The organism is Arthrobacter sp. 2MCAF14, assembly GCF_052115645.1.
Classification (GTDB): Bacteria; Actinomycetota; Actinomycetes; order Actinomycetales; family Micrococcaceae; genus Arthrobacter.
Window position 1 is genome coordinate 57,672 of the sequence record NZ_JBFRHB010000015.1, and the last position, 50,700, is coordinate 108,371.

The following is a 50,700-nucleotide window of genomic DNA, read 5'->3' on the forward strand; positions in this document are numbered from 1 at the left end:
GACAAAGCCGTGGGCCCGCGCGACGTCGTCGGCGCCCCCGATGATGTTGCCGTCGAACGGGCTCACCACCACCTCGTCAGACACGATGCCGATCACGCGTGTTCGTTGGTTCCGCAGGCTCAGGGCGATGGGGTTGGGGGAGTAGTTGAGGTCCGCGGCGGCCTGCCGGATACGGTCCTGGCTTTCCTTGGCCACGTTGCCGTCTCCGCGGCCGTTGAGCACCAGCGACACCGCACTCCGCGAGACGCCGGCCCGTTTGGCGACGTCGAGTGCTGTGGCCTTGCGCTGCATGCGTGCTCCTCCGGCTGTGGTTCCGTTTCTTGCTGCATTCTACCTAACGCGTGTGAGGGGCGGCCCGCGCCCGTTCCCCAGCCCGACGCTCGCTCACATATATGGCCTTCCAGCCGAACGCTCGCTCACCTCAAGTGAGCGAGCGTTTGCCGAAAACACCCCAAAGGTGAGCGAGCGTTTGCCGAAAACACCCCAAATGTGAGCGAGCGTTTGGGGGCCCTGTGTGTCAGGAACCCTCGCTCAGATATAGGGCAAAAGACAGGAACGCTCGCTCAGATATACGCCCTTCGAGCCGAACCCTCGCTCAGATATACGCCCTTCGAGCCGAACGCCAAGCGGTATCGTTGGGCGTGCCGGGCAGAACCGGTGTTTCAGATCTATGGGGGTGGGTCCGATTTTTTCCTTGCGCCGAATGGCTACGATCGTCCTGACAGCTGCGGTGGCAGTGAGTCTCAACGCCTGCGTGTTCGACGTAACTGCGGCCGGACCCTTGGCCCCAGCCGGGACGTCCTCCGCCCCTCCGAGCTCCAAGCCATCCGCGGCACCAACTACAAGCAGTGGTACCCAAACGCGGGTCCAATCGTCGCAAGAGCTGCAGGCGTTGCTCGGCAACCTCCGCGCTCCCGACGGCGTGATGTCGCGGCTCATTGATGAGGCAGCAATTCAGGACATGCAGGATTCGATGGCAGTCGGGCCCGCCGACATGACCACAGATCCCGCCAATTGCCGGGACCTCCTGAAAGCAGGAGAGTTGCTCGACTACAGAATCCCGACGGCGGCCGCGGTGCTTGGCCCCCAGGCGAATATGTCCGTCATCATGGCGTCCTCCGACGATTCCGGCTATTTCTGGCAGGGCATATACAGCATCGGTAAAGTCCTCGGATATTGCACCGAGGTGACTATTAGCTCGGGGAATCAATCCGTGCACTCGTCCCTGACGCGGTTGAATATGGATCTTCATGGCTCGAAGTCGTTCGCCTACGTCACCACCATCACGGGTTCCGGGTCGCCGATCCATGTGCTGCGCATGGTCACCATGAGCGGAAACCTGTTCGTCACGGGCGTGCACCCGCTGCCGGATGCGCAGCCCACGGATGCCGTCATCCAGGAGCTCAGCAGCTACGTCAATGCGATCGTTGACCATGCCGGCGATCAACTGCCCACTATTCCTGCCACGAAACAGCCCACCCCGCCGCAAACAGGCAACTCGGCCTAGCACCGTCCCACCCGGCCTAGCGGCGCCCCACGTTACAGTGAAACCATGCCTCCATTCCCCACTCTCGACGAGCTCCTTGCCACAGCCAAAGTGGTCAGCCTGCCGATGCGGGTCAGGTTCCGGGGTATCACCGAGCGCGAGACCCTCTTGTTCCGCGGCCCGGCCGGATGGGGCGAGTTTTGTCCGTTCCCCGAGTACGGCGACGCCGAAGCTTCCCGCTGGCTCGCCGCCGCCGTCGAAGCCTCATGGCAAGGTTTTCCGCCGCAGCTAAGGGACACTATCCCCGTCAACGCCACCGTCCCCGCCGTACCTGCCGCCCGGGTGCCCGAGGTCCTGGAGCGCTTTGGCCGCGTGGACGCCGTCAAGGTCAAGGTTGCCGAGCACGGGCAGGAACTGGCCGACGACGTCGCGCGCGTCACCGCAGTCCGGGACGCCCTGCCGGACGCCGCGATCCGCGTGGACGCGAACGCAGGCTGGGACGTGCCGCAGGCGGTTGAGGCACTCGGGCGGCTCTCCGCCGTCGGGCTCGAATACGCCGAGCAGCCCGTGCCCCACATCGAGGGCCTCGCTGAAGTCCGCCGTCGGCTCGCGCAGCAGGGCACGCCTGTGCTCATCGCCGCCGACGAATCCGTGCGCAAGGAAGACGATCCCCTCAAGGTGGCCCGCGCGGGAGCGGCTGACCTGATCGTGGTCAAGGTGGCGCCGCTTGGGGGAGTGCGGCGCGCGCTGGACATCGTGGCGCAAGCCGGGCTTCCCGCCGTCGTAAGCTCGGCGCTGGACACCTCGGTGGGGATCCGCGCGGGCCTCGCGCTCGCCGCCGCGCTGCCGGAGCTGCCGTACGCGTGCGGGCTGGGGACCGTGCGGCTGTTCGCCTCGGACATCACGCGGGATCCGTTAGTGCCCGACGACGGCGCCATCCGCGTTCGCGAAGCCGTCGCCGACGAGGGGCTGCTGGAGCAGTATGCGGCCACCGCTGAACGTCGCGATTGGTGGTTGGACCGGCTCCGGCGCGTGCACGCACTCCTTAATGCATAGATTGCTGTGAAAAAGCTGGGAATTCACCGGAACTTTACCGGAGCGTCCTCTCGGATTCCGCTGGCGCTGTAAGGGTGGGGAAATCACTCAATCCCCGGAGGTATTTCCCATGTCTGAATCAACCAAGCGCAAGTTCGACTTGCTCCCCATGCTCGGCCATACCAAGGGCAAGCGCAGCCCCGTGACGTGCGCCCTGAAGTGCGACAACGCCTGTTCGGGCGAGGTTTGCAACACGAGCTCCAACGCCTACTTCCGCGACATCGCTTCCGCGGCTGTGTCCCGCCGCGCCGCCCTGGGCTTCGGCGCCGTCGGCGCGCTCGCCGTCGTGCTGGGCGGAAGCCTGCCTGGCAACGTTCCCGAAGGTGCCGGCCTGTCCGCGGCGGCAAAGACGGGCTTCGACAAGGCCAAGCTCAAGTTCACGCCGATCAAGCCTGTCGACTACACCGTTGACGCCTTCACCGTGCCGGATGGTTTCGCGTGGCAGCCGATCATCCGTTGGGGCGATCCACTCTTTGCCGACTCGCCGGCCTTCGAGCTGAAGGGCCAGACCGCGGCAGCGCAGGCCCGCCAGTTCGGCTACAACAACGACTACACGGACATCCTGCCCATCCCGGATTCCAAGGACCGCCGTGCCGTGCTCTTCACCAACCACGAGTACACCAACGAGAACATCATGTTCCCGGCCACTTTGGCGGCTGCGGAGGCGCGGGCGATCGGGCGTGCCGCGCACGGGCTCACGGTTGTTGAACTCGAGCGCAAGAACAAGAACAAGCCCTGGAACTACGTGAAGGGCGCGCCGCTCAATCGTCGGTTCCTGACCGACACGACGTATGAGCTCACCGGTCCCGCCGCAGGCATGGACCTCGTCAAGACCATCGACGATCCGTCCGGCCGGAAGATCAAGGGCACCCTGGGCAACTGCTCCGGCGGCACCACTCCCTGGGGGACCATCCTCTCCGGCGAGGAAAACTTCAACGGCTACTTCGTAGCTCCCGGCACCTCGGCGGGCGACAAGCGCTACGGCCTCTCGAACAAGCCAACGGCCCGCAAATGGGAACTTGATGAACCGCGTTTCAACACCAACAACGCCGGCTACGCCAACGAGGCCAGCCGCTTCGGATGGATCGTCGAGGTCGACCCGTTCGACCCCTCCTCCACACCCAAGAAGCACTCCGCGATGGGCCGCTTCAAGCACGAAGGTGCCAACGTGATCGTTGCCGCCTCCGGCCGTGTGGTGGCTTACATGGGCGACGACGAGCGCTTCGACTACCTCTACAAGTTCGTCTCCAAGGGCAAGTACATGGCCGGCGACTCGGCCGCGGCCCGCCGGAACAACATGAACCTTCTCTCCGAAGGCGACCTCTACGTCGCCAAGTTCACGGGTGACTCTCCCGCGGCTGAGATCGACGGCACCGGAAAGCTGCCCTCCGACGGCGCGTTCGACGGTTCCGGCGAGTGGCTTCCCTTGGTGGTCGACGGCGCCTCCGCCGTTCCGGGCATGTCCGTCCCCGAGGTCCTGGTCTACACCCGACTCGCCGCGGACAAGGTCGGCCCCACAAAGATGGACCGCTGCGAAGACGTCGAGCCGAACCTTGCGACCGGCAAGGTCTACGTCGTCTGTACCAACAACTCGGACCGCGGCAAGCCCGGCAAGGAAGGCGCCGCCGAGGTCAACCCGCGCGCGCTCAACCGGGACGGCCACATCGTCGAAATCACCGAAACCGGGGACCAGACGTCCACGCGCTTCAATTGGACCCTCCTGATGGTTTGTGGCGATCCGGCCAAGAACTCCTCCACATACTTCTCCGGTTTCCCGGCCGACAAGGTCTCGCCCATTTCCTGTCCGGACAACGTCGCTTTCGACTCGGCAGGCTACATGTGGATCGCCACTGACGGCGCGCCGTCGTCGATCGGGTATGCGGACGGGCTGTTCAAAGTCACCCTGACCGGCAGCGAACGCGGCAAGGTTGAACAGTTCCTCGCCGTACCGCGCGACGCCGAGACCTGTGGACCGATCGTGCACGACGACGAGCGGACCGTCTTCGTCGCCGTGCAGCACCCGGGCGAGGAAGGGACGTTCGACGCGCCCCATTCCTTCTTCCCGGATTACGTGGGCGCCGGAGCCGCCCCAGCCGCCGGCCAGGTCCGCGCCCCGCGCCCGTCGATCGTGCAGGTGTTCCGCAAGGACGGCTAGGGCTCTTCCCTGCCGCCCTGCCGCCGAGCCGCCCTGCCGCCCTGTCGCCCTGCCGCCGAGCCGCCGACGCTCGCTCACCTATGTGGGTCTTTCGGGAGACGCTCGCTCACCTATCTCTGCATAGGTGAGCGAGCGTTTGGGTTTGGGGGGCGATAGGTGAGCGAGCGTCGGGGATTGGGGGCCGATAGGTGAGCGAGCGTTTGGGATTTTGGCCCCATAGCTGAGCGAGCGTCGGGAGGGAGGCGCCGCTAATAGACTGGTGCGGTGACTTCGCAAGGCTCCCTGAGCTCCCTCGCCGCTGCCCGGATCGCCGTCAAGGCCCTGCTCGAATGCGGTGTGCGGCACGTGGTGGTCTCTCCCGGTTCGCGCTCGGCACCCATGGCGTACGCGCTGGCCGAGGCTGAAGCAGCCGGGAACGTCAGGCTCCTGGTGAGGATCGACGAACGCTCGGCCGGTTTCACGGCACTGGGCTTGGCCCTGTCGACGGGCGCTCCGGCGGCGGTCCTGACTACCTCGGGCACCGCCGTCGGGAATCTCTTGCCCGCGGTCATGGAGGCCAACCACGCCGCCGTGCCCCTCGTGGTCCTTTCGGCTGATCGCCCCGCCGAGCTCCACGGCACCGGCGCCAACCAAACCACCATCCAACTGGACCTCTTCGGCGAGCACGTTCGCTTCGCCGTCGACATCGCCGCTGGCAGCAACCCGCAGCGGGCCATCGAGACCGCCATCTACGCGGCAACCGGCGCCCTCGAGGACACGCCACCCGGGCCGGTGCAGCTCAACCTGGCGTTCCGCGAGCCGCTGGTTCCGGAACAAGGCGAGTCGCTGCCCGCGACCAAGGGCCACGGAGTTTTCCACTACGACTCCGGTCCCCAGCCACTGAGCATGCCCCTCGCTCCCGCCGAACTGACGGAGCGTCGCACGGTGGTTTTGGCGGGGCACGACGCCGGTCCGGTCGCCGAGGCGTTCGCCCGCGCCCACGGCCTTCCCCTGCTGGCCGAACCCTCGTCCAACGCGCGCTTCGGTCCCAACGCCGTCGGGCCGTATCGCCTCATGCTGGACAACTTCGGGCCCGGGTCCGCGCTGCCGATCGAGCGCGTGGTGGTCTTCGGACGGCCGACCCTGTCGAGGCCCGTCGCCGCCCTCCTGGCACGCAACGACCTCCCCGCGGGCATGTACGAGCCCGTTCCGGTGGCCTGGTACGAGCACGACCGGCGTCGCGAGGAGCGCTTTGACTCCCTGGCGGAGTTGGCCGGGTTCGCTGGCCGCGGCTCGGATGAGTGGCTCGACGCCTGGCTCCTGGCCGGTGCCGCGGCCCAACACGCGCTCGACGGCGTCCTCGAGGCAGAACGCGCAGCGAACGGGCCCGCCGTGGGAGCCACCGTCTGGAAACATGCGCGGGGGCAGCTGGTCCTGGGCTCTTCCAACGGCATCCGCGACGTCGATCTCGCAGGACAGCCCAGCCCCGAGCCCCTCGCCACGGTATTTGCGAATCGCGGTCTCGCCGGCATTGACGGCACGATCTCGACGGCCACGGGAATCGCCCTCGGCGCAGGCCGCGAAACCACCCTCCTCCTGGGCGACGTGACCTTCCTGCATGACGCGGGCGGCCTGTTCCTCGGAGCCGGAGAACCAGGACCGGACCTGCGCATCGTGGTCCTCAACGACGCCGGCGGGGGCATTTTCGGCCTCCTTGAGCATGGCAAGGTGGAGGACGACGGCGGCTACGGCACCGCCGTCGAGCGCCTCTTCGGCACCCCGCACAGCGTGGACATTTCAGCGCTCGCCACGGCATACGGCGTCGGCCACACTTTGGTGCGTACGACGGCGGAGCTCGCCGCCGTGCTTGCCGCGCCTTTGAAGGGGCGAAGCATCGTGGAAGTACGCACGGACCGTTCCGGACTGCGTCCCTTGCACGCACGCATCAAGGTTGCAGTAGCTGCGGCAGTGTCCCAGGTGCTGCTCGGGGCGTAGGCGGTCTGGGACGCGCAAACGGCTTGGAGAGGCGCAAACGGACTGGGGATACCCGGATACAAGTGTCGCCCGTCCGTAGTTGTGGTGCGCGTCGGGGAGAGCGTCCTCGGCAGTTGTCCACATACGGCAGAAAGTGCCTCGCGCAGCCCGTTGTTGGGCTGTGATCGTGGATGAATGAACACACTTCCGCGGTTGATTCTAGCGAAGGACCTGTCCAGGATCGGTCTGACTACCAGGGCATTGTCCGCGCAGGCCCGTTCAGGGAAGCTTGTCCGCATTCGTCATGGCGTATACGTGGAGGCGGTGCGCTGGAACGAGCTGCAGCCGTGGGAGCGGTACAGGCTCCGAGTCGAGGCCGCGGCAGAGACGTTTACTTCGCTCACCACGTTTTCGCACCACTCAGCCGCGGCAATTAGCGGGATGCCGGTCATCCTGCGGAAACAGCCGATCCACGCACTCACCGCATTCTCCGGCGGCGGTCGGTCCAGCGCAGGAGTCCGTCGGCACTATGTACCTGAACAAGCCCACAACAGTGAACAGTTGGAGGGGTTTCTCGTCACAGGCCGGATCCGTACTGTCCTCGATATCGCCGCGACGGTCCCCTTCGCGGAAGCCGTGGTGCCCATGGATTACGTCCTGAAATCCGACGCGGTTCGAGGCATTGATGGGGGCTATTCGCAGGCGGCGGTTCGGCGTATCAGGGCGGTGGTCGATTTCGCCGATCCGCAGTCCTGCTCGCCGGGGGAATCCTATAGCCGGGGGCTGATCCACGTTGCCGGCTTTGCCTCGCCAGTGCTGCAATACGAGGTCAGAAACGGTTCTGCCAGGATCGCCATTACGGATTTCTACTGGGAGGAGACCAGGGTTGCGGGCGAATTCGATGGCCGCGAGAAGTACCTCAAACCCGAGTATCTGCGTGGACGAACGCCGTCGGACGTGGTGTATGAGGAAAAGGTACGCGAAGACCGGATCCGGGCCACGGGCAGAAACGTGGCTCGGTGGGTCTGGGACGAACTCAACAGTCCGGGCCGACTGGAACGAATACTGCTCGACGCCGGAGTGCCGCTCCGTCGTCGCGCCTCTGGGGGACACCCAAATGTGTCCGTGACAAGCAAACGGGCCGGTGACACTCGGATATGAGTGTCACCGGCCCGTTTGCGCAGCGATTGCCCGTTTGCGAGTCGCGACGCAAGAGCAGGAACTACAGCACTCGGCTCAGGAATTCCTTGGTGCGGGCGTGCTGGGGGTTGGCGATGATTTCGCGGGGGTCGCCGGATTCCACCACCACACCTCCGTCCATGAAGGTCAGGCGGTCGCCGACTTCGCGGGCAAAGCCGATCTCGTGGGTCACCACGATCATGGTCATGCCGGACTTTGCCAGATCCTTCATCACGTTGAGCACGTCGCCCACGAGTTCGGGGTCAAGTGCGGAGGTGGGCTCGTCGAAGAGCATCAATTCGGGTTCCATGGCCAGGGCCCTGGCAATCGCGACACGCTGTTGCTGGCCACCGGAAAGCTGTGCCGGGTAGTGGTTGGCTCGATCGGCCAGGCCCACTCGGTCCAACAATTCAAGGGCGGCCTTCTTGGCATCGCTCTTGGATTTGCCCTTGACCTGCACGGGCGCTTCCATCACGTTGTACAGGGCGGTCTTGTGCGGGAACAGGTTGAAGCGTTGGAAGACCATGCCGATTTCCCGGCGCTGCGCGGCGATTTCTTTGACCTTCAGGTCGTGGAGGCGCCCGTTGACTTCGCGGTAGCCGATGAGTTGGTCACCGACCGAAATGCGGCCGGCGCTGATGGTTTCCAGCAGGTTCACGCAGCGGAGCATCGTGGACTTGCCCGAACCGGACGGGCCGATGACAACGGACACTTCGCCCTGGTTGACCGTCAGGTCGATGCCGCGGAGCACGTGGTGGGGACCGAAGTACTTGTGGAGGCCTTCGATCCGCACCAGCGGTTTCTGGGTGGTGATGGTCATTTTGCCTCATCCTCCGGGAAGTCCATCTTCAAGGACGGCTCTGCTTCGGCACTCGGTGCCACGGCTGCGGCAGCCTTGGCGGCTGCGGGGTTGATGAGGGCCGGAGCCTGGTTTGTGTCCACGCCCTTGCCGTAATACTTCTCGATGTAGTGCTGACCCACCATGAGAAGACTGGTGACCAGGAGGTACCAGAAGGCGGCAATGATCAGGAGCGGGATCGGGAGGTAGATCCGGTTGGCCAGGGCGTTGGTCGCGAAGGTCAGGTCCAGGGTGAACGGCACGGCCAGGACCAAGGAGGTGGTCTTAAGCATGCCGATGGTCTCATTGCCCGTAGGCGGGACGATGATACGCATGGCCTGCGGCAGCACGATCCGCCACATGATCTTGCCCTTGCCCATGCCCAGGGCTTCGGCTGCCTCCGTCTGGCCTTTGTCCACGGACTTCAGTCCGGCCCGGAAGATCTCTGCAAGATACGCGGATTCGTTCAGGCCCAAGCCGAGGATGGCCGGGATGAGGCCGTGGGTGGGGTCCGAGAGCACGTAGGTCACGAGTTGAGGGCCAAAAGGAATCCCGAGGGAAATCGTCGGATAGAGAACCGTGACCAGTCCCCAGAAGAGCAGCTGTGTGTAGACAGGTGTGCCGCGGAAAAACCAGACCCAGAGCCAGCTTGTGTAGCGCAGGACGGGGTTGTCGGACTGGCGCATCACGGCCAGCAGGATGGCCAAGACAATCGCCAGAACCATTGCAGCGACGGTCAGAAGCAGGGTCCAGCCCACGCCCTGGACGACCTTGACGTCCAGGATGTAGGTCCCGACCACGTCCCAGCGGAAATTGGGGTTCGTGATCGCGCTCTGAATCATAAGGATCACGGCGCCAACGATGATGATCGCGCTGATCCAACGGCCAGGATGCCTTACCGGCACCGCGTCGTTCAGCACGGGCGCGGCGTGGCCTGGTTGATGATGATCCATCTGTGCACCTGATTTGTTATCGGTGGCGGGAATACTCAAGACTTGACCGCCGGGTTGACCTCGGACTTGGTGATGGCGCCTTCGGCGTTGCCCCAGCCAGTGAGGATCTTCTTGTAGGAACCGTCAGACATGAGCTTGGTCAGCGTCTTCTGGATGACATCGGCGAGGGCGGTGTCCGACTTGGCAACAGCGATGCCCTGGGGAGCAGCGTCGTACACATCGCCGAGCTTCTCAAGCTGTCCGTTGGTCTGCGTCAACGCGTAACCAATGATGGGGGAGTCGGCTGCCATGGCGTCGATGCTGCCGTTGACGAGCCGGGTGGTGACGTCGGTCTGGTTCTTGAGGGTCACGATGTTGATCGGCTGCTTGCCGTCAGCTGCGCACTTCTTGTTGCGGCCCGAGAGATCCGGGTCTTCCTGGACGGTACCGGTCTGCACGCCGATGGACTTGCCGCAGACGTCATCCAGGGAGAACTTCTTCGGGTTGCCCTTCTGCACGGCCCAAGCGGTGCCGGCGTTGAAGTAGCTGACCATGTTGACGGCGCCGAGACGCTCAGGGTTGATGGTGAAGGACGAGATGCCCAGATCGTACTTGGGGCCCAGGGCGGGGAGGATGCCCGTGAATTCGGCGGTCTGCACCTGGACCTTCAGGCCGAGGGTGGCGCCGATCGCCTTGGCGATGTCGACGTCGTAACCGACCGGGGTCTGGCCGTCGGTTCCGAGGAATTCCGCAGGAGCGTAGGTCGTGTCCGAGCCAACGGTCAGCGTGCCCTTGGACTTGATGGCCGCGGGGACCAGTGCAGCCAGGGTGTCGTCCTTGGTGATGGTGCTGGGGTCAAAGCTTGCATTGGCACTGCCGGAAGGCGAGGCGGCACTCGACGGGCCTGCCTCTGAGGCGTTGGTGCAGGCAGTCAGTGCCAAGGCGCCGATTGCGATGATGGTTGCAGCCTTGAGCGTCGAACTGACCGGAAGCGAACGGAATTTCTGCATTTTCTTACCTTTTGTTGCAGTGGATGCGAAACTAATCGGTTCATAGTGTAGCGCCGAACATGAGATGTGCGTCACAGAAAACTAAGTTTTACTATTGGATAACCTACCAAGCAAAAAATCAAGCCCCCCAACGTGGCTATTGTCTCGCACCCCAGACAGTTGGGAGGGTAGGTTTCGAACGGAATCCTTGGGTTTGGGGGCTTAGTTGCTAATCCCCAGCGACTCGAGCATCGGCCGGAATTTGGCCCAGGTCTCGGCCAGCTCGGCGTCGGGAACCGAGCCTTCAACGATCCCACAGCCCGCATAGAGGCGCACGGTGGTGGGACTTTCGATGATCGCGCCGCGCAGTGCGATGCCCCACTCGCCGTTGCCTGCGGCGTCGAGCCACCCGACCGGTCCGGCGTAGGGCCCCCGATCCATGTGCTCAAGCTCCCGGATCAGTTCCCCGGCAATCAAAGTAGGTGTGCCACACACTGCGGCTGTGGGGTGGAGCGCGTTGATCAGGGCCAGGCATGTAGGGACATGTCCCTCAATATCGGCGAGCTCGGCCTTCACGTCCGATGCCAGGTGCCACACATTGGGCAGTTCCAGGATGAATGGTTCGCTGTGGGCGTTCATGGCCTCGGAAAAGGGCGCGAGCTGCGTGGTGAGCGATTGGATGGCGATCTCGTGCTCGTGCCGTTGTTTCTCGGAACCGGCCAGCACGCGTTCGGCGTATTCCATGGGGGAGCCGTCCATTCCCTCGGCGTCGCGACGGTCCAGCGTGCCGGCCAGGACCCGCGCTTGTGCAGTGCGGCCCTCCACCTGGATGAGCATTTCCGGCGTCGCTCCCACCAAGCCGTCGACGCCGTATGTCCAGCATTCGCGGTAACGGCTGGCCAGCTGCCGCAGGACGTTGGCGGCGTTGACGCCGTCGGGCAGTGTCGCCACGACGTCGCGCGCCAGGACCAGCTTCTCCAGCTTTCCGGTCCGGATTTCCGCGACGCCGTCGGCCACAGCCTGTTTCCAGGCGGTTTCGCTCAGCGAGCCGCTCTCCAGCGTCACCTTCCCGTCACCCAACTGGCTCGCATTTGTTGTCGTTATGGGCCTTCTAAACGACAACAACTGCGAGTTAGTTGGGTGCCCGACGGCGGAGCCTCCCGCCGCCGTTAGCTCACCGACGCCGGGGCTAAGCCAGTCCGCCAGGGCGGCGAGGGCGCCCGCCTCGGTGAGTGCGACGTCGTCGAGCGTCAACTGGGTGAGCCATGACTGCCCGTCCCGGATCCCGACAACAATTTCCGGAAGGATCAAGCGGGACTCAAAGTCGGACGTCTTGGAGAAGGCAAAGGAGCCAAAGGCGACAGGGCCGGTGCCGGGGATCTCGAGGGGATCCGTGACGTCGGCCTCGATGACGAGGTGGCGCCACCAGATGTCGGCCTCGAGAAAGCGATCGGGTCCGGAAGCGGTGAATCGCGTGAGTTCGCCGAAGCCCACCAAGCCGTTCTCGCGGCGGGACCAGCACAGGACGTCGTCCCGGACCAGAAATGACGGCAGTCCCCCGGAGGATGAGTCAACATCGAGGGGGACTGTCAAGGTCTTCAAAATGCTGGTGCGGAGCGTACTCGTCATGATGGAACAACATTACTCCCGCGGGCAACGGTAGCCGTGCTGGCCGGAACAGGAACCCGGAGCGCGAACCCTGCCCGTACCGGAGCGCCCCGAAAGTTCTTCCCATATTTGTCTGAGACAATTGCAGGGTGAACCGAGCATCCTTGGAAAAGCGTCCGGACGAAGTTGCGACGATGTTTGACGATGTCGCCCCCAAATACGACGTCGTCAACGATGTCCTGTCAATGGGGCAGACCCGGCGTTGGCGCCGCGTCGTCGTGGATGCGATGGATGTTCGGGTAGGCCAAAAGGTCCTGGATCTGGCTGCCGGTACCGGCACATCCAGCGAACCGTACGCCGACGCCGGAGTGGACGTTGTGGCCTGCGACTTCTCGCTCGGGATGCTGAAGGTCGGCAAGCGCCGCCGCCCCGACATCAATTTCGTTGCCGGGGACGCCACCAAGCTGCCCTTCGCCGACAACTCCTTCGACGCGTGCACCATTTCCTTCGGCCTGCGCAACGTCAACGAACCACACAAGGCCCTCGCGGAGATGTTCCGCGTCACCAAGCCGGGCGGACGCCTGGTTATCGCCGAATTCTCGGCCCCCGTGGTCCCCCTCTGGCGGACCATGTACACCGAATACCTCATGCGTGCACTGCCCGCCATCGCCACCAAGGTCTCCTCCAACCCGGACGCCTACGTGTACCTCGCCGAGTCCATCCGCGCCTGGCCGGACCAGGACCACCTGGCCGCGTGGCTGCAGGAAGCCGGTTGGACCGACGTCAATTACCGCAACCTGAGCGGCGGCATCGTCGCGGTGCACCGCGCCCAGAAGCCCGGTGCCGAACACCGGGAAAGCGTTCCGGTGGCCAAGCTGCGCCGCCAGATCAAGCCGCGCCGCCAAGCCGGCGATCAGTCCCGCTAACCGGCCTATTAACAAGGACGCTGTGAACGTACTGATAGTCGGCGCAGGGCCAGCCGGGTCCACCGCCGCGTACTACCTTGCCCAGGCGGGCATTTCCGTGACGGTCCTGGAAAAGACCGCTTTCCCGCGTGAGAAGGTCTGCGGCGACGGCCTCACTCCCCGCGCGGTCCGCGAAATCCAGAAGCTCGGCCTCCCGCACGCCGAAGACGAGGGGTGGCGCCGGAACAAAGGGCTCAGGCTCATCGCCGGCGGCCGCACCATTGAATTGCCGTGGCCCGAGGTCGCCGATTTTCCCACGTACGGACTCATCCGTACGCGCCTCGGGTTCGACGAGGAGCTGGCCCGGCACGCCCAGTCGGCGGGCGCCGTCGTGCTTGAACGTCACAGCGTTACCGAAGCACTGCGCAACGACGCCGGGCGAGTGATCGGCGCCCGCGCCGCCCTGCTCGACGAGTCCGGACGCAAGACGGGCGAAACGCGCGACTTCCATGCCGACGTCGTGCTCGCCGCAGACGGCAACTCCACCCGCACCGCCGTTTCGCTCGGCATGCACAAGCGCGATGACCGCCCGCTCGGCGTCGCCGTCCGCACCTACTTCACCTCGCCGCGCCACGACGACGATTGGATGGAAGGCTGGCTCGAGCTCCCTGGCAAATCAGGCAAGCCGCTGCCCGGTTACGGCTGGGTTTTCGGCGTTGGAGATGGCACTTCCAACGTTGGCCTCGGGATCCTGAACTCCTCCAAGGAATTCGGCAAGCTCGACTACAAGCAGGCCCTGCGCGAATGGACCGCCGGCATGCCGTCCGAGTGGGGCTTCACACCCGAAAACCAAGTGGGCGAGATCCGCGGGGCCGCCCTGCCCATGGGCTTCAACCGCACCCCGCACTACTCGCCGGGGCTCATGCTCCTGGGCGACGCCGGCGGCATGGTTTCCCCGTTCAACGGCGAGGGCATTTCCTACGCCATGGAGTCCGCCCGCTTTGCGGCCGAGTTCATTATCGACGCCAGCTCGCGTTCGCGTTCAGCCGGGTGGACCGTCGACGACGCCGACGCGCACCTTTCGCGGTACGCGGACTACGTGCGGGACCAATGGGGTTCACACTTCACCCTGGGCCGGGTCTTTGCTGCCCTCATCGGTAAGCCCGCCGTCATGAAACTCGCGCTACGGACGGGCATGCCCATTCCGGTGCTGATGCGCTTCGTGGTGCGGATGCTCGCCAACCTCACGGATGCGTCCGCCAAGGGTTTCGAGGACCGCGCCATCCGCGTCCTTGAGATGCTGGTTCCGGCCACGTCCAACACCACATCCACCGCCGCTTCCACCCGCGTCGGCACCGAATCAACGCTTTCCTCCGCGAAAAGTTAGGGTTAACCCGTGACTCACTCTGCCGAACACAGTTGGACGCATGCCGGGCACGGCTTGCCGGACGCTGTCGAACCCGCTCCCACCACTACCGCGATCGCCACTGGCCTGCAGCTTCCTGCCGGTTTTGCGGCTATCGCCAAGGACGTGGAGTTGGGTCCTGCCATCACTACGAACCTTGCCCGCGTGGAAAAGAAGCTCCGCGAAGCAATTGCCAACTCGGATCCCTTGGCTGACGCAACGTCGCGTCACTTGGTGGAAGCCGGCGGCAAGCGCATCCGCCCGTTGTTGACCCTCCTGTGCGCCCACCTCGGCGACGCGTCCCGTCCGGAAGTGGTCCAGGCCGCCGTCGTGGTTGAACTGACCCACCTGGCCACCCTCTATCACGACGACGTGATGGACTCGGCGCCCTACCGCCGCGGCGCCCCCACGGCCCACGAAGTCTGGGGCAACTCGGTGGCCATCCTCACGGGCGACCTGATCTTTGCCCGCGCCTCGATCCTGGTGTCCGAACTCGGGTCGCGTGCCTTGGGAATCCAGGCCCGCACCTTCGAACGTCTGTGCCTCGGGCAGCTGCACGAAACCGTGGGCCCGCGTGAAGGCGAGGACGCCGTGGAGCACTACCTCTCCGTCATCGCCGACAAGACCGGCTCCTTGGTTGCGGCCTCGGGCCAGCTCGGTGCAATCTTCGCCGGTGCCGACGAGGCCTTCGAAGACGTGCTGGTGGAGTACGGCGAGAAGGTTGGCGTGGCCTTCCAACTGGCCGACGACGTCATTGACGTCACCGGCGTCAAGGTCAAGTCCGGCAAATCCCCGGGTACTGACCTCCGCGAAGGCGTTCCCACGCTGCCCGTCCTCCTGCTCCGGAAGGCTGCCGACAATGGTGACCGCTCCGCCGTCGAACTCTTGAAGCTGGTCGATGGCGATTTGTCCTCCGATGAGGCCCTGGCCTTGGCCGTCGCGGGGCTCCGCGAGCATCCCGTCACCGCCGAATCCTGGGTGATTGCCCGCCAGTGGTCCGCCGAAGCCATTGAAGCCTTGAAGCCGTTGCCCGAAGGCGTGGTCAAGGAGTCGCTCACGAACTTCGCCCACGCCGTTGTGGAGCGCGCCAGCTAGTTTGGTGGCCCCGCAGACCCAACTAGCTAACAGTTGTTGTCGTTTTGAGTCGTCATAACGACAACAACTGCGAGCTACTTGGGCGGAGTGGGCTTAAATGCAATGGCCCCGGTTCCTTGCAACGCTACGAGTCACGCGCTGCAACGAACCGGGACCATAATCTCCGTTCGCATCAGACTCACCGGAGGCATTTAGTGAATCCGGTTACAGCATATGACAACTTTGTCACGGGTGCAACTTTCCCGGTCAAAGGGTTTTTTGGAGTTTGTTGGGAAATTCGCGTCGTAAATTCCCCACCTTTGACGGACCTCTGAACCAGGGAGGCCAGGATTCTCGGGGTCGGAATCACGGGAGCTCGCTCAAAACCGGGGAGTCTCGGCGCCGGTCAGTTGTCCACATAGGGAAACTCTGGCCTTTCAGCGCCAACACCGCACTGTTGAAGTTGGTTTATGGACCTCGTTGGCTTCCTGAAATACGCGGGCTCCGCTGCGAGAACCTCCACCGTGAAGCAGGCCGGCTTCTCCGACCGTGCCATCCGAACAGCGGTTGCTGGAGGCGAGATCGTGCGGCGACGCTGGGGTGTGCTGGCCTTGCCCGTCGCCCAGGAGGACCTCGTCGCAGCCCTCAGTGCAAACGGCCTGCTCACCTGCGCATCCGGGGCCCGGCACCATGGCATCTGGGTTTTGCATGAACCCCGGACCCTCCATTTGCTGTGCAGGCGCGGCAACGCCCGGGATTTCGTGGTCCACCGTGAGTCAGTCGTGGAGACCCGGCAGATCCGTCCCGTGGCGAGCCTGACAGACACGCTGCTGCATTCCCTCCGCTGCCTGCCTGATATTGAGGCGGCCATCATGGCGGAAAGTGCCCTCCTCCAAGGCCGGACCAATCTTGATTACCTCCGGGAGAGGCTACCGGGCAACCGGAACGGGGCGGCCCGGAAGGTGCTCACACTGGTCGACGGTTGGCAGACTCTCCGATCGAGGTCGTGGCGCGGATACTTTTCCGGCAGGCAGGAATCCACACCGAGACGCAGGTCGAATTGCCCGGAATCGGCATTGTGGACTTCTTGCTAGAGGGAAAGCTGATCGTCGAGGTCGACGGCGAGAGCCACTTGCAGCCTCGGCAGGTCAAACTCCCCGGTTTTGGACAGGTCAGGCCATACAGAGAGAAGGACAGCCCCGGAAGCTTGGGGTTCGGGAGGAAGTCTCAGCCCAAAGGTGGGGAGAAAGCTCCGGAAGCTTGGGGTTCGGGAGGAAGTCTCAGCCCAAAGGTGGGGAGAAAGCTCCGGAAGCCCCCCAAAAAACCCTCAGTCTTCTTCGTCGCTGAAAGCCCAGTCGAACATGTCGAACACGAACTCGGAGAACGTGCCTTCTTCGGATTTCCACTGGCCGCGGGCGTTGTTGCGGCGCCACACGATCGGATCCGGGACGCCGAGGTCGCCTACCCGGAAGCCCCAGGTGAACTGCTCTTCTTCGTCCTCGAGGAACATGAGGAAGCCTTCGTCGTCCACTTCGAGCTCTTCGGGGTCCCAGAAGTAGTGGTAGGCCTCCATGAGGTCCTCGCAGCCACCGAGGGCGAGGTAGAACTCGCGCAGCACCATGGGAATGGTGAACGTGTGGGCGGACAGGGCCTCGTCCACCTCAGCGGCGGACAGCCCATCTTCTTCCTGCCATTCGTCCTCGAGATACTTCGGTACAAGCGCGCGGAACTTCTCGAGGAACATGTCAGTCATGCTCCCATCCTAGCTAATCGCGGCCACGTGATTCGGCGCCCGGGGAGACCCCGGCGCGGTGCCATCCCCGGACCGCCAAAGGCACCCGCCAACCCCAACGCCAAGCCACCACCCGGAAGGCGAAAACCCAGGCGGCAATGACCCCGGCCGTCACACCGTTGAAGGCTCCGATGTTCCAGAGCAGTGCGGTCAGGGCGGCTCCCGTGAAGGCTGGCAGGGCGTAGAGATCCCGGGCATTGAAGAGGGTGGGAATTTCGTTGGCCGTGATGTCGCGGAGCAAACCGCCGCCCACGGCCGTGGTGACTCCCAGGAGGATTGCAGCCACCGGATTCATCCCGGCGGCCAGTGCTTTAAGCGTCCCGGTGATGCAGAACAAAGCCAGCCCGCCGGCGTCGAACAGGGTCAAGAGGGACGTGAAGCGCTGGATGCTCGAAAACAGGAAGTACACCAACACTGCGGCCAACACGGGCGGCAGCAGATAGACCGGGTTGGTGAAGGCCGCGGGCGGGCCGGCGTTGATGACGATGTCGCGGATGACACCGCCGCCCAGGGAAACCAGCGAAGCCAACAGCAGAGAGCCGATGATGTCGAACTGCTTCTTGGCCGCGAGCAAGGATCCGGACACGGCGAAAAAGAAGACGCCGGCCAGATCCAGCCATACCAGCGCAAGGTCAAAAGTGAACAAATGCAGCTCCATTCTTCGTTCACAGACGGGCGATCATGCTCGCCCAACGTTACGCTTGCACGCATGAACAGCCCTGTCTTAATCGCGTGCGCCCACGGAACCCGGAACGTCGAAGGGCAAGCCGCGATCCGCCAGGTCATGGCCGAGATTGAGGCGCTCCGGCCCGGCCTGACCGTTGTCGAGGCCTACGTGGACGTCCAGGAGCCCGAGTTGGGCGGCGTGGTGGCCGGCCTCCCGGAAGGCACGCCCGCCGTCGTCGTTCCTTTGTTGCTCAGTACCGGCTACCACGTCAAAGTGGACATCCCCAAGGCGATCAAGTCCCGCCCGGAGGTGTCCGCGGCGCCGCCGCTGGGGCCGGATCCGCGGCTCGCAGAGTTGCTCGCCGCACGGTTGCGCGACTCGGGCCTGGGCGACGACGACGGCGTCCTGCTCGCCGCCGCGGGCTCATCGCTGCCGGACGGTTCCGTCGATTCGGAAGAGCAGGCGCGCCAGCTCGCCGAGCTGCTTCCCAACAAGGTGCGCGTCGCCTATGGCGCCAGTGCCGAACCGAACGTCCCCGACGGCGTCGCGGCCTTGCGCTCTGAAGTCACCGGAGACGGTGGCCGGGTGGTGGTGTCCTCGTATCTGCTGGCCACGGGCTACTTCCACGACCAGCTGTCCAAGGCCGGGGCCGACGTCGTGACGGCACCGCTGCTGCCTTCTCCGGTGCTCGCGAAGATCGCCCTGGAACGCTACGACGCAGTGGTTGCCGCGAGCGCCTAAGCGGGATTTTCGAATGCACAGCGCGGCCAGGTGAACAAGGCCCGACGGCGGTTCGTGACGAAATATTTCCCTAGGTGACTCTTCGTTTCTGCGTCGTTGTTGGAGAAATCTGGCCAGCCCTACAGTCGATGCATGACTGATACAGCTCTAGCCGGAGCGTCTGCGGACGAGGCTGCCCCCACGCGCCCGGCCCGCACCGCCCGTCCTGCCGCGAAACCCCACGGCCAGTGGAAAGTCGACGGCACCGCGCCGCTCAACGCCAACGAAACCTGGAAGCAGGAAGACAACGGGCTCAACGTCCGCGAGCGTATCGAGTCTGTCTACTCCAAGCACGGCTTCGACTCGATCGACGGCACGGACCTGCACGGCCGCTTCCGCTGGTGGGGCCTGTACACCCAGCGCAAGCCCGGTATCGACGGCGGCAAGACCGCCACGCTTGAGCCGCACGAGCTTGAGGACAAGTACTTCATGCTCCGCGTGAGGATCGACGGCGGTGCGCTCACCACCGAGCAGCTGCGCGTCATCGGCCAGATCTCCGTGGACTTCGCCCGTGGCAGCGCCGACCTGACCGACCGCCAGAACATCCAGCTGCACTGGATCCGCGTGGAGGACGTGCCGGAAATCTGGCGCCGCCTCGAATCCGTCGGCCTGTCCACCACCGAGGCTTGCGGCGACGTCCCGCGTGTCATCCTTGGCTCCCCGGTTGCCGGCATCGCCAAGGACGAGATCATCGACCCCACGCCGCTGATCCACGAACTCGCGGAGCGCTTCATCGGCGACCCCGAGCTCGCCAACCTGCCGCGCAAATACAAGACCGCCATCACCGGCCACCCCTCGCAGGACGTTGTCCACGAGATCAACGACTTCGGCCTGGTCGGCATGGTCCACCCCGAACTCGGCGTCGGCTACGACCTCTGGGTAGGCGGCGCGCTTTCCACCAATCCGATGCTCGCCAAGCGGCTCGGTGCGTTCGTGAAGCCCGAGGAAGCCGCAGAAGTATGGCTCGGCGTCACCAGCATCTTCCGCGACTACGGTTACCGCCGCATGCGGACCAAGGCACGCCTGAAGTTCCTCCTGGCGGATTGGGGTCCCGAGAAGTTCCGCCAGATCCTTGAAGACGAATACCTCGGCTTCAAGCTCGCCGACGGCCCCGCAGCCCCCAAGCCTTCAACACCCGGCGACCACGTCGGCATCCACGAGCAGAAGGACGGCAAGTTCTTCATCGGTGCCACGCCCTTGGCCGGTCGCCTTTCGGGCAGCCAGCTCGTGAAGCTGGCTGACACCCTCGAAGCCCGCGGCTCGTTCCGCCTGCGCACTACCCCGCACCAGAAGATTGTTGTGCTCGACGTCGCCAAAGAGCAGGTGGAACCGCTCGTCGCCGATCTGGACACCTTGGGCCTATCCGCCCGCCCGTCCGTGTTCCGCCGCGGCACCATCGCCTGCACCGGCATCGAATTCTGCAAGCTCGCCATCGTGGAAACCAAGGTCACGGCAGCCACCGCCGTCGCCGAACTGGAACGCCGCCTGGCCGATCTCGCGGGCAGCGGCCAGTTGCCCCAGGCACTGTCCCTGCACATCAACGGCTGCCCCAACTCCTGCGCCCGCATCCAGACCGCGGACATCGGGCTCAAGGGCATGATGCTGCCAACGCCCGACGGCGACCCCACCCCGGGTTTCCAGGTCCACTTGGGCGGCGGGCTGGCTTCGTCCGACCGCGAAGAAGCTGGCCTCGGACGCACCGTGCGCGGCCTCAAGGTTTACGTCGAGGACTTGCCCGATTACGTAGAGCGGGTAGTCCGGAAGTTCGTGGCCGACCGCACCGAAGGCCAGACCTTCGCCGAATGGGCACACTCCGCAGATGAAGGAGATCTCCAGTGACCACCACAACCGAGCTCCGCTCCCACGACGAACTCAAGGCCCTCGCCGAAGCCGGTGCCGCAGAGCTCGGCTGGAACGCGCCCGCCCGCGACGTCATCGCCTGGGTGGCCCGCAACTTCGAACTGCCCGCCGTCGCCGTCGCCTGCTCCATGGCCGACGCCGTGCTGCCGGCCCTCGTCGCGGACCAGTTTCCCGGCGTCGACGTCCTCTTCCTGGAGACCGGCTACCACTTCCCGGAAACCCACGCCACACGCGACGAGGTCGCCGCGAACCTGCGCGTGAACATCGTGGACGTGCTCCCGGAAAACACCGTGGAGCAGCAGGACCGGCTTCTCGGCAAGGATCTGTTTGCCCGCGACGCCGCCCAGTGCTGCGCGCTCCGCAAGGTCCAGCCGCTGCGCCGGACCCTCGCCGGCTACGAAGTCTGGTTCACCGGAGTCCGCCGCGACGAGGCCCCCACCCGGACCAACACCCCGCTGATCACGTGGGACGAGACCAACGGCCTGGTCAAGGTCAACCCTATGGCCGACTGGAGCTTTGACCAGCTGGTCCAGTACTCCGAAGACAACATCCTTCCCGTCAACCCCCTCCTGAGCCAGGGCTACCCGTCCATCGGATGCCAGCCCTGCACCCGCAAAGTGGCCCCGGGAGCGGACCCCCGCTCCGGCCGCTGGGCAGGAACCGACAAGACAGAATGCGGACTACACGTATGAGCATTTACCAGACTTCCGTGGCCGTCGACCCCGAAGCCGCCCCCGCCCCTTCGCGGGACGGCGATGCTGCAAGCAGCATCGCGTCCCGCTCCGACAGGCCCGATGCCACTCCCTGGGCGGCATCGGGGCCGACGGCGGGGGCGGCAGTCGGCGTCGAACCCCGCGCACGCCTGTCCAGCCTGGACACGTTGGAGTCCGAGGCAATCCATATCATCCGCGAGGTTGTTGCCGAGTTCGAGAAGCCTGCGCTGCTGTTCTCCGGTGGCAAGGACTCCGTGGTGATGCTGCACCTGGCCACGAAGGCGTTCTGGCCGGGCAAGGTTCCGTTCCCGGTGCTGCACGTGGACACCGGCCACAACTTCCCCGAGGTCATCGATTTCCGTGACCGCACGGTGGAACGCCTGGGCCTCAAGCTCGTGGTTGGCTCCGTCCAGGAGTTCATCGACCGCGGCGAACTTGCCGAGCGTGCTGACGGTACCCGCAACCCGCTGCAGACCGTGCCGCTGCTGGATGCAATCCAGCGCAACAAGTTCGACGCCGTCTTCGGCGGCGGGCGTCGCGACGAGGACAAGGCCCGTGCCAAGGAACGCATCCTGAGCTTGCGCGACGAATTCGGCCAGTGGGATCCCCGCAACCAGCGCCCCGAATTGTGGAACCTGTACAACGGCCGCCACACCGTGGGCCAACACGTCCGCGCGTTCCCCATCAGCAACTGGACCGAGCTGGACGTCTGGCGTTACATCGAACGCGAAGGCATTGAGCTGCCCGGCCTGTACTACGCCCACGAGCGCGAGGTTTACGAACGCGATGGCATGTGGCGTGCGGTCGGCGAGGTCTCCATGCCGAAACCCCACGAGGAAGTCATTACGAAGCTCGTCCGCTACCGCACGGTGGGCGACATGTCCTGCACCGGGGCCGTCCTTTCGGACGCGACCGACGTCGCTGCTGTTGTCCTAGAAGTTGCCGCATCCACACTCACCGAACGTGGCGCCACCCGTGCAGATGACCGCATCTCCGAGGCAGCCATGGAAGACCGCAAGAAGGACGGCTACTTCTAATGAGCACTGAGACTTCACTCCTGGAGACCGGCCTGCGCGAATCAACGCTGTTCCGCTTCGCCACGGCTGGATCCGTCGACGACGGCAAGTCCACCCTCGTAGGCCGCCTGCTGCACGATTCCAAGGCGATCCTCGCGGACCAGCTCGACGCCGTCGCCCGCACCTCAGCGGACCGTGGCTTCGGCGGAGCCGGTGCCACCGGCAGCCAGGCGATCGACCTCGCCCTCCTGACCGACGGCCTTCGCGCCGAGCGGGAACAGGGCATCACTATCGATGTCGCCTACCGCTACTTCGCCACGGACCGCCGCAGCTTCATCCTCGCGGACTGCCCCGGCCACGTGCAGTACACCAAGAACACGGTGACGGGCGCGTCCACTGCGGATGCCGTCGTCGTACTCATTGACGCCCGAAAGGGAGTCTTGGAGCAGACCCGCCGCCACCTGTCAGTGCTGCAGTTGCTCCGCGTGGCGCACGTGATCGTCGCCGTGAACAAGATCGACCTCGTGGACTTCAGCGAGTCCGTCTTCCGCGAGATCGAGACGGACGTGCAGAAAGTCGCCCGCGAGCTTGGCTTGGGCAGCGACGGCATTGCCGACGTAGCGGTCATCCCGGTGTCAGCCCTCGACGGCGACAACGTGGTGGACCGCTCGGACCGCACTCCTTGGTATAGCGGCCCGGCCCTGCTCGAGGTACTGGAAACCCTTCCGGCCGCCGACGAGCTCGAAAGCCACCTGGAGAGCTTCCGCTTCCCGGTCCAGCTGGTCATCCGGCCGCAGGGCGCGCTGGCTCCCGACGCCGTCGCCGCAGGGCTCGACGTCGGAGCGTACCGCGACTACCGTGCCTACGCCGGCCAGATCACGGAAGGAACCGTGAAGCTCGGTGACAAGGTAACCGTCCTGAGCCCTGGCCACGAGCCCCGCATCACCACCGTGACGGGGATCGACTTCGCCGGCAGCGAGCTGGCTGAGGCTACTGCTCCGCAGTCGGTGGCGATCCGCCTGGCCGATGAAATCGACATCGCCCGCGGTGACACCATTGCCGCAGCAGGGACGGTGCGCGAGAGCTCGGCCGATCTGTACGCGGCGCTGTGCTGGCTTTCGCCCAAGCCGCTGCGCGAAGGTGCCAAGGTGCTCGTGAAGCACGGGACCCGGACCGTCCAGGCGCTCGTCCGCAATGTGTCGGGCAAGCTCGACCTGGCCACGTTCAACGTGGAGGCAGCCTCGAGCCTTGAGCTGAACGACATCGGCAACGCCCAACTTCGACTGGCCGCGCCCTTGCCCTTGGAGAACTACCTGCACCACCGCCGCACGGGTGCGTTCCTGGTGATCGACCCCGTGGACGGCAACACCCTGGCCGCCGGCCTGGTGAAGGACCACCCCGGCGACCACGAGGACGAACGTTACGTCATCTGACCTTCTTGGTGACTGGAACCGCAGCTTGCTTCCCAAACCCCGCCTTCAAGGTCCGGGATGGGAAACAAGCTGCGGTTTTATTGCGTTGGAGTCATCCCAATTGTGACGCCGGATGAACGTGCGTGACCCCGGGTTTCCGGGTCATTGAACGGCAAATATGACAGTCCCTATGGTGAATCCATGACCTCATCGGATTGGTCCTTGCCTGCCCTCCCGGGGCGATGTCGCAGGGCCTGATAGACGCCCAGCCCCTTCACGCACTCCAAGGATCAACATGTCAAACACCCCAGAACCCACGCCGCCCGCCTCGAACCCGGGAACCACGCGCATCGTCGCCGGCGAGAGCAACAAGCCCAAGCGCCGCCGCACGCTCGAGATCGCAATCGCCGTCGGACTCGTCCTGCTGATCGGTGCTGGCGCCGCCGTCGCATCGGTTGTGGCGAAGAACAACGAAACCCAGGCCTCGGCGGCAACGACGCCCGCCGCCGAACTCCGGCTCGGCTATTTCGGCAACGTCACCCACGCCCCCGCGCTGGTGGGCGTCAGCAAGGGCATCATCGCCAGCAAGCTGGGCAGCACCAAGCTCACCACCCAGATCTTCAACGCCGGACCGGCCGCGGTCGAGGCCCTGAACGCCGGAGCGATCGACGCCGCGTACCTTGGCCCCAACCCGGCCATCAACTCCTTCGTCCAGAGCAAGGGCGCCTCGATCAGCATCATCGCCGGCGCGGCTTCCGGCGGAGCCCAGTTGGTGGTCAAGCCCGGCATCAACAGCGCCGCGGACCTCAAGGGCAAGACCCTCGCCTCGCCGCAGCTCGGCGGCACCCAGGACGTGGCACTGCGCGCCTGGCTGGGCAAGCAGGGCCTGAAGACCAACCCGAACGGCGGAGGCGACGTCGCCATCAACCCGACCGACAACGCACAGACCCTCAAGCTCTTCCAAGACGGAAAGCTCGACGGCGCGTGGCTGCCCGAGCCTTGGGCCTCACGTCTGGTGGTCCAGGCCGGAGGCAAGGTCCTCGTGGATGAGAAGGACCTCTGGGACGGGTCCACGACCGGAAAACCAGGTGCGTTCCCCACCACCATCCTGATCGTGAGCAAGAAGTTCGCCGCCGAACACCCGCAGACCGTGACCGCACTGCTCCAGGGCCACGAAGCCTCGGTCAACTGGCTCAACACCGCTTCGCCCGCCGACAAGGCCACGGCCATCAACGCCGCGCTGAAGGCGACCGCGGGCAGCACGCTCCCGGCTGACGTCATCGACCGCTCGCTGAAGAACATCACCTTCACTGTGGACCCGCTCGCGGGAACCTACAAGAAGCTGCTCCAGGACGGGGTCGACGCCGGCATCACGAAACCGGCCGACATCAACGGCATCTTCGACCTCCGCGCCCTCAACAGCGTGACCGGGCAGAAGACCTCGGCCGCAGGACTGGGCCAAGACTGAACCGCCAAAACCCAACTGGCTCGCAATAGTTGTCGTTTTGAGGCCTCATAACGACAACAACTGCGAGTCAGTTGGGCGCACATTCACCAACGAAGCAACGAACGAAGGACGGGACCATGCCAGTCGTACTGGAACACCTGGGTAAACGCTTCGGCGACGGCGCCCCGGTGCTGGACGACGTCAACGCCACCATCGAGCAAGGCGAGTTCGTCGCCCTGCTCGGTGCGTCCGGCTGCGGCAAATCCACCCTGCTGAACATCCTCGCGGGGCTGGACCAGCCGACGTCGGGCGCCCTGGAGGTGCCCAGCGACGGTGCCGCCTTCATGTTCCAGGATTCAGCGCTGTTCCCGTGGCTCACTGCCCGCGGCAACATCGAACTCGCGCTGAAACTCGCCGACAAGTCCGGCAGCCTGAGCAAAGCGTCGCGTGCTGCCCGTGCGGGCGAGCTGTTGGACCTCGTCCATTTGGGTGGCGCGGGGGACAAGCGCCCGCACGAGCTGTCCGGCGGCATGCGGCAACGCGTCGCCCTGGCCCGCGCTTTGGCCCAGGACCGGCAGCTGTTGCTCATGGACGAACCGTTCGCTGCCCTCGACGCCATCACCCGCGACCTTCTGCACGACGAGCTCGAGCGGATCTGGAAGGAAACGGGCCGCACCATCGTGTTCGTGACGCACAACGTGCGCGAAGCCGTCAGGCTCGGCCAGCGGGTCCTGCTGCTGTCCTCCCGTCCGGGACGGGTCGTGGCCGAGTGGAACGTCACCGAGGAACACCGGACCGACGCCGGCCGTGCCGGGGAGCTGACCGGAACCATTACCCGCCGCCTGCGCGAGGAGATCCGCCGCCATGCCAATTGAACAAGAGACCCGGCTTGCCGAAGGAGAAACTGCCGAGCAAGCTCCGCAGTCCCGCCACATCACCTCGCCGTCCCTAAAGGGAAACCCGGACGAACTCCGGGATCTCGAGGCCGGCCTGGACAAGCTGCAGTCGGACGCCCACCGCAAGGCGCGCATCGACTGGACCCGGGTCATCCTCCCTATTGCGGCGCTCCTGGTCCTCATCCTGGCATGGCAGTTCTACGTCTCCCTCGGTTTCAAGCGTCGCGACCAGGTTCCCGGGCCGCTTGACGTCCTGGGCCAGTTCGGTGCCCTTTGGGCCGAGGGCAAGGCACAGGAAGCCATCTGGACCTCCCTTCAGCGCGGCGTCATCGGATTCCTCATCAGCGTCGCCGTGGCTACTCCGGTGGGCCTGCTCCTGGCACAGGTGCAGCCGCTGCGCCGTGCCTTCGGCCCCCTCATCTCCGGGCTCCAGGTGCTGCCGTCGGTGGCCTGGGTTCCGGCGGCGATCATCTGGTTCGGGCTCTCGGACGGCACTGTTTACTTCGTCGTCCTCATGGGTGCCATCCCGTCCATCATCAACGGGCTGATTTCCGGCGTCGACCAGATTCCGCCGCAATACCGGAGCGTCGGCAAGGTTCTCGGGGCCTCGCGACTACAGATGGCCTTGCAGATTGTCCTGCCAGCGGCCCTTCCCGGCTACCTTGGTGGCCTCAAGCAGGGCTGGGCTTTCTCCTGGCGTTCGCTCATGGCCGCCGAAATCATCGCTGTCGGCGGCACTATCGGCTTCGGCCTCGGTTCGCTCCTGGACCAGGGCCGCACCTTGTCCGACATGGCTACTGTCATGTCCGCGATCCTGGCGATCCTGTTTGTGGGCATCCTGATCGAGCTCGTCGTGTTCGCCCCGATTGAGCGCCGACTCCTCCTGCGCCGCGGCCTGCTGGCGGGCAGCACGCGCTAAGGAATTCCCGGGTCCACCCCGTGGTTGATGCGGGCATGAAACGAATCGGTTTTCTTTCCTTCGGCCATTGGGGACCCGTCCAAGGCTCGCGCACTCCTTCGGCCGGCGACGCCTTGCTCCAAGGGATCGACCTTGCGGTTGCGGCCGAGGAACTCGGCATCAACGGAGCCTTCTTCCGCGTGCACCACTTTGCGCGCCAGCAGGCCTCGCCGTTCCCCTTGCTGGCGGCCATCGCGGCCCGGACCAACCGGATCGAAATGGGCACGGGCGTGATCGACATGCGCTACGAAAACCCGCTGTACATGGCCGAAGAAGCCGCGGCCACGGACCTCATCAGCCAAGGCAGGCTCCAGTTGGGCATCAGCCGTGGTTCACCCGAGCCGGCCCTGCACGGCGCCCGGTACTTCGGCTACGCGCCGGCCGAGGGTGAGGACGACGCCGCGATGGCCCGCCGCCACACCGCCGTATTCCGGCATGCCATCGCGGGCCATGGAGTGGCCGAAGCTGATCCTTCCTTCATGGGCGGCGGGCGTGGCCTCCTGCCGATCCAGCCGACGTCGCCCGGGCTGCCGCAGCGCATCTGGTGGGGCGCCGGCACCCGCAAGACCGCGGTCTGGGCCGCGGAACAAGGCATGAACCTGATGAGCTCCACGCTGCTCACCGAGGACACCGGGGTTCCCTTCGATCAGCTCCAGGCCGAACAGATCAGCATGTTCCGCGAGGCTTGGGCCGCCGCAGGACACGGTTTTGAGCCGCGCGTTTCGGTCAGCCGCAGCATCATTCCCGTGGTTGACGCCGAGGACGAACACTATTTCGGGCTCCGTGCGCAGGTGGATAACCGGGACCAAGTGGGAATGCTCGACGGTGCCTTGTCGCGGTTCGGCAAGAGCTACGTCGGCCCACCCGATGCCTTGGCCGAGGAACTCGCGCAGGATGCCGCGGTACAGGCTGCGGACACGGTGCTGGTCACCGTGCCCAACCAACTAGGGGTGGAATACAACATCAAGCTGCTGGGTAACATCGCCAAGTACGTGGCTCCGGCGATCGGCTGGGAGGCGCCCAGCGCTTAGGCGTAATGTGACGCCGGGTTACCTAGCGTGAACTGGTGTTTCCGGACCTTTGAAGCATGTTACGGCCCGGCCCTACAGTTTTTTCATGGCAATACAGGACATCTACCCCACAGCCCTGCGGCTGCTTGGCCGCCCGGTGCTGGTGGTAGGCGGCGGACCCGTGGCCGCGCGACGCGCCAAGGGACTGCTCGACGCCGGAGCCCGGGTGACCGTGGTGGCCCCCGTTGCCTCTGACGCGCTCAGCGAACTCGCCGCCTCCGGTCTGCTCACCTGGGAGCCGCGCGCTTACCTTTCCTCCGACGTCGACGGCGTGTGGTTCGTCCAGACGGCTACCGGCGTTGCCGCTGTGGACGCCCAGGTAGCCGCCGACGCCGAGGCGCAGCGCATCTGGTGCGTCAATGCCTCGGACCACGAAGCCTCGGCTGCCTGGACCCCCGCCGTCGCCGTTGTGGACGACGTCAAAATCGCCATCAATGCCGGGGGAGACCCCCGCCGTGCGATGGCGTTGCGCGACGCAGTTGCCACCGCACTTGAGACGGGAGACCTGCCGCTCCGCCGTCGTCGTGCCTCGATCGGAAGCGTCGCCCTCGTGGGTGGCGGGCCCGGTGACTCTGGCCTCATCACCGTTCGCGGCCGTCGCCTGCTGGGCCAGGCCGACGTCGTCGTCGCGGACCGCCTCGGACCGCGCGACTTGCTGCAGGAACTTGCTCCGGACGTCCGCGTGATCGAAGTCGGGAAGACTCCCGGCCACCACCCCGTGCCGCAACTGGAGATCAACCGGATCCTGGTGGAGGAAGCCCTGGCCGGCCACCGTGTGGTCCGACTCAAAGGCGGCGACCCCTACGTCCTGGGCCGCGGCGGCGAGGAAGCAGAATTCTGCCGGAAGAACGGCGTCGAGGTTGAAGTGGTTCCCGGTGTCACGTCGGCGATCTCCGTACCGGCGGCAGCAGGCATTCCCGTGACGCACCGCGGACTTGCGAAGAGCTTCAGCGTGGTGACCGGCCACGAGGAACTGTCCGAAGTCCCGGCGCGGCCTGACCACACCGTGATCCTGCTTATGGGCGTCGCCAAACTCCGCGAATCCGCCGCTGCCCTCGCGGAATCCGGAATGCCCTTGGACACGCCAGTAGGTATCGTAGAGAACGGCTACATGCCCGAACAGCGCGTCACGATCGGCACTTTGGCAACGATTGCAGACCAAGCCGAGGCCACCGGCGTCGCAAATCCCGCAGTGATTGTGATCGGCGATGTCGTCCGTGTCAGCCCGTTTGCCCCCGAACATTTCAAGACCGCTGATTACAGCACCCTGACCCCCAACAAGCCCCGCGTCGTTACCCCTTAGCCCCTCACCCAACTAGCTCGCAGTTGTTGTCGTTATGAGCCCTCAAAACGACAACAACTGCGAGCTAGTTGGGAAGCACACTGAAAAGGAACACAGCCGTGTCATCTAGCACCACCGTAGGAACCGCCGCACGTCCGCTGCGCGTCGCCGTCGTCGGCTCCGGCCCGGCCGGCGTCTACGCAGCTGACATCCTGACCAAGAGCGAGGCCGTCAAGAGCGGCGAGCTGACGGTCAGCATCGACCTCTTCGACCGCTACCCGGCCCCCTACGGCCTGATCCGCTACGGCGTTGCCCCGGACCACCCCCGCATCAAGGGCATCGTGAACGCCCTGCACAAGGTCCTGGACCGCGGCGACATCCGGTTCTTCGGCAACGTTGACTACGGCACTGACATCTCCATCGAAGACCTGCGTACGCACTACGACGCCGTGATCTTCGCCACTGGCGCCATCAAGGACGCGGACCTGAACATTCCGGGCATCGAGCTGGAAGGCTCCTTCGGCGGCGCCGACTTCGTCTCCTGGTACGACGGCCACCCCGACGTTTCCCGCGAATGGCCGCTCGACGCCACCTCCGTGGCCGTGCTCGGCAACGGCAACGTGGCGCTCGACGTTGCCCGGGTCCTCTCCAAGCACGCCGACGACCTGCTGGTCACCGAAATCCCGGACAACGTCTACGCCGGACTCAAGGCTTCCCCGGTCACGGACGTGCACGTCTTCGGCCGTCGCGGTCCCGCGCAGGTGAAGTTCACTCCGCTGGAGCTCCGCGAACTGTCCCACTCCAAGGACGTGGACATCATCCTCTATGCCGAGGACTTCGAGTTCGACGAAGAGTCGGACCGCCAGATCCAGACGAACAACCAGACCAAGACCATGGTGGGTACCCTCACCAACTGGATCGCTGAGCAGCCCGAGGACCTCTCCGAGCTAAAGGCCTCCCGCCGGCTGCACCTGCACTTCCTGCACAGCCCGGTGGAGATCGTGGACTCCGCAGAGACCCCGGGCAAGGTTGCCGCGATCAAGTTCGAGCGCACCGAGCTGGACGGCACCGGCAACGCACGCGGTACCGGCGAGATCGTGGACTACCCGGTCCAGGCCGTGTACCGTGCGATCGGCTACTTCGGTTCCGCACTGCCGGACGTAGAGTTCGACCACCGGCGCGGGGTCGTCGCGAACGACGGCGGCCGCGTGCTGGACGCTTCCGGCGAGCACGTTCCTGGCCTCTACGCAACGGGTTGGATCAAGCGCGGCCCCGTCGGCCTGATCGGCCACACCAAGGGCGACGCCCTGGAGACGGTCACGTACCTCCTCGAAGACCGCGAAAACCTGCCGGTCGCCGCAGTTCCCGAGGCGGACGCCGTCGTCGAGCTCCTGGACACGCGAGGCGTGAAGTTCACCAGCTGGGAAGGCTGGCTGGCACTGGACGCCCACGAGCTCGCCCTGGGCGCCGCTGCTTCCGAGGCCGGCACCTCGCACGGCGTCGAGGTCAAGCGCGAACGCATCAAGGTTGTCCCGCGTGAGGACATGGTGGACATTTCCCGCGACGGCGTGGCGGCACAGGTCTAGGTTCTAGCAACGGGGGCCCACACCCGCAGGGTTCCCTGGCCGAGCTTGCGAGGTTAGGGGGCGAATGGGGAGGGTCACTTAGCGCCCATCCGGAGCATCGGAATGGGCGCTAAGTGACCCCGCGTTGTTCTTTATCGGGGTTAGACTCTCCGCATGGACGTCGTCGTCGTCGAAACGACCCAATTGGGGGACCGCAGCTACCTCGTTCACGACGGCACGGTGGCGCTCGTGATCGACCCCCAGCGTGATACCGACCGCGTCGAAACGGCAGCACGAAACGCCGGTGTGACCATCACGCATGTCGCTGAGACCCACCTCCACAACGACTACCTCACGGGCGGCCGCATCCTTGCCCGTGACCACAACGCCCGCTACTTGGTGAATGCCGAGGACAACGTAACGTTTGAGCGTGAGCCCGTTGTCCCGGGGGAGACCTTCAACGTAGGCAGACTCTCCGTCAAAGCCATAGCGACCCCCGGGCACACGCACACGCACCTGGCCTATGTCGTTTCGGACCATGACGCCGGCACTGGCGTCCGGCAAGCCGTGTTCTCTGGTGGCAGCCTGCTCTACGGTTCTGTGGGCCGGACTGATTTGATTACCCCGGAGGACACCGCCGGGCTGGCCCATGATCAGTACGCCTCGGTCCGGCGGCTCGTGGCTGAGGCAGCAGCGGACGCGATCCTGTACCCCACCCATGGCTTCGGTTCGTTCTGCTCCATCGGTCCCGCGAGCAGGATCCCCGCATCGACGATCGGGGAGCAGGCCGCCACCAACCATGCGCTCACCGACCCGGACGAAGACCACTTTGTCAGGCACCTCCTGGCGAATATCACGGCCTATCCGAGCTACTACGCGCACATGAGTCCACTCAACGCCCTTGGCCCGGGCCCAGCGATGCTCGACGTGCCGGAATCTCTGGAATCCGCGGAACTGGAGCGCAGGCTCGAGGCAGGGGAGTGGGTGGTGGACCTGCGCAACCGGGTCGCCTTCGCGGCGAGCCACCTGCGCGGCAGCGTGGCCTTTGAATACGGGACGGGATCGAGCTTCACAAGCTACCTCGGTTGGGTCCTGCCATGGAATCAGCCGCTGACCCTGCTGGGCGACCGTGACGACGTCGAAAAGGCCATCCGCGATCTCGCAAGGATCGGATTCGACTCCCCGGATGCCGCCGTCGGCGAGGATATTGTTGCTCTGGCGCCAGGCGCGTCCTTGGTGCAGTACCCGGTCACCGACTGGTTGGGGCTGGTGCGCGACCGAACCCCCGGTGAGACGGTGCTGGACGTGCGCCGAACCGAGGAATTTTCCGCCTCCCACGTCCAAGGCGCGGCGAACGTTCCACTGCACGAGCTTTTGCTCCGGCTGGACGAACTGCCGGACTCCAGGATCTGGGTGCATTGCACCTCCGGCTACCGGGCCAGCGTCGCTGCAAGCCTGCTGCATCGTGCCGGCCGCGAAGTGGTGCTCATCGACGCACTCTTCCGCGAGGCAGCCGATGCCGGTGTTGAGTTGACGCGCGCCGCTCCGGCCTAGGTGAGCGGGCGTTGCTCGAAAGCCGGTCATAGGTGAGCGGGCGTTGCTCAAAACCCGGTCATAAGTGAGCGGGCGTTGCTCAAAACCCGGTCATAGGTGAGCGAGCGTCAGCTGTTGATCCATTCCGCGGCGAAGTCCAGGTTGCGGTAGACGCTCGCGACGGCGGCGGCCTCGTCGCGTGCTTCGATGGCGTCGGCGAGTTCGTCGTGGCCTTCGTGCGGGATGCCGTTGAAGCCGGCCTTGCGTTGCTGGCGCAGGAGATCATCGTGGAAGACCCCGCCGAAGGACACATACAACTGGTGCAGCAACGGGTTGCCCGAAGCCAGCGCCACCCGTTCGTGGAAATCCCAATCGGCTCGGGCCCAGGCAGGGTAGTCGGCTGCGAGCCACGCGTCGTGGCGTAGTTGGAGAAGGGCCCGCATGGCGGCGATGTCCTCGGCCGTGGCATGCTTCGTGGCCAGTCGGGCGGCCTGGGTGTCGAGTCCCACCCGGACCTCAACTACGTGCTCCTGCGTATGTTCCTTGTACATGCGTTGGGCTGCGCCGGAGATCTCGCTCGTGGCCCTGACATAGGTGCCGTCACCGCGGCGGACCTCCAACATGCCGCTGTGCGCCAAGGCTTTGATGGCTTCGCGGAGTGTTCCGCGCGAGACTCCGAGCGAGGCCATGAGTTCCGGCTCGGCCGGAATCTTCTCCTGCAGCGGCCACTCTCCGGACTGGATCATGCCGCGCAGTTGCCTGGTGACTTCCTCGGCCAAGGCGGGCCGGTGCGAAGGTGTCAGGCTCATGCCACGGGCCTTGGTCCGGCCTTGATCGGCGTGCGTTTGCTGGTCAGCTGGTGGCAGGTGACCATGAGGGCCAGGGCCGCCACGGCAAGGAGCGAGAGCGGGAGGGTCCAAGCTCCGGTGGCACTGTGGAGCAGGCCCATGCCGAACGGCCCCAACGCCGCGATCAAGTACCCCACGGACTGGGCGACGGTTGACATGGCGGTGGTCTCCGCCGTCGTACGCCCGCTGCGGCTGATGATCACCAGGACCAACGGGAAGATGCCCAGACCGAAACCGAACATTACGGCGGGAACCGAGGCGAACGACGTCGGGAGCAACAGCATCGCGGGGATCGCCAGAAGGGTGGTCCCGCTACCCAGGTACAGAGCCGGCCGCATCATGCCGGGTCGCGAGCCAATGGCCAGGAGGATCATGCCGGCGGCCACCGAAACCAGCTGCATGAGTCCGAACTGCAGGCCGCTCTCGGAGGCGCTCAGTCCTTGGGTTGTCAGGATGTAGGCAAACCAACTCATCACGGCATACGCCAGGAGGGCCTGCCACGTGAAGATGGAAGTGATGAGGAATCCCAACCGGGTGCGCAGGAGGGGCCACATGGATACGCGCTCCTGGTTGGCCTTCCGTGAAGTGCTATGGGTGTGGAGGACCATCGGGAGGAAACCAAGAAGTGCGGCGACGCCAAGGAGGCCCCACGCCGCCAGCCCCATCGACGGCGAGCCCAGTTGCTGGGCCAAGGGGACGCTGACTGCGGCGGCGAAGGTGGCACCGCCGGACATCGTGAACGTGTAAAGGCCGGTCATCAGGGAGGTCTTGCTTGCATAGTGTTCGCGGATGTATGAAGGCATGGCCACGTTGCACACCGCCAGGCCGGACATCGCCAGCACTGTTCCGGCGAGGAGGGCGCCGGTCGCGGGGACGCTGCGGACCAGGAGCCCGGCCGCCAGCATGGCCAGCGCCACGAAGATCGACTTCTCGACGCCGATCCGCCGTGAAAGCCACGAAGTGCCCAATCCTGCAACGGCGAAGCACAGCAAGGGGATGGACGGAAGAATCGACGCGACAAGCGCCCCGTAGCCGAGGAATGCCTGCAGATCGTGGAACAGCGCCGCCGCGCTCGTAATGCCTGCGCGCAGGTTGAGGCCGATCAAGATGACGGCGATGATCCCGACGACGGCGACCACCCGGGATTTCGGCGCCACCGTACCGCCGCTGGTGGGCACAGTTGTTGCTTCCGTTGCGTGGGGAGTCGGGTGAGTTGAGGCCATGATTAAAGGTTAGACGTTTGATGTTTGGCGCGGGAAGTTTTGTGGTGGAAATCTCCCGGTTGAAGTCCGGGCGCTGGTAGTCTCGCAACTGTTGCTGGCCAGGAACACGGTTCTGGGCAGGTTATGAACATTTTTTGGGGGAAGAATGCAGAACTGGCCCTTTACTGTCGTGCTCGCTGCCGTCGGAATTTTTACTCTTGGCGCTTGCGGCGCGCCGTCGTCAGCACCACCTCCGAGCGCCGCCGCACCACCTTCAGCGCCCGCGACGACTCCTTCGCCGCCGTCGCCCACGCCGAGCGTCTCCGCGCCGGACTCTCTCGTCACTGATGCGCTGAAGAATGTGCAATGTGCGGCCGACGCTCACGGCACCTGGTCTTTCTCCGGGACACTGCACAACACCGGAACGGCGTCCGTGAAGTACACGATCGCGATCGCCGTGGGAACGACAAGCAGCGTGGCCGGGCACGCGATGATCGAGAAGGAAGTCGCTGCCGGCGCCAGCACGGAAGTTCGCGCAGCAGAAGTCGCCCAGGCGGCACCTGCCGGCTCCACGTGTGATGCGGTGGTCTCAAAGTGACGGGAAACAGCGCCACCCGGGCTATCCGTGTCTTAGCATCGTTTGTCCTGACCGCCGTTGTCGTGGCCGGGCTCGCGCCGACGGCGGCAACCGCCGTCGCTCTCCCAGCAGTGGAGTCTCCGACTCCGTCTCCCGCCGTTTCAACGTCTCCCGCACCTTCCGAGACCCCCGCCCCTCAGCCGAGCAACGGCACGGCCCCGACTCAGGAACCGACGGGGATGCCAGCGACGACGACTCCAACGGCGCCCTCCTCGGTGCCCGCGCCCGCTCCGACCCGGGACGTAGCGCCCGCGGCCCCGCCGAACCTCGCTCCGACCGCCGTCGACATCGTTCCTACAGGAGCGATCGCGGCCAAATGGCAGCTATTGGGCGGTGCGGCGGGACCATTGGGGGCCGCTACAGCGGACGAATCGTGCGACCAGGATCTCCTTTGCGTTCAGGTGTTTGCCGGCGGACGAATCTATTCCACGGCGCTCACTGGTGCTCACGCTGTGCTGCTCACGGCAGGAAAGACGGGGCCCCAGTGGCACGCAAGCGGACAGCTTTCCGCGTTCGGCTATCCCCTCGGCGAGGAAAAATGCGATAGCAATGGCTGCTATCAGAAGTTCTCCAGTGGTTTGGATATCACGTGGAGCCCCGTCGGCGGTCCTCAGACTGTCTGGACCAAGGGTGGCATCGGTGACTCCCTGTTCCGCTTGTATGGTGGCTACGCCCAAGCGGGGTACCCCACGAGCCCGGAACTATGCGATCTGGTGAACTCCGGGTGCCAGCAGAGCTTCGGGAATCTGAGAATTCTGTGGAGCGCGGCGTCGGGAGCGGCCGGAGTGTGGACACCAGGGGCTATCGGCGCAGCGTATGCTGCGGCCGGAGCTGAATCTGGCTGGCTGGGGTATCCGACAACCCGCGAGACCTGCGGACTCAAGGCCAGTGGCTGTTACCAGATGTATCAGCACGGAGCCGTCATCTGGTCACCGGCCAGCGGGGCACGGACAAGCCACGGCGGCATTCGCTCTGCGTGGGCCAGTGCAGGCTTCGAAAACGGACGGTTTGGCTATCCTGTTTCCGACGAAATCTGCGGCCAGCCAGCATCCGGTTGCCTTCAGCAGTTCCAAAGCGGCGTCATCTACTGGTCGCCGCAGACCGGGGCGAATGGCGTCAACGGCGGCATCCGTTCCCAGTACGACAACATGGGCGGACTGACAGGCGGCTATCTTGGCTATCCCTTGGGGGGCGAGGTGTGCGGCCAGCGCGACGGCGGGTGCTACGAGTGGTTTCAAGGCGGCCTCATCTTCTGGTCGCCGGCCACAGGGGCACAGCCTGTTCGGGGAGCCATCAAAGCCAAGTACGAACAAATGGGCTGGCACCTGAGTTACCTCGGCTATCCGGCGACGCCTGAGACGTGCGTCAACGGTGAATGTGTCCAAGCCTTCCAGGGCGGGTTCCTGACGTGGACGCCGGCCGCTACCCGCGACTACAGGCAAAGTGAGTGCACGGGCTTGAACGACGGCCGAGTGAAATACTCCTCTGGAAACGCCAACCACGTCACCTTGGTATATACCGCCGCCTATGGGCAGTCCTTCGCCGGAGTTGCGTACTGCAAGCGGGTGGCAGGAACGTACGTGGCGGAGTGGACCACGAGCGGTTTTGTGGGCGCCAGTGGGTTCAAGCCACCCGGAGTTCCCTCGGGTCCTACCCGCTACAACTACTCGCCCACCGGCTCGTTCTCTGTCACGGAGGCATTCGGCCTGGGTAATCCGGGGACGGCCCTTCCGTACCGCACGCTGAACCCCGGTTCGCGCTGGGGTGGAAATCCATGGACCGGGAACTACAACACGTACTTCGAATCCAGCTCGTGGGTGGGTTATGACGAGAACATGTGGTATTTCGCTACGCGCCCGCAGCATGATTACCGGCAAGGCGCCGTCATCAACTACAACCGTCCCCCTGATTCTCAGATCGTCCAAGACGCCGGATTTGCCATCTTCCTGCACGAAAACAAAGTGCCTACCGCCGGGTGCATCTCGCTGGACGATTGGGCAGTTGTGGACTTCCTGCAAAAGTCGACCCCTGGGGACAGGATCATCATGGGTGTTGCCGCCGACATCTTCCGCTAGGCTCCGTCGCGGTCCGGTTACGTATCCTCCGGGCGCAGCCGGGCCGCGAAAAACCCTCAGCGCGGGTTGCGCGCTCCCAGCCGTTGCACCGCCAGGGCAAGCCACAACTGCACCCGGTCCGGCGTCTGGGCAGGGTCGTAGCCGGTGAGGTCCGTGATTTGCGCCAAGCGGTAGCGGACCGTATTGCGGTGCAGGGTCAGGGCTTCTGCGACGGCGGCCACTGAACCATTGTGGTTGAGGTAGCTTTCCAGGGTCGAAACGAGCTCCGAGCCGTGCGCGGCGTCGAACTTGCGCAGGGGAGTGAGGGCCTCGCTGGCCATATCGGCCAACGGCACATCCTCGCTCGCGAGCAACAGCGAGGTCAGGCTGAGCCGCTCCGGTTCGTTGACGGGCAGGCCGTGGGCCACGGCGTCGCGCGCTTCGAAGTAACTCCAGCGCACGCCGTTCGGCTTGGTGTACGCGCCGCCGATCCCGATCACCGCATGGATCCCCGCCTCCAGAAGGTGATCGCTGAGGTCCTTCGCGAGCGCGCTCGCGGAACTGCCGTCGTCGGGCACTACCGTCACCAGGTCCTTCCCGACGACGGCGGTCACCCCGCCGTCGAGCGACTGCGGCAGCGAGGTGCTGCCGAGTTGTTTGTGGTGGGCTGCGGAGACCACCAGCAGCACCACGTTCTTGCGTGTGCTGTTGATTCCGACGCCGGCCAGGCGGCGGGCGCCCTCCACCGTGTCCAGCGTTCCGTGGATGACGTCGTCCAGCACCTGGCCCGCCAAGGCCCGCTGGCTCTGGCGCTGCTTGACCATGTTGTTGAGTTCCACGCTGATCAGGTTTTGCGCATAACTGACAATCCCGGTGTCGCCGAAGGGCTGCTTGATCCATAGGGTGCAGGCGTCGCGGCGGCCTGTCGGGATGGGGAAGGACGCCCAGTCGTCAGCCGTCGGTGCGGGGTTGCCGGCCACGCTGTTGTAGAGCTGGGCGCTGAACTGCGTGAGCGCGATGTCGGTCCGGAGCATGCTGCCCAACTGCTTGAGCAGCTCGCCGAGTCCGCCACCGGTCAGCAAGGCCCGGGCCAGGATCTGGTGGCCGGCGATGAGTCGCTCCAGTTTCGAGTAGTGGTCAGCAGATTGGGAGTCGGCCACGAGTTTGCCGATGGCGATGAAAGGGGTCTCGTACGGGACTTCGACGAGGGGCAGGCCCCAGCGGTTCGCTTCCGCAATGAGGGCAGGGGGCATGGCCTCGTGGGTCAGCCCGGTGCCGAAGCCGATGCCGACGGCTCCCGCGCGCTGGACCTGGCGCACGAAGCGGCGCTGTTCCGCGGCCCCGTTGAGCCTGAGGCCGGTGGTCAGGATCAGCTCGCCGCCGTTGAGGAAGCGTTGGGGATCCTCCTGCTCGGTCACGGCCACCCAACGGATATCTTCGTTCCAGGTGGTTTCCGCGAGGCCGGCTTTACGGAGCCGAAGAGAGGGGACGGCGACGAGCGCGGCGAGTGACATTGCCATGCCAAAAAGGATATCCCGGCACTGGTCATTCGCACTAAGTCGAGGTGGTCGGGGTGTGCACCTGACTATTCCGCGCTGCGGGGTGCTGGCATAGGCTCGGAGCAGCTGCAACCAATGCCTAGACACCGAAAGAGGTTGTACACCGTGGTCCAAACCTTGCAGAACTTCATCAACGGCGAGTTCGTCACGCCGGCAGGCACCGAACTGCTCGACATCGTGAACCCCACCAACGGGGAGATTGTCGCCCAGGCGCCTGTCTCTACGGCGGCCGACGTCGATGCGGCCATGAACGCGGCGAAGGAAGCCTTCAAGTCCTGGAAGCACGTCACGCCCGGCCAGCGCCAGCTCATGCTGCTCAAGCTCGCTGACGCCATCGAGGCCAACAGCGACGAGCTCGTTGAGGCACAGCACCGCAACACCGGCCAGGTCCGCGCCCTCATCGCATCCGAGGAAGTTGCCGCTGGTGCAGACCAGCTCCGCTTCTTCGCCGGGGCTGCGCGCATCATGGAAGGCAAGTCCGCTGGCGAGTACTTCGAGGGCCACACCTCCTACGTCCGCCGCGAACCGATCGGCGTCGTGGCCCAGGTTGCACCGTGGAACTACCCGTTCCTCATGGGCATCTGGAAGATCGGCCCCGCCCTCGCAGCAGGCAACACCGTTGTTCTCAAGCCCTCCGACACCACTCCGGAATCCACCTTGGTCCTGGCCCGCCTCGCGGGGGAGATCTTCCCGGCCGGCGTCCTCAACGTGGTCCTCGGCAACGCGGCCACCGGCTCGATGATGGTCGAGCACAAGGTCCCTGGCCTGGTCTCGATCACAGGTTCCGTACGTGCCGGTATTGCCGTCGCGAGTGGGGCGGCCAAGGGACTCAAGCGCGCCCACCTGGAGCTCGGCGGCAAAGCCCCGGCCATCGTCTTCAAGGATGCCGACATCAAGAAGAGCGCAGCGGCCATTGCCGAATTCGCCTTCTTCAACGCCGGCCAGGACTGCACGGCCATCACCCGCGTGCTGATCGAGGACTCCATCCACGACGACGTGGTTGCCGCAATGGTGGAGCACACCAAGACGCTGCACACCGGTTCGCAGAACGACGAGGAAAACTACTTCGGCCCGCTCAACAACGTGAACCACTTCAACGCCGTGAACTCGGTGGTGGAGCACCTGCCGGCCAACTGCAAGATCGAAACGGGCGGCCACCGTGCCGGTGACAAGGGCTTCTTCTTCGAGCCCACCATCATCACCGGCGCCAAGCAGAGCGACGACGTCGTCCAGAAGGAAACCTTCGGACCCGTCATCACCGTCCAGAAGTTCACCACCGAAGCCGAGGCACTCGAGCTGGCCAACGACGTCGAATACGCCCTGGCATCCAGCGTCTGGACCACGGACCACGGCACCGCCATGCGGATGAGCCGCGACCTGGACTTCGGTGCGGTCTGGATCAACACCCACATCCTGCTGACCGCTGAGATGCCCCACGGCGGCTTCAAGCAGTCCGGTTACGGCAAGGACCTGTCCATGTACGGCGTCGAGGACTACACGCGCATCAAGCACGTCATGTCCGCCCTTGATGCCTAATCCCCACCGGCACCCTAACCTCGCTCCGCTTCGGCCAGGGAACCCTGCCGGCGTGGCCCCACGGCACCCTAACCTCGCTCCGCTTCGGCCAGGGAACCCTGCCGGCGTGGCCCCACGGCACCCTAAACACGGCAAGCATAGAAAGAAAGAACCATCATGACCGCAACAGCACATGAAATCACTTACCGCCTGGACCAGAAGCGCAGCATCAACGGTGCCTTCCCCGGCCCCAAGTCCCAGGCCCTGAACGAGCGCCGCGCGGCCGTCGTCGCGGCCGGTGTGTCCTCGGGCGTGCCGGTTTACGTTGAGGACGCCGACGGCGGCATCATCCGCGACGTCGACGGCAACTCCTTCATCGACCTCGGCTCGGGCATCGCGGTGACCAGCGTGGGCGCCTCGGACCCCGCCGTCGTCGCCGCCGTCCAGGACGCTGCAGCGCACTTCACCCACACCTGTTTCATGGTCACGCCGTACGAGGGCTATGTCGCCGTCGCCGAGCAGCTGAACCGCCTCACCCCGGGCGACCACGAGAAGCGCACCGTGCTTTTCAACTCCGGTGCCGAAGCAGTGGAGAACGCCGTCAAGGTGGCACGCCTGGCAACCGGCCGTGACGCCGTCGTCGCTTTCGACCACGCCTACCACGGCCGCACCAACCTGACCATGGCACTCACCGCCAAGGCCATGCCGTACAAGACCAACTTCGGCCCGTTCGCGCCCGAGGTCTACCGCATGCCGATGAGCTACCCGTTCCGCGAGGAAAACCCGGAGATCACCGGTGCCGAGGCCGCCAAGCGCGCCATCACCATGATCGAGAAGCAGATCGGCGGCGAGCAGGTTGCCGCGATCATCATCGAACCGATCCAGGGCGAGGGCGGCTTCATTGTTCCCGCTGAGGGCTTCCTGCCGGCACTGTCCGCATGGGCCAAGGACAAGGGCATCGTCTTCATTGCCGACGAGGTCCAGTCCGGTTTCTGCCGCACGGGTGAATGGTTCGCCGTCAACCACGAGGGTGTTGTCCCGGACATCATCACCATGGCCAAGGGCATTGCCGGCGGCCTCCCGCTGTCCGCGATCACCGGCCGCGCAGACCTGCTCGACGCCGTCCACCCGGGCGGCCTCGGCGGCACCTACGGTGGCAACCCGGTTGCTTGTGCTGCAGCTCTTGCAGCGATCGGCACCATGGAACAGCACGACCTCAACGCCCGCGCCCGCCACATCGAGGAAGTCGCACTCGGCCGCTTGCTTGAGCTTGCTGCTGAAGTTCCCGCGATCGGCGACGTCCGTGGACGAGGTGCGATGCTGGCGATCGAACTGGTCCAGGCCGGTTCCAAGGAACCGAATGCGGAACTGACCAAGGCTGTTGCCGCCGCGTGCCTCCAAGAAGGCGTCATCATCCTGACCTGCGGTACCTACGGCAACGTGATCCGTCTGCTGCCGCCGCTTGTCATCAGCGACGAGCTGCTCCTGGACGGCCTCGAGGTCCTGGCAGCGGCCATCAAGGCCAACGCTTAGCCACAACCTCCAGGTGGACATGCCCACCTCTGCGCACCAAGGATGGACATAGTGTGACTATGTCCATCCTTGGCGTTTAACGGGGGGCATGTCCCCGGTGGGTGCGGGCGTGGGAAGCTGTTTAGGCCGCCCTGAGCCGTGCGCTTTTCCTGATGACCGAGTTCTTGCGTGCCGTACGCAGCATGTCGAGGGTCAGGAGCAGCAGCGCCAGCCACACGATTCCGAAGCCCACCCAGCGGTCTGGTGTCATGGTCTCGTGAAGGACCGCCAAAGCCACGACGAACTGGAGGACAGGCGCGAAGTATTGCAGGAGGCCGATGGTGGTCATGGGCAAGCGGCGCGCGGAGGCACCGAAGAATAGGAGCGGCACGGCGGTGATAATGCCCGAAGCCGCCAGCAACCAGAAGTGGCCCGGGCCGTTGCTGCCCAGAGTCCCGGCTCCCGTGAGGCCGAGGACGATCATGGTGGCGCCGGCGATCGGCGCGAGGACCACGGTTTCCACGGTGAGGCTCGTGATGGCGTTGACCTTGGGTCCTACGCGTTTCTTCACGAAGCCGTAGAGTCCAAAGCTGAACGCCAGGACCAAAGCGATCCACGGCAGCTTGCCATAGGAAACCGTCAAAACGCCGACGGCGATGAAGCCGATCACGACGGCGGCCCACTGGAGCGCGCGAAGCGTTTCCTTCAGGACGAACACCCCAAGGAGTACAGACACGAGCGGGTTGATGAAGTAGCCGAGCGAAGCTTCGACCGCGTGCCCGGTGGTGACGCCGAAGGTGTAGGTCAGCCAGTTGATGGCGATCAGCCCGGCGGCAATGGCGAGCGGTCCAAGGACGCCCCGGTCCCTGAAGGCATTGCCGAGGAGGCGCCATGTCCGGGTGATGGTGATGAGCAGGGCGCAGAAAATGAGCGACCAAACCACTCGGTTGGCGACGATTTCCACGGCTCCGGCGGGTTGCAACACCACGAAGTAGAGCGGGAGCAGCCCCCACAGACCGTACGCCCCGATACCGAACACGACACCCGCCGTCGTCTCCTTCTTTGCCATGGCAGCGGCGGCGGAAGCTGCAGCCGAAGCATTCGGCGCGGTGTTGGCGGACTGGGCAGGCACGGTTTGCTCGGGCGTAGACACAAAGTCAACAACATCACATTTTGCGAGGGTATTCCTGACCGTACGGCCGGAAAGTTAGTGTGAGCTTCCTGGCCCAGTTGCGTCACCTCCCGCCACGTACTGACACTCCGGCCACAAGTGAGAACTAGAATTGGAAACTGCGCGCCCCACCACGCGGGGCGGATTCCTGTCTCAGAAGGGTTCACGGTGTCCAACTCGGCCGAAACCACCTCAAAACGTCCACTGCGCGTCGCTATTGTCGGCGCAGGACCGGCCGGCGTGTACGCCGCGGATATCCTGACCAAATCGAACGAGGTCAAGGACGGCGACGTCGAGGTCAGCATTGACCTTTTCGAGGCATACCCCGCGCCGTACGGCCTGATCCGCTATGGCGTGGCGCCGGACCACCCCCGCATCAAGGGCATTGTCAACGCGCTCCACAAGGTACTGGACCGCGGAGACATCCGCTTCCTCGGCAACGTGACGTACGGCCGCGACCTCACGCTGCATGACTTCCGCTCCTTCTACGACGCGGTGATCTTCTCTACCGGCGCCATCAAGGACGCTGACCTGAACATCCCGGGCATCGAGCTGGAAGGCTCCTTCGGCGGAGCCGACTTCGTCTCCTGGTATGACGGACACCCCGACGTGCCCCGTGAATGGCCGCTGGATGCCAAGGAAGTAGCGGTCATCGGCAACGGCAACGTCGCGCTCGACGTGGCCCGCATGCTCTCCAAGCACGCAGATGACCTCCTGGTGACCGAAATCCCGGACAACGTCTACGCCGCCCTCAAGGCCTCTCCGGTCACCGACGTCCACGTCTTCGGACGCCGTGGCCCCGCCCAGATCAAGTTCACTCCGCTGGAACTGCGCGAGCTCTCGCACTCCAACGACGTCGACATTGTGCTCTACCCGGAAGACTTCGAGTTTGACGAAGCCTCAGACGAGGCCATCCGCAGCAACAACCAGATCAAGACCATGGTCAACACGCTGACCAACTGGCTCGTCGAGGAACATGCCGAAGCCGAGCAGCCGTCGTCCCGCCGATTGCACCTGCATTTCCTGCACAGCCCGGTGGAGATCGTTTCCGAGGACGGCTCCGGGAAAGTCTCCAGCATCAAGTTCGAGCGCATGCAACTGGACGGCACCGGCAACGTCAAAGGCACCGGCGAGTTCGTGGACTACCCGATCCAGGCCGTCTACCGTGCCATCGGCTACCACGGTTCCCCGCTGGACGAACTTGAGTACGACGCCCGCCGCGGCGTCATTCCGAACGACGGCGGACGGGTGCTGGGCGCCGACGGCAAACCGGTACCCGGTATCTACGCCACGGGCTGGATCAAGCGCGGACCTGTCGGCCTGATCGGGCACACCAAGGGCGACGCGCTGGAGACCATTGGCTGCCTCCTGGAGGACCGCCTCACGCTGCCCCCGGCCGAAAACCCAGACCCGCAGGCCATCATCAACCTCCTGGAAGAGCGGGGCATCGAGTACACCACGTGGGAAGGCTGGAACAAGCTCGATGCGCACGAAGTAGCCCTCGGCGCCGAATGGACCGCAGAAAACCCGAAGGCCGGCGTCGTACGCGAACGCATCAAGGTGGTTCCGCGCGAGGACATGATCGAGGTCTCTCGCGCGTAACGGCAGCGGTTCGAGCCTCGGCCCGCAGCGGTCCGCGCCCTGAGCCTAGCGGCTCGGGACTAACTCCCTCGTCCGCCGGAGGCCTAAAATGAGCCATGGATGAGGAGCTCCGCTGGACTGACGCCGTCGGGCAGGCAGAACTGGTGCGGAGCGGTGCGATTTCGCCGGGCGAACTGCTCGACGCCGGCCGGGATCGTATCCGGCAGATCGATCCGGTCCTGCATTGCATCGTCGCGCACTTGGAACCCGGGACAGAAGGCCCGGCTTCTGACGCGCCGTTTCCCGGGGTTCCCTTCCTGGTGAAGGACCTGTCCCTCGAGATCGCCGGAGCGCGCTTCAACGAAGGCTCCCGCTGGTTGAAGGACAACGTCTCAAGCCAGGACCAGGAGCTTGCGCGGCGGTACCGCAAAGCCGGACTTGCGATCCTCGGGAAGACCAACACTCCGGAATTCGGGCTCAGCCCCCACTGCGAGCCGGCCTTGCATGGTGCCACCCGAAACCCTTGGGACCTGGCGCTTTCCACGAGCGGCTCCAGCGGCGGGTCCGCCGCCGCCGTCGCCTCCGGAATGGTCCCCATGGCGCACGGAAACGATCTTGGCGGATCCCTGCGCTACCCGGCTGCTTGGTGCGGGGTTTTCGGGTTCAAGCCGACGCGCGGACGGGTTCCCATGGGCCCCGAGTACGGCGACGTGGCCGGGGGCTTCGCGGTGGAACACGCGCTGACGCGGAGCGTGCGCGATTCGGCGGCTCTCCTTGACGCCACAGCCGGGTCATCTCCAGGTGACCCATACTGGGCGCCGCCCCAGGCCCGGCCCTTCCTGCTTGAGGCCGGCACTGTTCCTGGAAAGCTCCGCATCGCCGCAACCGCGACTCCCAACTCGGGGCAACAAGTGCATACGGACTACGTGCGGGTGTTCGAGGAAACCGTGGAATTGCTCGCCGGGCTGGGCCACAGCGTCACCGAAGCGCACCCCGAGGGCCTGGGACGGGCCGGACACCGGGCGGTCAGGGCTGTCTATGGTGGCGCGATCGCGTGGATAGAGGCGTACTGGACGCAGCGGATGGGCAGGCCGCCGGAAGCCGGTGAGATCGAGCCGTTCACCGCGGCCGACTTCGAGCGCTCGCGGGCTGTGACAGGCGGCCAGTACCTCCTCGGCATGGAGGAATTGCAGCGCTTCAGCCGCCGCCTGGCTGGATTCTTCGAGGAATTCGACGTCTGGATGACACCCACGGTCGGCTGGCCCCCGTTTCCTCTGGGAACGCTGCGAGGCACCGAGGAAGAACCGTTGCGCGGCGAGCGCGAAGCCGGCCGCTTCCTCATGTTCGACGGCGAGTACGCGAACATCTCGGGCAACCCGGCCATGTCGGTGCCACTCGGAGTCGACTCGACCGGCCTGCCGGTGGGCATGTCCTTCCTTGGCCGTTTCGGGGACGAGGCCACACTCTTTCGCCTGGCGGGCCAGCTTGAGAAAGCCGCACCTTGGGCGGACCGCAAACCTGAAGCCCTCGCCCGGGCCTTGGCTGCACCGCTCTGAAGCTGAAGCAAGACAGGAGAGAAGCAATGTTCATGGGCGTCTACCATTTCGACGGGGATCCCGCTCAACTGCTGGAAGGTCACAAGCGCATGGTGGGGCTCCTGCCACCCGGTGCATTGAAGATCCATGTATGCCTATCCACCGCGGGTGGCATTTCGGTCTACGACACCTGTCCGGACAGGGCAACGTTTGACCGCTTCAGCCGTGGCCACAGTTTCGCGGAGCTCGTCGCGGAAGTCGGCCTGCCCGTCCCCCGGATCGAAGCGTTGGGCGACGTCGAGTCGTACGAATTCCCCCCGGAGTAAGCGGCGTCGAACCAGCGGCGTCTCGCCATAGGCAAACTCCTGCGTCGCAACTAGACTGGCCTGTACTGTGCTGCGTCCGGTTTTGGGAGTTCGATGAAGAATCCGATCCATCCGGCAGCTTCGGTCAACGACGTCGCCGAGCTGTTGCAGCGCCATGCCCGCGCTGGACATGAGCAAATTGATACGTGGCGCTATGGGCTTCCCGAGGCCACGGAGCTTCCTGGTTTGCGCCGCCTGATCAAGGAATCCTGGCAGCGATCCGCGCAGCTCAAGGCAAACCCGGACCAGCCCGAGGCTCCCGTGGCCATGGATCTCGACGAGCTTGAGGAATACCGCCGGCAACACCCGCTGGCCACCATCATGCCCGTCATCCAGAAGCTCCTCATCCAGCCCAGCTATGAGAGCGGGCTGTTGGTCGCCGTGGGGGACGAGCTCGGCCGACTGCTGTGGGTGGACGGAAATCCCGCGATGCGGCGCCGCGCCGAAGGGATGATGTTCGTGGCAGGCGCGGATTGGTCCGAAGCCGCGGTCGGCACGAGTGCGCCCGGCACGGCGCTCGCCTTGGGCCGCGGCATCCAGATCTCCGGCGCCGAGCACTACAAACGCTCCGTCCACCCGTGGAGCTGCACGGCGGTGCCCTTCCACGACCCTGACTCCGGAGCCCTCCTTGGGGTCGTCGACATCACCGGCACGGAAGCCGCCGTCGCACCCCACACGCTTTCGCTTGTCGAAGCGACGGTGGCCGCGGCGCAGGCCCAATTGCGCGTGGAAAGGCTACAGCTCGCGGCGACCAAGCGCTCAACGCCAGCCCGACGCCGAAACTCGTCTTCTGCTGGTGGCTCGCCGCAAGGCACGGGCCTGTACCGGAACAGCCTCCAGCTATTGGGCAGAGACCAGGCGCTCTTGAGCATAGGAGGGCGCAGTATTCCGCTTTCCGCAAGGCACAGCGAGATTCTGGCGTTGCTGGGTACCCGTCCCGAGGGGCTCAGTGCCGAGGAGCTCGCCTTGGCCCTGTATCCGGGCGATGGATTCACTGTCACTCTCCGGGCCGAAATGGTGCGCCTGCGCAAGGTACTCCACGAGATCGACCCCGCTGCGGTCCCGGAATCGCGCCCGTACCGGCTCCCGATCGACCTCGGTCAGGATGCTGCCCAGGTTCTTTCCTGCCTGCAGCGGGGCGCCCACCGCATCGCCTTGGAGATCTACAAAGGCGCCGTCCTTCCGCATTCGGAAGCGCCCGGTATTATTGAGCTCCGCGAGAAGGTCTCGGCGCTCTTGCGCGAGGCTGTCCTCAACGACGGCAGTGCCGAGGCGCTGCTCAAGTACGCGGGCCTACCCGAGGCGAAGAACGACGTCGACGTCCGGCTTGCCGCCCTCAAGCTCCTGCCGCCGCGCTCGCCCAAGCGGGCCGCCGTCGTCGCCGAGCTTGAACGCCTGGAAAGCGAACTGTCGGCCTGACGCGGGCCCCTCGTGTGGCACTCGGGAAATACGGAGTTTTGGCCCGTATCGTAGAACCGAGCCGAACGAAAGAAGCTTTCTCCGTGTTGAACAAACGCCTCGCCGTTGCCCTGACCGTGTCCGGACTCCTTGCCGGAGCCACAGCCTGCGGGGCACCCGCCCAGACGGCGCCCGCATCGGCAACGCCTTCGGCTTCGGCCGCAACGGCTGCCGCCGCCGGTTGGGAACTCGATCCAGCCGCGGGGGCACAGAGAATCAAGGCCGCAGGCCTGGATATCCTGACCGCCGAAGGCACGGCCGAGCACTATCACGCCCATGTGGACGTCCTTGTTGATGGCAAAGCCGTCACGGTCCCGGCGGAGATCGGCTTCAGTTTCGGGGCCGACGGTCAGCCCAACGGAATCTCCGCGCTTCACACCCACGACACATCCGGCGTCATCCACATCGAAGCGCCCACGGCCGGCCTGAAGTACACGCTGGGCCAGGTGCTCAGCGAATGGGGAGTTCTCGACGGCAAGGACGCCACCGGAGCACCGCACGGCGGGACCGGTGGATGGACCGCCTACGTGAACGGCGCAAAGCAGACTGCGCCGGTGTCTGACGTAGTTCTCAAGGCCCACGACGAGGTAGTGCTCTCCTACGGTGCCGCACCCTCACCGGTTCCCAGTTCCTACAATTTCCCTGCGGGTCTCTAGCTTCCCCGTTACGACAGGTGAGAACCGCCCCGAAGTGATCTGAACCACAACGTTGCAACCTGCTTGCAACCTCCCCGCTCCTACGCTGAAGCCATAGCAAGGCCACCATCATGCGGAGCAAAGGAGCTAGCAATGACTGTTTATGCACAGCCGGGTGCCGAGGGTTCGAAGGTCACGTTCAAGGACCGTTACGAGAATTGGATCGGCGGCGAGTGGGTTGCCCCGGTCAAGGGGCAGTACTTCGAGAACATCACTCCGGTCACCGGGAAGGCCTTCTGCAAGGTTGCCCGGGGCACGGCCGAGGACATTGAGCTGGCACTAGACGCCGCCCACAAGATCGCGCCGTCCTGGGGCAAGACCTCCGTTGCCGAGCGCGCCGCCATCCTGAACAAAATCGCCGACCGGATCGACGAGAACCTCGAAATGTTGGCCGTCGCCGAGTCCTGGGACAACGGCAAGCCGATCCGCGAAACCCTTAATGCGGACATCCCGCTCGCGGCGGACCACTTCCGCTACTTCGCCTCCGCCGTGCGCGCCCAGGAAGGCCGGCTGTCCCAGCTGGACGAGGACACCACCGCCTACCACTACCACGAACCGCTCGGTGTGGTGGGTCAGATCATCCCGTGGAACTTCCCCATCCTGATGGCAGTCTGGAAGCTCGCCCCGGCACTGGCTGCCGGCAACGCCGTGGTCCTCAAGCCCGCCGAGCAGACGCCGTCCTCCATCCTGGTCCTCATGGAGCTCATCGGTGACCTGCTGCCGGCCGGCGTACTCAACGTGGTCAACGGCTTCGGCGTCGAGGCAGGCAAGCCCCTGGCGTCCAGCCCGCGGATCCGCAAGATCGCCTTCACCGGCGAGACCACCACGGGCCGGCTGATCAGCCAGTACGCGTCCCAGAACCTGATTCCGGTGACGCTGGAGCTCGGTGGCAAGAGCCCGAACATCTTCTTCGAAGACGTCGCCGCGCAGAACGATGCGTTCTACGACAAGGCCCAGGAAGGCTTCACGCTCTTCGCCTTCAACCAGGGTGAAGTCTGCACCTGCCCCTCCCGCGCTTTGGTCCAGGAAGGTATCTACGACTCCTTCATGGCGGACGCCGTTGCCCGGACCAACAAGATCATCCAGGGCAACCCGCTGGATACCGACACCCAGATCGGTGCCCAGGCCTCCAACGACCAGCTGGAGAAGATCCTCTCCTACATCGACATCGGAAAGCAGGAAGGCGCCAAGGTCCTCACCGGCGGCGCCCGCGCACAGCTCGACGGCGACCTGGCCGGCGGCTACTACGTCCAGCCGACCATCTTCGAAGGCCACAACCGGATGCGGATCTTCCAGGAGGAGATCTTCGGCCCCGTGGTGTCCGTGACGAAGTTCAGCGACTACAACGACGCCATCGGCATCGCCAACGACACCCTCTACGGGCTCGGCGCCGGTGTCTGGTCGCGCAACGGCAACGTCGCTTACCGGGCAGGACGGGAAATCCAGGCCGGCCGTGTCTGGGTCAACAACTACCACGCGTACCCGGCCGGCGCCGCGTTCGGCGGCTACAAGTCCTCCGGCATCGGCCGCGAGAACCACGCCATGATGCTGGACCACTACCAGCAGACCAAGAACCTGCTGGTCAGCTACAACGAGAACAAGCTCGGCTTCTTCTAGGCCGCACTTGACCTGGTGGGGAGGGATCGGCACAGATCCCTCCCCACCGGCCCTCCTGGCCACCCCTCAGGAAAGCAGCAGCACCGCCGGAACAACACTTTAACGACGCAAGGATTTCGCCAATGACGACGACAATGCAAGCAGCCGTAGTAACTGAATTCGGTAAAGACCTTCAGATCCAGTCCCTTCCGGTTCCTGTTCCAGGCCGGGGCGAAGCGCTGGTCAAGGTCATGACCACCGGGGTCTGCCACACGGACCTGCACGCCGCGGAGGGCGACTGGCCGGTCAAGCCCTCGCCGCCGTTCGTGCCCGGCCATGAAGGCGTGGGCGAAGTGGTGGCC

General features: G+C 65.1%; 44 protein-coding genes (1 of these 44 cut by a window edge). 33 read left to right on the top strand and 11 right to left on the bottom strand.

The genetic code is table 11. The features are described from left to right. Positions 1 to 291: the 5' end (the start) of a LacI family DNA-binding transcriptional regulator gene (locus tag AB4074_RS12170; RefSeq protein WP_441413598.1), read on the bottom strand. The gene continues 780 nt to the left of window position 1, outside the view; the window shows 291 of its 1,071 coding nt (coding positions 1-291); it begins with the start codon at positions 289 to 291; its stop codon lies beyond the left edge, outside the window. A 412-nt stretch (positions 292 to 703) separates the two neighbouring features. On the opposite strand from AB4074_RS12170, the gene AB4074_RS12175 reads away from it, so the two are divergent. The 5 genes from AB4074_RS12175 to AB4074_RS12195 all read left to right on the top strand — a co-directional run bounded on the left by AB4074_RS12175 (position 704) and on the right by AB4074_RS12195 (position 7,850). Then, complete coding sequence (locus tag AB4074_RS12175) at positions 704 to 1,507, top strand: hypothetical protein (RefSeq protein ID WP_441413599.1); 804 nt, start codon at positions 704 to 706, stop codon at positions 1,505 to 1,507. A 45-nt stretch (positions 1,508 to 1,552) separates the two neighbouring features. Further along, the gene (locus tag AB4074_RS12180; protein ID WP_441413600.1) at positions 1,553 to 2,542 is read left to right on the top strand and encodes an o-succinylbenzoate synthase; all 990 of its coding nucleotides are present in this window, start codon (positions 1,553 to 1,555) and stop codon (positions 2,540 to 2,542) included. A gap of 109 nt (positions 2,543 to 2,651) precedes the next feature. Continuing rightward, positions 2,652 to 4,736: a PhoX family protein gene (locus AB4074_RS12185; protein WP_441413601.1), complete on the top strand. Its 2,085-nt coding sequence runs from the start codon at positions 2,652 to 2,654 to the stop codon at positions 4,734 to 4,736. 264 nt (positions 4,737 to 5,000) lie between these two features. After that, positions 5,001 to 6,710: a 2-succinyl-5-enolpyruvyl-6-hydroxy-3-cyclohexene-1-carboxylic-acid synthase gene (menD, locus tag AB4074_RS12190; protein WP_441413602.1), complete on the top strand. Its 1,710-nt coding sequence runs from the start codon at positions 5,001 to 5,003 to the stop codon at positions 6,708 to 6,710. A 174-nt stretch (positions 6,711 to 6,884) separates the two neighbouring features. After that, positions 6,885 to 7,850 (top strand): type IV toxin-antitoxin system AbiEi family antitoxin domain-containing protein, encoded by a 966-nt coding sequence (locus AB4074_RS12195; protein ID WP_441413603.1) that lies wholly within the window; start codon positions 6,885 to 6,887, stop codon positions 7,848 to 7,850. Between the two features lie 61 nt (positions 7,851 to 7,911). On the opposite strand, the gene AB4074_RS12200 is transcribed toward AB4074_RS12195, so the two are convergent. The 4 genes from AB4074_RS12200 to AB4074_RS12215 form a co-directional block, all read right to left on the bottom strand. Continuing rightward, entirely contained in the window at positions 7,912 to 8,688 is a 777-nt protein-coding gene (locus AB4074_RS12200; protein WP_274619627.1) for an amino acid ABC transporter ATP-binding protein, read from the bottom strand. After that, positions 8,685 to 9,659, bottom strand: coding sequence for an amino acid ABC transporter permease (locus AB4074_RS12205; protein ID WP_441413604.1), 975 nt, complete (start codon positions 9,657 to 9,659; stop codon positions 8,685 to 8,687). The genes AB4074_RS12200 and AB4074_RS12205 overlap by 4 nt, the downstream gene beginning before the upstream one ends. A 35-nt stretch (positions 9,660 to 9,694) precedes the next feature. Next, positions 9,695 to 10,648 (bottom strand): ABC transporter substrate-binding protein, encoded by a 954-nt coding sequence (locus AB4074_RS12210; RefSeq protein ID WP_059387235.1) that lies wholly within the window; start codon positions 10,646 to 10,648, stop codon positions 9,695 to 9,697. A 201-nt stretch (positions 10,649 to 10,849) separates the two neighbouring features. Next, on the bottom strand, positions 10,850 to 12,256 hold the full coding sequence (locus tag AB4074_RS12215) for an isochorismate synthase (protein ID WP_441413605.1): 1,407 nt from the start codon (positions 12,254 to 12,256) through the stop codon (positions 10,850 to 10,852). Positions 12,257 to 12,384: 128 nt separating this feature from the next. Between AB4074_RS12215 and AB4074_RS12220 the strand changes: the two genes are divergently transcribed. The 4 genes from AB4074_RS12220 to AB4074_RS12235 all read left to right on the top strand — a co-directional run bounded on the left by AB4074_RS12220 (position 12,385) and on the right by AB4074_RS12235 (position 16,713). Next, positions 12,385 to 13,161, top strand: coding sequence for a demethylmenaquinone methyltransferase (locus AB4074_RS12220; RefSeq protein WP_084784263.1), 777 nt, complete (start codon positions 12,385 to 12,387; stop codon positions 13,159 to 13,161). Positions 13,162 to 13,183: 22 nt separating this feature from the next. Beyond that, positions 13,184 to 14,527, top strand: a complete 1,344-nt coding sequence (locus tag AB4074_RS12225; RefSeq protein WP_441413606.1) for a geranylgeranyl reductase family protein — start codon at positions 13,184 to 13,186, stop codon at positions 14,525 to 14,527. A gap of 9 nt (positions 14,528 to 14,536) precedes the next feature. Then, positions 14,537 to 15,640, top strand: coding sequence for a polyprenyl synthetase family protein (locus AB4074_RS12230; protein ID WP_441413607.1), 1,104 nt, complete (start codon positions 14,537 to 14,539; stop codon positions 15,638 to 15,640). 449 nt (positions 15,641 to 16,089) lie between these two features. After that, the gene (locus AB4074_RS12235) at positions 16,090 to 16,713 is read left to right on the top strand and encodes a hypothetical protein (protein ID WP_441413608.1); all 624 of its coding nucleotides are present in this window, start codon (positions 16,090 to 16,092) and stop codon (positions 16,711 to 16,713) included. 233 nt (positions 16,714 to 16,946) lie between these two features. On the opposite strand, the gene AB4074_RS12240 is transcribed toward AB4074_RS12235, so the two are convergent. Together AB4074_RS12240 and AB4074_RS12245 are read right to left on the bottom strand one after the other, a co-directional pair. Continuing rightward, a complete protein-coding gene (locus AB4074_RS12240) occupies positions 16,947 to 17,372 on the bottom strand; it encodes a hypothetical protein (RefSeq protein WP_441413609.1) in 426 nt (141 codons plus the stop codon). A 13-nt stretch (positions 17,373 to 17,385) separates the two neighbouring features. Next, positions 17,386 to 18,057 carry a trimeric intracellular cation channel family protein gene (locus tag AB4074_RS12245; protein WP_441413610.1) on the bottom strand — a complete coding sequence of 224 codons (672 nt, stop codon included), beginning with the start codon at positions 18,055 to 18,057 and terminating at the stop codon, positions 17,386 to 17,388. Between the two features lie 63 nt (positions 18,058 to 18,120). On the opposite strand from AB4074_RS12245, the gene AB4074_RS12250 reads away from it, so the two are divergent. The 12 genes from AB4074_RS12250 to AB4074_RS12305 all read left to right on the top strand — a co-directional run bounded on the left by AB4074_RS12250 (position 18,121) and on the right by AB4074_RS12305 (position 32,631). Continuing rightward, positions 18,121 to 18,819, top strand: coding sequence for a sirohydrochlorin chelatase (locus AB4074_RS12250; RefSeq protein WP_441413611.1), 699 nt, complete (start codon positions 18,121 to 18,123; stop codon positions 18,817 to 18,819). Positions 18,820 to 18,951: 132 nt separating this feature from the next. Continuing rightward, entirely contained in the window at positions 18,952 to 20,697 is a 1,746-nt protein-coding gene (locus AB4074_RS12255) for a nitrite/sulfite reductase (protein ID WP_441413612.1), read from the top strand. Beyond that, positions 20,694 to 21,410, top strand: a complete 717-nt coding sequence (locus AB4074_RS12260; RefSeq protein WP_441413613.1) for a phosphoadenylyl-sulfate reductase — start codon at positions 20,694 to 20,696, stop codon at positions 21,408 to 21,410. Before AB4074_RS12255 ends, AB4074_RS12260 begins: the two co-directional genes overlap by 4 nt. Further along, positions 21,407 to 22,468: a sulfate adenylyltransferase subunit CysD gene (cysD, locus tag AB4074_RS12265; RefSeq protein WP_441413614.1), complete on the top strand. Its 1,062-nt coding sequence runs from the start codon at positions 21,407 to 21,409 to the stop codon at positions 22,466 to 22,468. Before AB4074_RS12260 ends, cysD begins: the two co-directional genes overlap by 4 nt. Beyond that, the gene (locus tag AB4074_RS12270; protein WP_441413615.1) at positions 22,468 to 23,880 is read left to right on the top strand and encodes a sulfate adenylyltransferase subunit 1; all 1,413 of its coding nucleotides are present in this window, start codon (positions 22,468 to 22,470) and stop codon (positions 23,878 to 23,880) included. Before cysD ends, AB4074_RS12270 begins: the two co-directional genes overlap by 1 nt. A gap of 274 nt (positions 23,881 to 24,154) precedes the next feature. Beyond that, positions 24,155 to 25,327 (top strand): ABC transporter substrate-binding protein, encoded by a 1,173-nt coding sequence (locus AB4074_RS12275; RefSeq protein ID WP_441413616.1) that lies wholly within the window; start codon positions 24,155 to 24,157, stop codon positions 25,325 to 25,327. Positions 25,328 to 25,443: 116 nt separating this feature from the next. After that, complete coding sequence (locus AB4074_RS12280; protein WP_437771159.1) at positions 25,444 to 26,181, top strand: ABC transporter ATP-binding protein; 738 nt, start codon at positions 25,444 to 25,446, stop codon at positions 26,179 to 26,181. Next, positions 26,171 to 27,121 (top strand): ABC transporter permease, encoded by a 951-nt coding sequence (locus AB4074_RS12285; RefSeq protein WP_441413617.1) that lies wholly within the window; start codon positions 26,171 to 26,173, stop codon positions 27,119 to 27,121. The genes AB4074_RS12280 and AB4074_RS12285 overlap by 11 nt, the downstream gene beginning before the upstream one ends. Positions 27,122 to 27,156: 35 nt before the next feature. Beyond that, the gene (locus AB4074_RS12290; RefSeq protein ID WP_441413618.1) at positions 27,157 to 28,191 is read left to right on the top strand and encodes an LLM class flavin-dependent oxidoreductase; all 1,035 of its coding nucleotides are present in this window, start codon (positions 27,157 to 27,159) and stop codon (positions 28,189 to 28,191) included. 85 nt (positions 28,192 to 28,276) lie between these two features. Then, positions 28,277 to 29,533 (top strand): uroporphyrinogen-III C-methyltransferase, encoded by a 1,257-nt coding sequence (gene cobA / locus AB4074_RS12295; RefSeq protein WP_441413619.1) that lies wholly within the window; start codon positions 28,277 to 28,279, stop codon positions 29,531 to 29,533. A gap of 98 nt (positions 29,534 to 29,631) precedes the next feature. Further along, on the top strand, positions 29,632 to 31,098 hold the full coding sequence (locus tag AB4074_RS12300) for an FAD-dependent oxidoreductase (RefSeq protein WP_441413620.1): 1,467 nt from the start codon (positions 29,632 to 29,634) through the stop codon (positions 31,096 to 31,098). A 153-nt stretch (positions 31,099 to 31,251) separates the two neighbouring features. After that, positions 31,252 to 32,631 (top strand): MBL fold metallo-hydrolase, encoded by a 1,380-nt coding sequence (locus tag AB4074_RS12305; protein ID WP_441413621.1) that lies wholly within the window; start codon positions 31,252 to 31,254, stop codon positions 32,629 to 32,631. A 107-nt stretch (positions 32,632 to 32,738) separates the two neighbouring features. Here the strand turns inward: AB4074_RS12305 and AB4074_RS12310 are convergent, their stop codons facing one another. Together AB4074_RS12310 and AB4074_RS12315 are read right to left on the bottom strand one after the other, a co-directional pair. Then, complete coding sequence (locus tag AB4074_RS12310; protein WP_441413622.1) at positions 32,739 to 33,419, bottom strand: FadR/GntR family transcriptional regulator; 681 nt, start codon at positions 33,417 to 33,419, stop codon at positions 32,739 to 32,741. Continuing rightward, positions 33,416 to 34,681, bottom strand: a complete 1,266-nt coding sequence (locus AB4074_RS12315) for an MFS transporter (RefSeq protein ID WP_441413623.1) — start codon at positions 34,679 to 34,681, stop codon at positions 33,416 to 33,418. Before AB4074_RS12315 ends, AB4074_RS12310 begins: the two co-directional genes overlap by 4 nt. A 204-nt stretch (positions 34,682 to 34,885) precedes the next feature. Here AB4074_RS12315 and AB4074_RS12320 point away from each other — a divergent pair, with 204 nt between their 5' ends. The 3 genes from AB4074_RS12320 to AB4074_RS12330 all read left to right on the top strand — a co-directional run bounded on the left by AB4074_RS12320 (position 34,886) and on the right by AB4074_RS12330 (position 37,372). Then, entirely contained in the window at positions 34,886 to 35,008 is a 123-nt protein-coding gene (locus AB4074_RS12320) for a hypothetical protein (RefSeq protein WP_441413624.1), read from the top strand. A gap of 85 nt (positions 35,009 to 35,093) precedes the next feature. Further along, on the top strand, positions 35,094 to 35,258 hold the full coding sequence (locus AB4074_RS12325; protein ID WP_236812416.1) for a hypothetical protein: 165 nt from the start codon (positions 35,094 to 35,096) through the stop codon (positions 35,256 to 35,258). Between the two features lie 218 nt (positions 35,259 to 35,476). Then, on the top strand, positions 35,477 to 37,372 hold the full coding sequence (locus tag AB4074_RS12330; protein WP_441413625.1) for a hypothetical protein: 1,896 nt from the start codon (positions 35,477 to 35,479) through the stop codon (positions 37,370 to 37,372). Between the two features lie 56 nt (positions 37,373 to 37,428). Here the strand turns inward: AB4074_RS12330 and AB4074_RS12335 are convergent, their stop codons facing one another. Next, positions 37,429 to 38,871: a PucR family transcriptional regulator gene (locus AB4074_RS12335; protein ID WP_441413626.1), complete on the bottom strand. Its 1,443-nt coding sequence runs from the start codon at positions 38,869 to 38,871 to the stop codon at positions 37,429 to 37,431. Between the two features lie 144 nt (positions 38,872 to 39,015). Between AB4074_RS12335 and AB4074_RS12340 the strand changes: the two genes are divergently transcribed. Both AB4074_RS12340 and gabT read left to right on the top strand, forming a co-directional pair. Beyond that, positions 39,016 to 40,446, top strand: coding sequence for a gamma-aminobutyraldehyde dehydrogenase (locus AB4074_RS12340; protein ID WP_441413627.1), 1,431 nt, complete (start codon positions 39,016 to 39,018; stop codon positions 40,444 to 40,446). 156 nt (positions 40,447 to 40,602) lie between these two features. Beyond that, on the top strand, positions 40,603 to 41,958 hold the full coding sequence (gene gabT / locus AB4074_RS12345; RefSeq protein WP_441413628.1) for a 4-aminobutyrate--2-oxoglutarate transaminase: 1,356 nt from the start codon (positions 40,603 to 40,605) through the stop codon (positions 41,956 to 41,958). 121 nt (positions 41,959 to 42,079) lie between these two features. Here the strand turns inward: gabT and rarD are convergent, their stop codons facing one another. After that, positions 42,080 to 43,006 (bottom strand): EamA family transporter RarD, encoded by a 927-nt coding sequence (gene rarD / locus AB4074_RS12350; protein ID WP_441413639.1) that lies wholly within the window; start codon positions 43,004 to 43,006, stop codon positions 42,080 to 42,082. A 270-nt stretch (positions 43,007 to 43,276) separates the two neighbouring features. On the opposite strand from rarD, the gene AB4074_RS12355 reads away from it, so the two are divergent. The 7 genes from AB4074_RS12355 to AB4074_RS12385 all read left to right on the top strand — a co-directional run. After that, complete coding sequence (locus AB4074_RS12355) at positions 43,277 to 44,710, top strand: FAD-dependent oxidoreductase (protein WP_441413629.1); 1,434 nt, start codon at positions 43,277 to 43,279, stop codon at positions 44,708 to 44,710. Between the two features lie 95 nt (positions 44,711 to 44,805). Further along, the gene (locus AB4074_RS12360) at positions 44,806 to 46,245 is read left to right on the top strand and encodes an amidase (RefSeq protein ID WP_441413630.1); all 1,440 of its coding nucleotides are present in this window, start codon (positions 44,806 to 44,808) and stop codon (positions 46,243 to 46,245) included. 26 nt (positions 46,246 to 46,271) lie between these two features. Continuing rightward, positions 46,272 to 46,550 (top strand): hypothetical protein, encoded by a 279-nt coding sequence (locus tag AB4074_RS12365; protein ID WP_441413631.1) that lies wholly within the window; start codon positions 46,272 to 46,274, stop codon positions 46,548 to 46,550. A gap of 93 nt (positions 46,551 to 46,643) precedes the next feature. Further along, positions 46,644 to 48,008 carry a GAF domain-containing protein gene (locus AB4074_RS12370; RefSeq protein ID WP_441413632.1) on the top strand — a complete coding sequence of 455 codons (1,365 nt, stop codon included), beginning with the start codon at positions 46,644 to 46,646 and terminating at the stop codon, positions 48,006 to 48,008. An 83-nt stretch (positions 48,009 to 48,091) separates the two neighbouring features. Then, positions 48,092 to 48,703 (top strand): hypothetical protein, encoded by a 612-nt coding sequence (locus AB4074_RS12375; RefSeq protein WP_441413633.1) that lies wholly within the window; start codon positions 48,092 to 48,094, stop codon positions 48,701 to 48,703. A 132-nt stretch (positions 48,704 to 48,835) separates the two neighbouring features. Further along, on the top strand, positions 48,836 to 50,359 hold the full coding sequence (gene exaC / locus AB4074_RS12380; protein WP_441413634.1) for an acetaldehyde dehydrogenase ExaC: 1,524 nt from the start codon (positions 48,836 to 48,838) through the stop codon (positions 50,357 to 50,359). A 122-nt stretch (positions 50,360 to 50,481) separates the two neighbouring features. Beyond that, a partial coding sequence (locus tag AB4074_RS12385) for an alcohol dehydrogenase catalytic domain-containing protein (RefSeq protein WP_441413635.1) occupies positions 50,482 to 50,700 on the top strand: 219 nt, incomplete at its 3' end.

Excerpts from the sequence above, each read along its gene's own strand:
- AB4074_RS12175 (WP_441413599.1), top strand. The coding sequence starts at position 704 with ATGGCTACGATCGTCCTGACAGCTGCGGTGGCAGTGAGTCTCAACGCC.
- AB4074_RS12180 (WP_441413600.1), top strand. The coding sequence starts at position 1,553 with ATGCCTCCATTCCCCACTCTCGACGAGCTCCTTGCCACAGCCAAAGTG.
- AB4074_RS12185 (WP_441413601.1), top strand. The coding sequence starts at position 2,652 with ATGTCTGAATCAACCAAGCGCAAGTTCGACTTGCTCCCCATGCTCGGC.
- AB4074_RS12195 (WP_441413603.1), top strand. The coding sequence starts at position 6,885 with ATGAACACACTTCCGCGGTTGATTCTAGCGAAGGACCTGTCCAGGATC.
- AB4074_RS12200 (WP_274619627.1), bottom strand. The coding sequence starts at position 8,688 with ATGACCATCACCACCCAGAAACCGCTGGTGCGGATCGAAGGCCTCCAC.
- AB4074_RS12205 (WP_441413604.1), bottom strand. The coding sequence starts at position 9,659 with ATGGATCATCATCAACCAGGCCACGCCGCGCCCGTGCTGAACGACGCG.
- AB4074_RS12210 (WP_059387235.1), bottom strand. The coding sequence starts at position 10,648 with ATGCAGAAATTCCGTTCGCTTCCGGTCAGTTCGACGCTCAAGGCTGCA.
- AB4074_RS12215 (WP_441413605.1), bottom strand. The coding sequence starts at position 12,256 with ATGACGAGTACGCTCCGCACCAGCATTTTGAAGACCTTGACAGTCCCC.
- AB4074_RS12235 (WP_441413608.1), top strand. The coding sequence starts at position 16,090 with ATGGACCTCGTTGGCTTCCTGAAATACGCGGGCTCCGCTGCGAGAACC.
- AB4074_RS12240 (WP_441413609.1), bottom strand. The coding sequence starts at position 17,372 with ATGACTGACATGTTCCTCGAGAAGTTCCGCGCGCTTGTACCGAAGTAT.
- AB4074_RS12250 (WP_441413611.1), top strand. The coding sequence starts at position 18,121 with ATGAACAGCCCTGTCTTAATCGCGTGCGCCCACGGAACCCGGAACGTC.
- AB4074_RS12255 (WP_441413612.1), top strand. The coding sequence starts at position 18,952 with ATGACTGATACAGCTCTAGCCGGAGCGTCTGCGGACGAGGCTGCCCCC.
- cysD (WP_441413614.1), top strand. The coding sequence starts at position 21,407 with ATGAGCATTTACCAGACTTCCGTGGCCGTCGACCCCGAAGCCGCCCCC.
- AB4074_RS12270 (WP_441413615.1), top strand. The coding sequence starts at position 22,468 with ATGAGCACTGAGACTTCACTCCTGGAGACCGGCCTGCGCGAATCAACG.
- AB4074_RS12275 (WP_441413616.1), top strand. The coding sequence starts at position 24,155 with ATGTCAAACACCCCAGAACCCACGCCGCCCGCCTCGAACCCGGGAACC.
- AB4074_RS12280 (WP_437771159.1), top strand. The coding sequence starts at position 25,444 with ATGCCAGTCGTACTGGAACACCTGGGTAAACGCTTCGGCGACGGCGCC.
- AB4074_RS12285 (WP_441413617.1), top strand. The coding sequence starts at position 26,171 with ATGCCAATTGAACAAGAGACCCGGCTTGCCGAAGGAGAAACTGCCGAG.
- AB4074_RS12290 (WP_441413618.1), top strand. The coding sequence starts at position 27,157 with ATGAAACGAATCGGTTTTCTTTCCTTCGGCCATTGGGGACCCGTCCAA.
- cobA (WP_441413619.1), top strand. The coding sequence starts at position 28,277 with ATGGCAATACAGGACATCTACCCCACAGCCCTGCGGCTGCTTGGCCGC.
- AB4074_RS12305 (WP_441413621.1), top strand. The coding sequence starts at position 31,252 with ATGGACGTCGTCGTCGTCGAAACGACCCAATTGGGGGACCGCAGCTAC.
- AB4074_RS12310 (WP_441413622.1), bottom strand. The coding sequence starts at position 33,419 with ATGAGCCTGACACCTTCGCACCGGCCCGCCTTGGCCGAGGAAGTCACC.
- AB4074_RS12315 (WP_441413623.1), bottom strand. The coding sequence starts at position 34,681 with ATGGCCTCAACTCACCCGACTCCCCACGCAACGGAAGCAACAACTGTG.
- AB4074_RS12330 (WP_441413625.1), top strand. The coding sequence starts at position 35,477 with ATGCCAGCGACGACGACTCCAACGGCGCCCTCCTCGGTGCCCGCGCCC.
- AB4074_RS12335 (WP_441413626.1), bottom strand. The coding sequence starts at position 38,871 with ATGGCAATGTCACTCGCCGCGCTCGTCGCCGTCCCCTCTCTTCGGCTC.
- gabT (WP_441413628.1), top strand. The coding sequence starts at position 40,603 with ATGACCGCAACAGCACATGAAATCACTTACCGCCTGGACCAGAAGCGC.
- rarD (WP_441413639.1), bottom strand. The coding sequence starts at position 43,006 with ATGGCAAAGAAGGAGACGACGGCGGGTGTCGTGTTCGGTATCGGGGCG.
- AB4074_RS12360 (WP_441413630.1), top strand. The coding sequence starts at position 44,806 with ATGGATGAGGAGCTCCGCTGGACTGACGCCGTCGGGCAGGCAGAACTG.
- AB4074_RS12365 (WP_441413631.1), top strand. The coding sequence starts at position 46,272 with ATGTTCATGGGCGTCTACCATTTCGACGGGGATCCCGCTCAACTGCTG.
- AB4074_RS12370 (WP_441413632.1), top strand. The coding sequence starts at position 46,644 with ATGAAGAATCCGATCCATCCGGCAGCTTCGGTCAACGACGTCGCCGAG.
- exaC (WP_441413634.1), top strand. The coding sequence starts at position 48,836 with ATGACTGTTTATGCACAGCCGGGTGCCGAGGGTTCGAAGGTCACGTTC.